Source organism: Nocardia concava NBRC 100430 (genome assembly GCF_000308815.1).
Taxonomy (GTDB): Bacteria; Actinomycetota; Actinomycetes; order Mycobacteriales; family Mycobacteriaceae; genus Nocardia; species Nocardia concava.
Map to the genome: position 1 here is coordinate 1 of NZ_BAFX01000132.1, position 55,434 is coordinate 55,434.

The window sequence follows — 55,434 nt, forward strand, 5'->3', positions numbered from 1 at the left end:
CGGTGTTCACCGCGCTGGCGCTGGTGCTGTCACGCTGGGTGCTGCGCCCGCTGGCCGGATTGTCCCGTGCGGTCGCCGAACTCACCGCGACCCTGCCGCCACCGCGCACCCCCGCCACCGTCGTGACCCGCCACCACGGCGGCCCACCCGAACTGCGCGCGGTCGCCCAATCGGTCGACGCCATGGCCGCCGCCGTCCACGACTCCACCCGCGCCCAACGCCGCCTCATCGACGACACCGCCCACGCCATGCGAAACCCCCTGGCCGCCTTGACCATTCGCCTCGACTCCCTCGAACCCGCCATCCCCGAACCCGCCCTGCCCACCTACCGCGGCGCCACCCGCGAAGTGGAACGCCTGACCGGCCTGCTCGACGGCCTGCTCACCCTCGCCGTCGCCGAAGGCACCGACTTCGACCCCGCCACCGCCCCAGCTACCGCGCACTGCGACGCGGTCCAGGTCGCCCAGGACCGAATCGACGCCTGGCGCAGCGCCTTCGACGACGCGGGCATGACCCTCACCTCCACCCCGGACCCCACCGCCAACCCCACCGTCACCGACCCACCGGACCCCGACACCCCCGGTGAGTGGCACACCAGCGCGGCCGAATCGGGCAAATCCCCGCACTGGTGTGCCACTCAGCGCGCGGACACCGCGGTGTCGGCCGATGTACTGGCTCAAATCCTGGATGTGCCGCTGTCCAACGCCTGCCGCTATGCCGGGCCCGGCACCACCACCCGCCTGACCGTCACCACCACGCCCGGCCAGGTCACGATCACCGTCGCCGACAATGGAATCGGCGTCCCCGCCACCGAATTGGACCAGTTGACCACCCGTTTCTTCCGCGGCTCCACCGCCACCGGCCGCACCGGCTCGGGCCTGGGCCTGCCGATCGCCGACGCCCTGGTCACCTCCCGCCACGGCACTCTCACCGTCCGCGCCGCCGACCCGCACGGCCTGGCGGTCGTCATCACCCTGCCCGCCACCACGGACCAGACGTCGACCGGACGGGAGACACAGCGATGATCGGACGGCGCGCGATGGTGCGGGGCGGATTGGCGCTCGCGGCGGGCCTGGCTATGCCTGCCGCGCTGGCCGGGTGCGGGAGCGGTGAGGGGCCGCGAATTCGGTTGGCGGCGGGGGAGGCCGGGGGTTTCTATCATGCGTTCGCGTTGCTGCTGGCTCGGGCGGCGGCGACGTCGGGGTTGCGGGTCGAGGTGATCGCGACGGCCGGGTCGCTGGACAATCTGGGTTTGCTGGCGCGTGGGGACGCCGATACGGCTCTGGTGCTGGCGGATTCGCTGGCCGAGGATCCGGATCGCCCGCCGGCGGTGGGCCGGGTGTATGAGAACTATCTGCAGTTCGCGGTCGCTCCCGAGAGCCCGTATCGGGCGGTCGCGGATCTGCGGGGTGCGCGGGTGAATCTGGGCGCGGCCGGGTCGGGGGCCACCCATATCGGGGAGAAGTTGCTCGCGGCGGCCGGAGTGGATCCCGCGCAGGTGAGGGTGTCGCATCTGCCGTTGCGGGATGCGGTGGCCGAGTTGAGCGCCGGACGGCTGGAGGGGTTGTTGTGGGCCGGTGGGGTGCCGACGGCGGCGTTGAATCCGTTGCGGCTGCTGGATCTGGATCCTTTGGCGGCGGTGATGCGCGAGCGGTTCGGGTATCTGTATGACCCGGTGCTGATTCCGGCGGGCACCTACCCCAATACGCCCGCCGTGCACACCATCGGCGTCGCCAACCTGCTGGTGGCCGCCCCGCAACTGGCCGACGCGACCGTGGGCACGCTCACCGAAGTGCTTCTCACGCAAGCCGATTCGCTGGTTCCGGCCGAGGCGGCGGGCACCCAGTTCCTCGATGCCCGCTCGCTGATCGGGACCGGGTCGGTGCCGCTGCATCCGGGGGCGGCGACGGTGTATCGCCGCCACCACGGATGAGCTGGTTCAGGATTGGGCGTTGTCGCGGACCGCGGCGACGATCTCGCTGACCTGGGTGACCAGTCCGGCCAGGCCGAGCGTGTCGCCGCCGATCTGCACCGACTTCAATTCCGTGGGCGCGGGCAGGTGTTCGACGATGGCGGGCAGTTTGTCGATGAGCTGGGCGCGCACGGTGGTCTCGCTGCGGCTGTTGGCGTTGTCGATGCCGATGCGTTCGCGTTCCAAACCCAGCAGTGAGCTCTCGTGTGCGACGCGCGTCTTGGCTTGGGTGAGTGCGAGTTCGGCGTCGAGTTGCATCCGGCGCAGTTCCTGCTGCAGCCGTGCGTTCTCGAGTTGTTCGGCGTGCTTGTCGCGTTCCAGCCGCAGGGCGTGCAGCGCGGCCTGCTGGGCGAGGTCGGCGACTTCGCGTTCGATGTCGTGGTCGCGATTGGTGCGGCGCAGTTTCTCGGCCGATTCACGGTCGAAGCGGGCGGCGTCGTTGCGGGCGCGCAGATCGGCGAGTTCGCGTTCGTTCTCGATGCGTTGTTCCTCGGTGGCGCGCGCGACGGCGGTCTCGCGGGCGGCGACCGCTTGCTGGGCCTCGAGTTCGGCCAGGCGCGCTACCCGGTTCTGTTCGCTGCGGTAGGGCTTCTGCAGGTTCTCCCACAGCGTGTTCGAGGAGACGACCGCCTCTTTGATCTGCACGGTGACGATCGACAGACCGAGTCCGCGGTCCCCGCGCGCCCCGCCCTCGCCCGCGCCTTCGGCAACGGTGCGCAGCCGGGCGGTGAGTTCCTCGATGATGGGCTGCTTGTCCGACAGCACATCACGCACCGCCATCGTGGACACCTTGTCCTTGATCGCGGCCTCGGCCTGCTCGCGCAACTGCACGTTGACCAGCCGCATCGGATCCTCGGGATCGGAGAAGTCGAGTTTGCGGTAGGCGGTGGCGAAATCCTCGATGATCCACTGCACATACCCCTGCACCAGCACGCCTTGCAGTTCGCTGCAGATGCAGTAGGCGTTGATCAGGATGGTCTGGATCGCGCCGGGCACCACCAGATACGAGTCGGTGGCCGGATTGAACCGGAACGAGACACCCAAACCGATGTGCAGGGGTTGCGCGGCGCCGCGGCGAGTGTGCACCACGAACGCGTTGGGCGGCACCAGCACCGTCTGCCAGCGCCACCAGCCGCTCACCCGCACCTCCACCGGCCCCTGCGGGGTGTGCTCACGGGCCGGGCCGACGCGTCCGGCGCGTTTGGCCATCGGGCTCGGCGCGCCGGGGGCTTGCGGGGCGGGGGTGCGTGGGGGACCCGAGCGGGAGCGCAGATCCTCCTCCAGTTCCGCCGACTGTGCCATGACCTGATCCAGATAGCTGTTGCTCTTCGCCGCCATGCGGGCACGCTACCGCTGAAAGATCTTCCTGCCCACAGAATTTCGAGGCCCCGACGACCATCGACCGTCACTGTGACGTAAAGGGCAGGGGAGTGGCGGGGGAGAGGCGGGGAAGTCCGGGCGTTCCGACGGCGACGGAGTTATGGTCGGCCCATGAGCATTGATCCGAAAACTGTTGTGCGTACCTTCTATTCGACCACCGATGCCATCGCCGCGGGCTCCGCGCCCGCCTCGGCGCTCGACGAGGTCCTCGACGCGAGCCTGGTCGTGCACATGCCCGATGGCACCAGCATCGACCGCGACGGCTTCCGCGCGATCAATCACGCCTTCGCTCAAGGCTTTCCGGGCTCGGTGCACACCATCGAGGAACTGATCGGCGAGGGGGAGAAGGTGGTGGCGCGGCTGCACTGGCGCGGAGTCCACACCGGCGAGTTCCAGTCCGCGCCACCCACCGGCAACAGCATAGAACTGGCCGAGAACGGCATCATGCGCGTCACCGACGGCAAGATCGTCGAATTCTGGCCGCTGTTCGACTCACTGACCCTGATGCTGGGCGTCGGGATCGCCAAAATCTGAGCGGCACAGCAGGATCCGAACTGCCTCATTCGGTCGCGGCCGGGGTCTCGTCGGTGCCGGGTCGCTTGCCGAGGATGCCGTAGAGCAGCAGATCCTCGAGCGAGGCCGCGAACCCGTCGAGGTCGTCGATATCACGGATGCACATGGCGAACAGCGCCGCACCGGCGATGGTGTCGAGCACGGTGTTGGGGTCCAGACCCGGGCGAGTGTCCGCGCCGGGCAGATACTCGCGCAGCTCGTCGCGGGTCGGGGTGTCCAGGCGGGCCGACAGCTTCTCGTAGAGACCCGAGTCCTGCCGCATCTCGGCCATCAGCCCGGGCATCGCGGCCCGGGTCTCGGCGGAACCGAACAGCTGGATGGTTCCGCGGATCACCTTGCGCACCTCCGCGAGCAGATCCGGCGCCACCACCGCCGACCCCACGTCCGGGAACACCGCCTGGGCGATGAGGTGTGCCTTGGAGGGCCAGCGCCGGTAGATGGCCGGGCGGCTGACCCCGGCGCGGGCGGCGATGGCGTCGATCGAGGTTGCGCCGTAACCCTGTTCGACGACCAGGGCGCGGGCGGCGTCGAGGACGGCGGCGTCCACCGCGGGGTCGCGGTGCGGGCCCAGCCGGTGGCGTGTGGTCACGAAATCCGTCCTTGTCGCTGCCATCAGGAGTCGTTACAGTCTGTCACATCAAAGTCGTTACGCTCTGTAACTGCTGAGGACTCGAGGAGGAGTCGTGTCAGCCGCCCCGCACCCCACCCCCGCGCACACCTATCAACCGGTCCCGCTGCTGGCCGGCAAGGTCATCGTCATCTCCGGCGTCGGCCCCGGACTGGGACATTCCCTCACCATCGAAGCCGCCCGCATGGGCGCGACCCTCGTCCTGGCCGGACGCACCGAGAAACGCCTGCACGAATACGCCGACGACGTCCGCGCCCTCGGCGGCACCGCACTGGTCGTGCGCGCCGACATCACCGACGAACCCCAACGCCAAGCATTGGTCGAAGCCACCCTCGACGGGGTCGGCCGCATCGACTGCCTCATCAACAACGCCTTCGCCATCCCGCCCATGTACCCGATCACCCAGATCGACGTCGAAGCGCTACGGATGGCCAACGAAACCAATGTGTTCGCGCCACTACGCCTCTCGGCCCTGTTCGCCGACGCCCTGGAACGCACCCGCGGGTCGATCATCATGCTCAACTCCTGCGTGTCCTACAGCTCCCAGCCCGAATACTCCGGCTACAAACTCTCCAAAGGCGCACTCGCACACCTGGCCTCATCACTGGCCACCGAACTCGGGCCGCGCGGCATCCGCGTCAACTCCGTCGCGCCGTCGTATGTGTACGAGGACATCAACAAGGCCTACTTCGACTGGCTCGCCAGCCAAGCCGGGGTCACCCACGACGACATCTACCGGCAGAAGGCCACGCCGACGGACCTGGGCCGCCTGGCCGGACCCGAGGAAGTCGCCCGCGCGGCACTGTTTCTGGCCAGCGATCTCGCCACCGCCGTCACCGGCCAGATGCTCACCGTCGACTGCGGCGAATTCCACCGATAGGAGAATCTCGTGACCAAACGCATCGTGCTGTGGGGGACCGGCGTCGTCGGCTCCATGGTGCTCGCCGAAATCCTGCGCCACCCGAACTTCGAACTCGTCGGCGTCGGCGTCAGCAACAAAGACAAGGTCGGCAGGGATGCCGGAGACCTGTGCGGGGCCGCGAAAACCGGTGTCCTGGCCACCGATTCGGTCGACGAACTGATCGCGCTGTGTCCCGACGCGCTCGTGCACTACGGGCCCACCGCCGCCTTCGCCGAGGAGAACATGCGCGTCATCGGCGCGTTCCTGCGCGCGGGCATCGACGTCTGCTCCACCGCCATGACCCCGTGGGTGTGGCCGCACATGGACAAGATCCCACCCATCTGGCGCGACCCCATCACCGAAGCGTGCGAGGCCGGGGGAGCGTCATGCTTCACCACCGGCATCGACCCGGGCTTCGCCAACGACCTGTTCCCCATGACCCTCATGGGACTGTGCGGCGAAGTCCACTCCGTGCGCGCCTCGGAACTACTCGACTACACCGACTACGAAGGCGACTACGAATTCGAGATGGGCATCGGCCACCCACCCGAATTCACCGCCCTGCTCGAACACCCCGACATGCTCATCATGGCCTGGGGCGCAACGGTTCCCATGATCGCCACCGCCGCCGGCATCGAACTCGACACCATCACCACCACCTGGGACAAATGGGTCACCCCCACCGACCGTCCCACCGCCAAGGGCATCATCGAATCCGGCACCGTCGCCGCGATCCGCTTCACCATCAACGGCATCTACCAAGGCCGCGAAGTCATCACCCTCGAACACGTCAACCGCATCGGCCTCGACGCCGCCCCCGACTGGCCCGCCGGCACCAAAGACGACGTCTACCGCGTCGACATCCTCGGCAGCCCCTCGATCTCCCAGGAAACCTCCTTCCGCTTCACCGACGGCTCCGGCCGCACCCCCGCCGTCGCGGGCTGCCTGGCCACCGGCATGCGCGCCCTCAACGCCGTCCCCGCCGTCAACGCCCTCCCACCCGGCTGGGTCACACCCCTGGACCTGCCCCTGATCCCCGGCGTCGGCACCATCCGCTGAAATCGGCCTGACAGCAGCAACTTTCCACCATCACCCCAATACGCCACTGTGACGTATTGGGGTGATCGCATGGTAGGTGGGGGAGCGTGCCGCGATGGTGCGGAATTCGAGATCCACCGTGATCAGGACGGAAACACCTGGTGAGCCTTGGACAGCTGTTAGGCTCAATCATGTTGTCGCGGTAGATCTCCCGGCATCAAATGCCACAAGTCCCGACGACGGTCACCGCAGAATCCCAGACGGGAACCCCAGGCCGCCAGAAGTAGCGAAGGCCTTTGCTCGAACGATGAGTCACATCGGACCCCGCCCCCTCTTCGAATCACCCGTGTCCGCATTTGCCTTCATCGTCGGATGGCTGTTCGGTTGGCCGGCCATGACGATGTGGCTGCTCACCTTCACTTCCACCCCGCTGGGCTACTGGCAAGTCTTCCTCTACCTGCTGATCGTGGACATCGTCTACATGGCATGCAGGTTCGTCCCCATACCGTTGGGCATCGTCAGCCTGTTCGGCGTGGCCGCCATAGCGATGTGGCTACTCGGCTTCACCTCCACTCCGCTGGGATACTGGAATGTCGTCGCCTATCTGATGGCCGCATACGCCTTCATACTCATAGTCTTCGCGGCCACCGACGTCTACTTCGAAGATGGCTTATCCCCGGGCACAGTCGCATTCATCGGCCCATATTCATTCGTTGTGGCAGCACTGGACATGTGGCTGCTCGGCTTCACACCCACTCCGCTGGGATATTGGGACACCCTCATCTACCTGATAGCCGCGTACTGCGCCGTGCTTGCCAGCGCGGTCGGCAACCCGCTGTTCTCCTTGATACTCCTGTTCGGCGTGGCAGCACTGGACATGTGGCTACTCGGCTTCACCTCCACTCCGCTGGGATACGTGGATATCTACCTCTACCTGATTGCCGCGTCCGAATTCATGTTCATTTACCTGATCCTTGAAAAGCGGATACAAGAAAGCGTCTGGTGATCAAGGACGTCGACACCATCTGCGCCATCTGCTGTCAGGCCCGATTCCCGCGAATCCGGCCTGACAGCAACAATTTCCACCACCCAGCCACCCCACCTCAATACGTCACTGTGACGTATTGATCACCGCGGGAGACCCAGGGGAGCGGCAACCCGAGATCGCCGAACCTCCAAATCCCAGGATTCGACCACAAATCGGCCCATCCATCCCGAACCGGAAATTTTCCATCAAAAGGCAAATCCGCCAAAAGATTTCATTCCAGCCAATCAACACCCGAGACGGCGAGCAGACACAACAGGGAGCACTCGACACCAGCAGCCAGGCGCCCAGTCCAGCCCAAGGCCGAGCCGCAACGAATGTACGCGAATCCCACAGTCACGCAGCACGTTTCAAGATCAACACCGTTTCCGTAACCGCGCCGATAATCAACACTATGTCAACTTGAGTGGATGTCAGTGGGTTGTGAGATCATCTCGCTATGACCGCCCCCTTCCCCGACTCCGGCGACCTCATCCGCTGCTCACCGACGAAGGGCTGCGGCGAATGGAAGCCCAGATCCGCGATGTCACAGCCTGGTCCACGCGCTCCGCTGTGCGCAGCGTGCTATCAACGAGCCCGCCGCGCACGGCAAGGACCAGAGATCGCTCGCCGGGCCAATCTGTGGTCCAAGTACAGAATCACGGTCGACCAATACGATGAGATGCGCGCCAGTCAGGACTTCCGGTGCGCGATCTGCGGGGTTCACGAGTCCGAGGTCGATATGTCGCACGTCGGTGGACGACCACGTAAGGATGGCCGCGAGCTCGCGAAGATGCCCCTCGCAGTCGATCACGACCACCGTACGGGCACTGTACGAGGATTACTGTGCCCCAGATGCAATGCGGGGATCGGGAACTTCGGCGATGATCCGAGTCGACTGTGGTCGGCGGTCGCCTATCTCGAATCCTTTCGCACCGATCCCTGATTGTCCTACTCCCCCAACGGCACGCAGCGTTGGTTGCGGAGGTTATCCGCGCAAGCGACGCTTCAGCTGTTGAGCCAGGCGCAGGCCGCCCGGGGCGACGGTCAATGCCGCGTACACGACGGCTGGGCGCAGGGCTCGGCGTTGGCGCAGGGCCAGGCGGACCTGTTCTCTGGCGGTTGCGGTATCCGATTGGGACAGGGCAGTTCTGGCTTTGCCCATGGCTTGGTGGAATCGGGCTTCGCGGAGTTTGTGGGTGATGGCGGTGCGGACTGCGGGGTCGGTGGTTGCGGTGGCTAGGTTTTCGAGGGCCTTTTGCATGTTGTCTTCGTAGACGGCGAATTTGGCGGGGTCATGGGCTAGGCGGCAGGCGGCGAGGAGTTCGGGGAGGACTCGGATGTCGCAGCCGGCGGTCAGCATGCGGGCGGAGAGGACGAATTCTTCGACGACCGGGAGGTCGGGTGGGTAGCCCTCCCCCTTGGCCCAGGCTCGGGCGCGGATGGCGGCGGAGTAGTAGATGACCGAGCCGTTGACGAATTCTTCGAGGGTGAGGCGATGGTCGACGCCGGGTTCGACCTCTACCCCGCCTTCGCTGCGGTAGCTGGGGGTCACCACGGCGCCGGTGTCGTCGAAGCGGAAGGCGTCCACGGCGATGACGTCGGCCTCGGGGCGGGCTTGCAGGGCGGCGTGGGTGTGGGCGCAGAATTCGGGCAGGAGTTTGTGGTTGCCGTGGACGACGGTGTAGATCTCGCCGTTGGCTTCGGCGATGGCGGCGTTGACCGCGGCCGCCATGCCGTCGTTGTCGGTGCGCAGCAGCCGGATTCGCTGGTCGTCGGCGTACTTGCCGACCACGGCGGCGACTTCGTCGGAGCGGCCGTTGTCGACGACGATCAGCTCCCAGTCCGGGAAGCTTTGCGCCACAACCGAATCGATGGCCTCGGCCAGATGGGCTTCGTGCCCGTGCGCATCGGAAACAATAGTGAACGCCGGACTGTTCATCGCGGACCCCGTTTGAATTGCCAACCCCTACCCGGCTTGCGCCGCCCACTGCAGACTACTCGCGGATGCGGTGCGCGGCAGTCCAATCGGGACGGCTACGGGTAGGGGCGGCGGGGCGATCCCCTACGACACGGGGGTGACGGCGCGGACGACGAGCATGCGCTGCGGGCTCGGGCAGATCAGGCTGTCCCAGGGCAGCCACATGGATTCGGTGTTGTCGGGCGGGTAGACGCGCAGGGTGTTGGTGCGCAGCGCATCGCAGTTGTTGACCTGTTTCGGGTAGGTGATGAACTCGAATTGCGCCGCGGCGCCCGGGGCGAGGACGACCGGGGTGGGCTTGGGCGCGCCGGGGCCCTGGTCGCGTTCGGCGGGTTCGCCGACGGGGTCGCCGGTGGGTCCGTTGGTCTGGGAGACGCCCGGGAAGCCTTGGATCACGCAGGTGACGGAGGTGGAGTTGATGAATTTCAGGAACCAGTCCCCTGCCACCGGGCCGCCGTGTCCCTTGTCCAGCACGATCTGGCGGGTCACGCACTTGGGCAGGCCCGCCGTGCCGGGTGCGGTCGTGTCGGTGACGGGCGCACCGGCGTTGTCACCGTCATGGTCGATGCCTCCCGGTGTCGTCGCGGGCTGGGTGGGCTGGCCGGCCTGGGTCGTCTGCCCCGGTTGCGGCTGCCCGGGTTGAGTGGTCTGTGCGGGAGGGGTTTGCGCGGCCGGGGTCGTGGACGCGGGCCCTGCCGAGGTGGTCGGGTCGCAACCGCTGACGGAGATGGCGACACCCGCCGCGAACGCGACGACAGCCAATGACTTGATCCGCATGAGATCCCCTCGAAGTTCGGTACTGCAACCGTTGGTATGCAAGCTCCACATCCGAACCCTGTGAGCGCCCGTTACGTATCAGCGTGAGCAGAAGTTTGCGTAATCCCCTGCGCTACAGCACAGTTCGAGGAATACTCGCCGGAAACACCCTGCTCTGGGCACCTTCGGGCAAAGCGTTAACACCGGGGCCCGGTGACCTGTGCCCCCAAAAGTGGGGGCCGGTCGGTGTCCCTTCTCCCCCGCCTTTCCGACCCCGGTTTCGCCCCTCGATCACCACCGCCTCGGCAAGCGGGCTTCTCAACTCGACTCCGTCAAGACTTGATTCATTCCAGAAAAACGGGCAGAGTGTGGGACGTGCCCACGCCTACGGATTTCGAGCGCATGTTGCGCGGGGCCGCTTTGCGTGTGACGGCGCCGCGGCTCGCGGTGCTGACCGCGGTACACGAGCACCCCCACTCCGACACGGACACCATCCTCGGGTTCGTGCGCCGGACCCTGGGTGGGGTGTCACATCAAGCCGTCTACGACGTGCTCAAGGCCCTGACCGGCGCGGGACTCCTGCGCCGGATCCAGCCCATGGGGTCGGTCGCACTGTATGAGACCCGCGTCGGCGACAACCACCACCACGTCGTGTGTCGATCCTGCGGCGTCATCGCCGACGTCGACTGCGCCGTGGGTGACGCACCCTGCCTGACCGCCTCCGACAACCACGGTTTCGCGCTCGACGAAGCCGAGGTCGTCTACTGGGGCCTGTGCCCCGAATGCTCGAAAACCGCTGCCACACAACAGAAGTAGCGGCCACACTCGTGGTCGACAACCAGATCACACCCCACATGGAAGGACGACACACCGTGCCTGAACACCCGCCCATCGGTGAAGCCAACACCGAGCCCGCCGCCGGTGGCTGCCCCGTCATGCACGACAAGATGACCGCCCCCACCGAGGGCGGCAACGCCAACCGTCAGTGGTGGCCCAACCAGCTCAACCTGAAGATCCTGCAGAAGAACCCGGCCGTCGCCAACCCCATGGACGAGGGCTACGACTACCGCGCCGAGTTCCAGACCCTCGACCTGGCCGCCGTCAAGGCCGACATCATCGAGGTCATGCACACCTCCCAGGACTGGTGGCCCGCCGACTTCGGCCACTACGGCCCGTTCTTCATCCGCATGTCCTGGCACGCCGCGGGCACCTACCGGGTGCAGGACGGCCGCGGTGGCGCCGGTGCCGGCATGCAGCGCTTCGCGCCCCTGAACTCCTGGCCCGACAACGCCTCCCTCGACAAGGCCCGCCGCCTGCTGTGGCCGGTCAAGAAGAAGTACGGCAAGAAGCTGTCGTGGGCCGACCTCATCGTCTACGCCGGTAACGTCGCCCTCGAGGACATGGGCTTCGAAACCTTCGGCTTCGGCGGCGGTCGCGTCGACCAGTGGGAGCCCGAAGAGGACGTGTACTGGGGCCCCGAGACCGAGTGGCTCGGCGACGCCCGCTACACCGGCAAGCGCGACCTCGAGAACCCGCTCGCCGCGGTCCAGATGGGTCTGATCTACGTCAACCCCGAAGGCCCCAACGGCAACCCGGACCCGGTCCTGGCCGCGGTCGACATCCGCGAGACCTTCGCCCGCATGGCCATGAACGACGAGGAGACCGCCGCCCTGATCGTCGGCGGCCACACCTTCGGCAAGACCCACGGCGCCGGCCCGGCCGACCACGTCGGCCCCGAGCCCGAGGCCGCCCCGCTCGAGGAGCAGGGCCTGGGCTGGAAGTCCTCCTTCGGCACCGGCTCCGGCCGCTTCGCCATCACCTCCGGCCTCGAGGTCACCTGGACCCCCACCCCCACCAAGTGGGACAACAGCTTCCTCGAGACCCTCTACGGCAACGAGTGGGAGCTCACCAAGTCCCCCGCCGGCGCCCACCAGTGGGTCGCCAAGGACGGCCAGGCGATCATCCCCGACGCCTTCGACAACACCAAGCGGTGGCTGCCCACCATGCTCACCACCGACCTGTCGATGCGCTTCGACCCGATCTACGAGCAGATCACCCGCCGCTGGCTCGACCACCCCGAAGAGCTGGCCGCCGCCTTCGCCAAGGCCTGGTACAAGCTCACCCACCGCGACATGGGCCCCAAGGTCCGCTACCTCGGCCCCGAGGTCCCGGCCGAGACCCTGCTGTGGCAGGACCCGATCCCGGCCCACGAAGGCGCCGTCATCTCCGCCGCCGACATCAAGGCCCTCAAGGCCAAGATCGCCGACTCCGGCCTGACCGTCGCCCAGCTGGTGTCCACCGCCTGGGCCGCGGCCTCGTCCTTCCGCGGCTCGGACATGCGCGGCGGCGCCAACGGCGGCCGCATCCGCCTGCAGCCGCAGGCCGGCTGGGAGGTCAACCAGCCCGACGAGCTCGCCCAGGTCATCCGGGTGCTCGAGGGCATCCAGACCGACTTCGGCAAGGGCGTCTCCTTCGCCGACGTGGTCGTGCTCGCCGGTAACGTCGGCGTCGAAACCGCCGCCAAGGCAGCCGGATTCGACATCGAGGTGCCCTTCCGCGCCGGCCGCACCGACGCCACCCAGGAGCAGACCGACGTCGAGTCGTTCGCGGCCCTCGAGACCAAGGCCGACGGCTTCCGCAACTACGTCAGCAAGGGCACCACCACCCCGGCCGAGTACCTGCTGCTCGACAAGGCCAACCTGCTGACCCTGTCCGCGCCGGAAATGACCGTCCTCGTCGGCGGCCTGCGCGTGCTCGGCGCCAACTACAAGGGCTCCGCGCAGGGCGTGTTCACCGACAAGCCGGGCGTGCTGACCACGGACTTCTTCGTGAACCTGCTCGACATGTCCACCAAGTGGGCCCCGGTCGACGCCGAGAACTCCAGCTACCAGGGCACCGACCGCACCACCGGCGCCCCCAAGTGGACCGCCTCCCGCGTCGACCTCGTCTTCGGCTCCAACTCCCAGCTGCGCGCGCTGGCCGAGGTGTACGCCGAGGACGACTCCAAGGAGAAGTTCGTCAAGGACTTCGTCGCCGCCTGGACCAAGGTCATGGAGCTCGACCGCTTCGACCTGGTCTGATCGCCCGCGGTGTGAGCCGCTGAACGATCCGATGCCCCCGCACCACACGGTGCGGGGGCATCGCCCGTTCAGGTCAGACCAGTTTCAGGCCAGGTCAGACCAATTGCGCGGTAGTAGTCCTACTCCCCTGCCGCACGCACCTCGACGCGGCCGTGGAAGCGCTTGTCGATGTCGCTGCCGTCGTGGTTGTAGGCGTTCATGATGTCGGTGACCTCCGCGACCAGACCGCGCAACGCCTCGGATTCGGTGTAGCCGTCCGGCCAGCCCCAGGCGCGGGGCACCTGGCCGACCACGACGCGGAGGCCCGCATCGAACGGGGCGTCCACGGTAAAGGTCAGGCCGGGCGGTGCGTCGCGAATCGCATTGCGGGCCATGAGCTCTCCGGGGACGGCCGCGTCGGCGAAGACGCGTGCCAAGGCGAGGTCCTCGCGGATCATGTCGGCGATCCGCGACAGGCTGGCGTGCCGCCCGGGCCGGTCGTGACGCGCGCCGTAGGCGCGGTCCCCGGACGCGGCGCGATGGGTTGCGGTCGTGCCGAAAATCCGGTCGAGCATGCGCTGGGCGGCCGCGCGTTCCGCGGTCCCGGTACGCGGGTGCTCGATGAGGTTGCGCAACCGCTGGATTCGAGTCGCGCTCGCCGTCGCCATGGTCTCCCCTTCCGCCGCGTGGGTCTCCCCGATCATGCCAGCGGCCACGGCCTCGAGGCCAGGCCGTCAGATCGGACGCGATTCGTGATCGATCCCGGCATGCTCGGCGCCGCGGCGGAAACGCAGCAGGCGCAACGCATTCGCCACCACCAGCAGGGTCGAGCCCTCGTGGATGAACACGGCCGGGCCGATGGGCAGGCCGATCAGAGTCGCCGGGACCAACGCCGCCACGATCACCAACGCGACTGTCAGGTTCTGGCGGATGATGGCGGCGGTGCGGCGGCTCAGGGCCACTGCGAAGGGGAGGCGGCCGATATCGTCGGTCATCAATGCCACGTCGGCGGTTTCCAGAGCGACGGCGGATCCGCCTGCGCCCATGGCGATTCCGACCGAGGAATTGACCATGGCGGGAGCATCATTGACGCCGTCGCCGACCATCGCGGTACCGCCGCGCGCGTTGAGACGGGCGATCATGGCGACCTTGTCCTCGGGCAGCAGGCCACCGTGGGCGGCATCGAGGCCCAGGCCGTCGGCGACCGCATCGGCCACCCGCTGGTTGTCACCGGAGATGACGACCATGTCGGTGATGCCCAGACCGCGCAGGTGCTCGATGACGGGGGCGGCTTCCGCGCGCGGGGTATCCATGACACCGAGGACGCCCAGGTAAACACCGCCGTGGCGGACGATCATCGTGGTGCGACCCAGCCCGTGCAGACGCTCGACGGTCTCGGCGATCTGGGACGGCAAACCGTCGGGATCGAGCTCGCTGAACATGACGCCGTTGCCGATCTCGGTGGGGCGACCGTCCACCAGCGCCGTGACACCGCGTCCGGTCACCGAATTGACCTCGGTGGCAGCACTTTCCGCACCGGCAGGCACCTCGACGGCGAGGTCACGGGTAATGGCTGCGGCCAACGGATGATCACTGAAGGACTCCACGGCGACCAGCGTCGTGATCAGCCGTTCCCGCAACTCGGGACGCACCGGCACAACGTCGGTGACCCGAGGCTGACCCCAGGTGAGCGTGCCCGTCTTATCGAAGGCGATCGACCGCACCCGGCCCAGCGACTCCAGCGGCCCGCCACCCTTGGCCAGCACCCCCGCCTGCGCGGCCCGGGCCACGCCCGCGAGCACCGCGCTCGGCGTGGCGATGGCCAGCGCGCACGGGCTGGCGGCGACCAGCACCACCATGCCGCGATAGAAGCTGTCCGCGAACGGCTCCGACAACCCCAGCACCCCGAAACCGATCACCGCGAGCACACCCGCGATCACCGCCGGCACGTACACCATCTGGAAGCGGTCGATGAACCGCTGCGTCGGCGACTTCTGGGTATCGGCGTCACGCACCATGGCGATCACCCGCGCCAGCGTCGAATCCTCGGCGCGAGAAGTCACTACCACCTCGAGCGCACCCGAACCATTGAGCGTGCCCGCGAACACCCGATGCGCCTCCGACACCGGGCCGCGCCCGGCCAGCGCAGCCGCGGCGTCGGCGACCGGTTGCTTCTCCACCGGCATGCTCTCCCCCGTCACCGAGGATTCGTCGACGGCACTGACGCCCGCGACCACGACCCCGTCGGCGCTCAACCGCGAATTCGGCAGCACCACAACGGTATCCCCGACCCGAAGCTCGTCGATATCGATCTCCTCGACCCGATCCGGACCCCGCCGCACCAGCGCCGTACGGGGCGCGAGCTCACCGAGCGCCGCGATGGAACGCTGCGCGCGGCTCATGGCGTACTCCTCGAGCGCATGCCCGAGGCTGAACAGGAACAGCAGCACCGAACCCTCGGCCCACTTCCCGACGGCCGCCGCGCCTGCCGCGGCGACCAGCATCAGAAAGTCGACCTCGAAGCGGCCGCGGCGGATGGTCTCGAATGCCGAGCGGACGGTGAAGAATCCGCCGAGGACGTAGGTGGCCAGGAACAGCGTCGTCGGTACCCAGCCCGGGGTGTCCAGAAGGTACTTCGCCGCCATACCGGTCGTGTAGGTGATGCCCGAACCGATCGCGAAGGCCATCTCCGCGCGCGGGCCAAGCAGGCCGCGGCCGTGTCCTTCGGTGCCTTGCTTCGTAGTGGTCGCCATACACGAGAGAATAACTTAGATACATGCGCATGTCTGCATGTGACTATTAATTGCCGATCCGACCTGGGAATCAGCCGAATCATCCGGCGGCGACAACCTCGGCGAGACGCCCGATATCCGCAGGCCGCACCCGGCAACAGCCACCCACGATCGAGGCCCCGAGCTTCACCCACTCCCCTACCCTCGCTGCCGAGAACCGCGACTCCCCCACCCAGCAGCGCCGCTCCACATCCCAGCCCTCCCCGCTGTTCGGATAGGCGATCACCGGCTTGCCCGTCACCTCCCGCGCCAGCGCCACCGCCGCCGCGACATCATCCGGCGCGCAGCAGTTCACTCCCACCGCCACGATCTCCGCGACCTCGGCGGCGATAGCGAACGCCTCCCGCAGCGGCTGCCCGGCCCGGGTGTGCAGCCCGTCGATGCTGTAGCTCAGCCACGCGGGCACGCCGCTGCCGTCCAGCAGCCCGGCCAGCGCCTCGGCCTCGTCGATATCGGGAATCGTCTCCAGGGCAAGCACATCCACACCCGATTCGGCCAGCACCGCCAGCCGAGGCAGATGCCAACGCTTCAACTCGGCGATCGAGAGCCCGTACCGGCCACGGTATTCCGACCCGTCGGCCAGCACCGCACCATAGGGACCCACCGACGCGGCGACCCACCGCTCCCGGCCGTCGTCCATCTCGTCGCGTGCCGCGGCCGCGAGCTCGACACTGCGCCGCAGCAGCCGCGCGCCTTCCTCCCGGTCGATACCGCGGGCCGCGAAGCCGTCGAACGAGGCTTGATAGCTCGCGCTCGTGGCGATCACCGCACCGGCCCGGAAGTAGGCGGCATGCACCGCCCGGATCTCGTCGGGCGCGTCCAGAAGCAGTCTGGCCGACCACAATTCGTCGGACAGGTCGTGCCCGCGCGCCTCCAGTTCGGTGGCCAAACCGCCATCGGAGATCAGGAGTTCACCGAGCGGGATTTGCAGCGCGACCACAATCCTCCGAACTGAAACGTGTTCTATGTTAGATGGCGTGGATGTCACCTACGAGAACACCCGACGCGAAATCGCCACCGACAAGGGCGTCCTGCGCTACCACGAGGCCGGCGACGGCCCACCCCTGATTCTCCTGCACGGCTCCGGAATCGGCGTGAACGGCTGGCGCAACTTCCGCGGCAACCTCGGCTTCTACGCTGACCACTTCCACTGCTACGTCCTGGAATTCCCCGGCTTCGGCGTCAGCGACCCGGTGCCCGGCCATCCGGTACTCACCGCCGTCGACTCCGTCGTCCGCTTCATGGACGCACTGAACCTCGACTCCGCCGCTCTGCTCGGCAACTCCATGGGCGGCGTCGTGGCGCTGAATGTGGCCATGCAGCACCCGCAGCGGGTGGAGAAGATCATCGCCATCGGCGGCGTCGGCCACAGCCTGCTGTCCCCCAACCCCAGCGAAGGCACCCGGCTACTGGCCGAATTCGCCGACAACCCCACCCGCGAGGGCCTCGACCGCTGGCTGCGCTGCATGATCTACGACCCCAAGATGATCACCGACGAGATCGTCGAGGAACGCTGGGCCGCCGCCAGCGACCCGACCGCGCACGCCAGCCTCAAGGCCATGTACGGCACCGAAGCGCTTGCGCTGCAACAGCAGTTCCTCGCGAACTCCCCCACTCCGCCGTACTGGGCGATGTTCCACAAGATCAAGAGCCCGGTGCTGATGACGTGGGGCGCCGACGACCGGCAGTGCCCCACCGACATGGCGCTCATCCCGCTGCGCCAGATCCCCAATGCCGAACTGCACGTGTTCCCCAAGTGCGGGCATTGGGTGATGTACGAGGCCAAGGAGGCCTTCGAACGCGTCACCCTCGAATTCCTGCATCGCTGAACAGGATTGCGGGGTGGGCGTCACACCCACCCCGCCCAGCGGTCAGCGGCTGCCGAACACCACGGTGTGACAGGCGTTCAACAAGGTGGTCAGCTCCTCGGCCTCCTTGTCGTCCAGCCCTGCGAACGCGTGCGCGATCAGCTCATCGGTGATCGACTCCGCCTGCATCCAACGGCCTTTCAGATCCGCGGTCACCTCGTCGAAGGGCTCCGGCCAGCCGTAGTTGCGCGCCTGATCCGGACCCGAGGCCAGCGGCGACCCCGCGATCAGCACCGCCTGCAACGGCGACAGCCCACTGGCCAACACACCCACCAGGTGCAGACCGCCACGCAATTCACGCAGAGTCTGGATCAACTGCAGCACCAGACCCGGCGCATCCTCGGCCCGCGGCAACGCACGCCAGCCCGCGAACAGCGGCACACCCACCGGACTAGCGGCCTCGACCACCCGCTGCAATAGCTCCGCCAGCCGCTCGCCGTCCTCGAAGCCCGCCAGCTTGCGACGCCCGAAGTCCTGGCACGCCTTCAGATATCCCGCAGCGCCCACCGCGGCCGGAGTCGACGCGGTCGCCTCCCACGCCTGGCGAACGGAATCGGCCGGGAAGAACCCGAACGCCGCGGTCACCACATCGGCATCCACATCACCGAGCACACCGGCGCGGCCGCGCGTGTACCCGGGCATGAAACCGGGGACACCCGTACTGTCGGCGAAGGCTCGCGCTTCCCTGGAGAAAAAGAAACCCCCACCGATCTGCTGGATCTGATCCTTCACCGCGGACGCTACCGACATGTCCGTTCCTCTCTGAGCGGAAAGCGCAATCGATCCGAGACTATTTCAGGGCCCTGAGCGGCCGCGCGCGGGCTCCCGGAAAGCGACGCGAAACACAGTCCGGCCGTCGACGCCAGCACGCTCGCCACGAATTATCCTGCGCCGATACGGGATTCACGTCCGACACCGCACGATCACCGGAATCGACTGCCCACCAGCACAGCTCAGCCCGCTACTCGACCTGAAATTACTGTCAGTCAGATCCGCTAACCTTCAAGCGGTGCTAGGACATTCACATGCGACCAGCGGCGCGCTCGCCTGGTCGGCGGCGGCAGCGGCGCTGCCGTTCACCGTCTTGACTTATCCCGCAGTGCAATCCGGGGCCATCGGCTCGGTTGATCTGGTGATGGGCACCTTCCTCACCGCGGGCGCCGCGCTGCTGCCCGACGCCGATCACCCCTCCGGCACCATTTCCCATGTGCTGGGGCCGATCTCGCACTACGCGTGCAAGTTCATCTCGTGGATCTCCGGCGGGCACCGCCACGGCACCCACTCCTTCGCCTTCGTCGCGGCCGTCACCTATGGCACCTGGGCTGGAGAGCACCTGCTCGGCCGGAATTTCACGCTCGCGCTGGTGTTCTTCCTGCTCGCCCTCGCCGTCAAGGCGCTCGGCCTGGCGCCCACCGGTGACGGCATCAAATCCTGGGGCACCGTCGTCATCCTCGCCGTGTGCGGCACCTTCGCCATCGACCACTGGATCAGCGACAAACCCAGCTGGCTTCCCTTCTCCGTCGGGCTCGGCGCGCTCGCCCACCTCATCGGCGACTGTCTCACCGACCGCGGCTGCCGCCTGTTATGGCCCTTGAAGATCCGCACCCGCGTCCCGATCATCGACCGCACCGGCAACAAGATCGAGACCATGGTGCTGGTCCCCCTCTTCGCACTCGGGACCCTGGCGCTGCTCTGGTACACGCTCACTCACCAACCGTGAGTGGGAATCTCCGGGGACCGAGTCCCCGGACCCCACAGGCACGGCGAGGCCCGGCCGCTCGCCTCGTATGATCCGAGGACCAACGCAGCGGGCAGAACGGAGTCGAATATGAGCGATCGCGAGGAACTGAGCTGGGAGCTATTCGGTGACGCCAGCAGGGATCTGGCCCAGGAGATCGCCGATGACGGCTTCGAACCCGACCTCATCCTGTCGATCGCCCGCGGCGGCCTCTTCGTGGCCGGGTCCCTCGGCTACGCCCTCGACGTCAAGAACCTCCACGTCATGAACGTCGAGTTCTACACCGGCGTGGACCAGCGTCTCGACATGCCGGTCATGCTCCCGCCGGTACCCAGCGCCGTCGACCTCACCGGCGCCACCGTCCTCGTCGCCGACGATGTCGCCGACACCGGCAAGACCCTCAAACTGGTCCGCGACTTCTGCGAGAACCACGTCGCCGAGGTGCGCTGCGCGGTCATCTACCAGAAGCCGCACTCCGAGGTGGACTGCGAATACGTCTGGAAGCGCACCGACAAGTGGATCAACTTCCCCTGGTCGGTGCTGCCGCCCGTGGTCAACCGCGAGGTCCGCGTCCTCGACGCCTGAATCACGCTCCGCACCAACGACAATGCTCGTCAACGACAACGGCCCGCAACCACATGGTTGCGGGCCGTTCGTCTGCTATCGCTGCGAAAAGGTTCAGACCAGCTCGGCGGAGAGGATGGTGATCGGCTCGACCGGCACGTCCTGGTGGCCGGCCTTGTTGCCGGTCTTGACGCCCTCGATCGCGTCCACGACGGCCTCGCCGTCGACGACCTTGCCGAACACCGCGTAGCCGAAGCCGTCCTGGCCCGGGTAGTTCAGGAAGCCGTTGTTGCTGGTGTTGATGAAGAACTGCGCGCTGGCCGAATGCGGGGCCGAGGTACGCGCCATGGCGACGGTGTACTTGTCGTTCTTGAGGCCGTTGGCCGCCTCGTTCTCGACCTGCCGCGGGGCCGGCTTCTGCTGCATGTTCGCGGACAGGCCGCCACCCTGGATCATGAAGTTCGGGATCACGCGGTGGAACACGGTGTCCGCGTAATGGCCTTCCTTCACGTATTCGACGAAGTTGGCGACGGTCTTGGGTGCCTTGGCCTCGTCCAGTTCCAGGGTGATGTCCCCGGCGGAGGTCTTCAGGAGCACTTTGGTCATGCGACCCATCGTATGGGAGCGCCCAACCCGGCGACCGGGCGGCATCGAATAGCCGCCCCTCTCTTCGTGGTTGGGAGGTGATGGGTGTGGTCAGGCGGTCGCGTGTGCGTGGCGATTGCTGGAATATGTTCAAAACGAAGCTACATGCGTAGATGCGCATATTTCCATTGCCTAATTCTCGATATTGCTCGAGGAGACCCGGTCGCCGGCGCAGGTCCCCAGGGTCAGGCTTCGTACAGCTCGAGTGGCAGATCGTCCGGATCGGCGAAGAAGGCGAACCGCTTCCCCGTGTACTCGTCCACCCTCACTTCTTCTACCGCCACTCCCCTACCCCGCAGCTCGGCCAGGGCCTCCACCACATCTGGAACGACGAAAGCGAGGTGCCGCAAACCCGCAGCCTCGGGCCGGGAGGGCCGCGCCGGTGGGTCCGGAAACGAGAAGAGCTCCAGCTGCCCGCCGTCCGGAAGCGCGAGATCCAGCTTGTACGAACGCCTTTCGGCCCGATAGTTCTCGGCGATCACCCACAGCCCGAGGATCTCGGTATAGAAGGCCTTCGACTTCTCGTAATCCGAAGCGATGATCGCGACGTGGTGGATCCGCTGCAGCTGCACTCCCCCGACGCTAGCGCACCCCTTCCCACGGCTCGGTGAAGGCGATCAGGAATCAAGAAGCAACCCGGGGTACCGCGGCCATAACGTGGGCGTCGACGCAGTTCGGACCATGAAAAAGGAGCCCTCCGATGACCAAGAAGATCGACGCGATCCTCTACCCCGTAACCGATATCGCCGCCGCGAAGGCGCAGTTCACCACCCTCCTCGGCGTCGAGCCGGCCGTGGACCAGCCCTACTACGTGCACTTCGAAACCCCCGACGGCATCGCGGTCGGCCTGGTCCCCAACGGCCAGCAGCGCGGCATGATCGGCGGCACCGTCTTCTGGACCGTCGACGACATCAACACCGCAGTCAAGACCCTCGTCGAGGCAGGCGGCACGGTCACCGAAGACGCCCACGACGTAGGCGGCGGCAAACTCGTCGCGATCCTCAAGGACCCCCAGGGCAACGTAATCGGCCTCGCCCAGTCCTGACAGCCGCATCAAGATCAGGGAGCTCCCACCGCGCGAATTCGGACAAGAACTCGCAGTGAGAGCTCCCTGATCTTGTTGGCGTGCTTACCCGTTGAGGTCCGCGACCGTTGAGGGCGCCCCGGCGAGGCGGACGGTCCGAGTCTTTTGCCGGACCCATATGGCGGCAGCGGCTGCCGCGAGCGCCAATGCGATGCCGGTAGAGCTGGCCACCAGGTGGAGATACCACGGTAGGTCGGCAGAGTGGCGGGGAATGATGAGGGGCACCAGGAAGCTGAACGACAGGTTGGCGAGCAGCCAAGTCAGCGCCCAACTGAGTGCGTTGCGCAGGCCTTCTCCCCAGGGTCGGGCCTCGGGTGTACCGCGTCGGTGAATCCACCTTGCCGCAGCGGCGAATCCGAGCGCAGACGACAGGCATACCGCGGCCCACAGGAGCCGTGACTGTGCTCCTTCTCCGGGATCATGCACTCCGGTGACGCCGACGTACAGGAAGTACATCGCATAGATGCCGAGCAGCACGATCCACATGAGTCGCAGCAGTGCCCATACGCGTTTGCGTAGCGGTCGCCCTGGGGCTTCGGCTGGTCCCCGGGTGCGGTTCCACAACCAGATCAGCCCGGCCCCGAGCCCGAGAACCAGGGCCAGAACGAACGCAGCCATTCCGAGGTGGCCGTACCAATATTTCGGGGTCCGCGGTGCGAGGCGTATGGGTCCGGCGAAGGATTCCCGGCGGAAGCGGCACGGTCATTCTTCGTCGGCCGTTCGCGTCGTTGATCGAGGCTTCGAATTCTCACCGATCAACCATCTGCCCTCGATGTCGGGGCCAGCGGCTGTGCCGGTGGTTTGGGTTTGGACGGTGGTGATGCCGCCGAAGTCTTCTTGGATGACGGTTCCGGGTGGGACTCCGCCGTATCCGGCTGTCGAGAGTGGGTGGTTGAACTCGCCGCCGCCGATGCCGTGGCGTCTGATCTTGCGCCAGCGCAGCACCAGCAGTGTCATCGGCCCGAAGAAGCCGATCATGAGCACGAGTATCGGTACCAGAGCCGATCCGTCCATACCTCAGTAAATACCGACAGCTATCTTCCAGCAATTCGAGTCGCTTGTGCGCACGGAACCATGTTTGCCGTCGCGGTGTCAGACGCTCGGGTTTGGGTAGGCGGTGGGCAGAGGTGTTCGGGGATGACCGGACGCGACCGTCGAGCGACAGCGAATGCGGAGGTGAGTGCTGTGTCGATTTCTGGTCCGACGAGGTCGGGTGCGCAATCGCAGCACATCGGTCCCGGGGAGGTTGGCCACGACTCGGGTCGGGAGACGACGGGTGAGTTGGTGCAGCGGGCCTCGCAGCAGCTGACCGAGTTGGTGCGTGGGGAGTTGAGGCTGGCTCAGGCGGAGATGAAGGAGAAGGGCAGACGGTACGGGATCAGTGGCGGGCTGCTCGGGGGCGCGGGGGTGGTCGGGTTTCTGACGTTGCAGGCCTTGGTTTTCACGGTGATCGCGGCGCTGGCTCTGGTGTTGCCGGTGTGGGCGTCGGCGCTGATCGTCACCGGGGTGCTCGCGGTGGTTGCCGCGGTGCTGGCGCTGGTGGGCCGTACGCAGGTGGGCCAGGCGACCCCGCCGACACCCGAGCAGACGATCGAAACCGTCAAAGCCGATATCGCTCAAATCAAGGAGAGCTCACACCGATGAATAAGTCGGATCCGGAGAAGAAGACCGCGGCTGCCGTCGACGAGCTGCGTGAGCAGGTCGAGCACAGCCGCGAGGAACTCGCGCAGACCGTCGAGGCGCTCGCGGCCAAAACCGACGTCAAGGCACGCGCTCAGGACAAGGCCGAGGCCGCCAAGCAACAGGCCGTCGCGAAAGCTGAGCAGCTGAGGCACAAGACCACTGACGCCGCCGCGCAGGCTCGCGACCGAACGGTGCAGGCCGGTCGCACAGTGCAGGCCAAGACGCCGGAACCGGTGCGGCACAGGACAGCTCAGCTCGCCGATCAGGCACGCCGCCACCCGGGCCTGGTGCTCGCGGGTGCGGCGGGTGCGGTGATCACGGTGTGGGTGGTGCGGCGCCGGCGGAACGGATGAGCCGGTGAGAGCAGTCAAGATCGCCTATAAGCCGGTCGGTCTCGTCCTGGGTGCGGTCAGCGGCCTGCTCGCCGGGGCGGTTTTCAGGCAGACCTGGCGGATGCTCGGCCACGACGAGCACGTGCCGGAGGCCACCGACGAGGATCGGAGCTGGCAGGAGGTGCTGCTGGCCGCTGTCGTGCAGGGCGCGATCTTCGCCGGAGTCCACGCCGCGGTCGACCGTGCCGGTGCTGTCGCCACCCGACGATTGACCGGTGCCTGGCCCGGCTGACCCGCGGAACCCTTTGCGCCGAGGAGCGTGCCTCATACCGGTCACGTGCGAGAACTTCGGTGGTTCGGGACTTTCACCGTGCTGGCGCAGCGGTGCGCTTCGGCGCGTGTCGGCGGTCGCTGTCCGCGGTGGTCAGCTCGCCAGCGCCGCAGCCGCGGCGGCCAGCAGCATGCCTCGGTAGGAGGCGCCGAACAGTACGACGTGTACGAGCAGCGGGTGGAGCTGGTGCAGTGGAACTCGTTGCCGCCAGCCCGGATTCAGCGGTGCGGCTTCCTGGTAGGCGGCGAGGATGCGGTCGAGGTGGGGTGCGCCGAAGAGGGCGAGCATGGCGAGGTCGGTTTCGCGGTGGCCGCCGTGGGCGGCGGGGTCGATGAGGAGGGCGCGGTCCTGGGACCAGAGGATGTTGCCGGACCACAGGTCGCCGTGGATGCGGGAGGGTGGTTCGGGTGGGCCCGCGAGGTCGGTGATGCGGGCTATGACGCGTTCGAGCAGGCGGATGCCGTCGGGGCCGAGGTCGGGGGCGGCTGCCGAAAGGTATGGGGCCAGGCGGTGTTCGGCGTACCAGGGTGCCCAGTCGCCGGTACGGGGGGGTGTTGTCGAGGGGCAGGGTGGCGATGTAGCCGTTCCAGGGTGCGCCGTAGGTGTCGGGGGTGGCGGCGTGGAGGGTGGCGAGGTCGTGGCCGAGTTGTTCGGCGGCTTCGGGTGTGGGCGATTGTGTTGGCTGCCAAGCCAGGACGAGCATGGTGGGGTCGGCGGCGAGGACCGGTGGGACGAGGCTGGAGTGTGCTGCTGCGAGCCAGCGCAGGCCCGCGGCTTCGGCGGTGAGCGCGGTGGAGGGGGTGCCGTCGTGGAGGGCTTTGACGAATAGTTCGCGGCCGTCGGTGGTTTCGGCGCGGTGCAGGGTCCAGGCGTGGCTGTGGCCGAGGGGGTGGAGGCGGGCGATGGGTGTGCCGGTGAGGTGGGCGAGGTGCGCGGGCACGTCCATGGGTTCTCATTGTGCGGGATGAACACCCCTGCGCGGACCGACTAGTCGGGACTGACGGTGATGAGGTCGCGGAGCAGGGCGGCGGTGGCGGGGTCGGCGGGAAAGAAGGCTTCGACGGCGAGTTCGGCGACGGTGACGTTCATGGGGGTGCCGAAGACGGTGGTGGCGCTGACGAAGGAGAGTTCCTGCCCGTCGTGGCGCAGCCGCAACGGGACGACGGCCTGGTCGGGTTCGGGCAGGCCGGGTGCTTCCTCGCCGCCGGGGTAGGCGCGCAGTTCTTCCAGCAGCGCAACCAGTTCCGGTGCGCCGGTCACCTCGATCTGCCGTTGCAGACGTTCGAAGAGGTGGCCGCGCCATTGTGCGAGGTTGATGATCCGGCCGGCGAGTCCGTCGGGGTGCAGGGTCAGGCGCAGCGAGTTGACGGGTGGTTGCAGCAGGGCGGGGTCGATGCCGGTGAGGAACAGGGCGACCCCGGCGTTGGCGTCGACCATGGTCCAGGTGGCGTCGATGGCCAGGGCGGGGTGGGGTTCGAGGCCGGTGAGGATTTGGCGCAGGGTGTCGCGGATCGGTTGCATGGCCGGGTTGTCCAGGGCGGGTTCGGCGTAGACGGGGGCATAGCCGGCGGCGAGGAGCATGCGGTTGCGTTCGCGCAGGGGGATGTCGAGTTCGTCGGACAGGTGCAGCAGCATCTGGCGGCTGGGGGTGGCGCGGCCGGTTTCGATGAAGCTGAGGTGGCGGGTCGAGGTGTCGGCGCGTCCGGCGAGTTCGAGCTGGCTCAGCCGCCGGGTGGTTCGCCAGTGCCGGAGCAGATCGCCCGCCGTTTGTGTCGCCATCTCCCGATCGTACGAATGGGTAAGGGTCGCAGGCCATTACCCGGGAGGTAATCGAGTCAGTGTGCGGCGGGGCGGTGGATGGCGAAGTCGGAGAGGGTGATGGGCGGGTGGCCGCCGTATTTCTCGATGGTGGGGGTGACCTGGTAGAGGCCGGTGCCTTCGCCGAGGATTCGGAAGATCTCCCAGAGTTTGGTCAGATGTTCGGCGGCGTGGGCGGTTCCGTAGAAGTCGAGTGCCCAGCGGTGCCAGGTGTCGGGGTCGGTGTCGTGGTAGGTGCGGCCGAGGGCGCGGGCGGCGTCGCCGATGGTGAGGACGTCGCCGGTGAGCAGCAGGATCGGGTCCACGTCGAGGGAGGGATCGCTGAGCAGTCCGGCGGCGACGCGGGCGACGTCGGCGGCGGCGACCAGGGGCAGTTCGGTGGTGGGCGGGCCCATGGGCAGGGACAGGGCGGCTCCGTCGCCGGTGTCGGCGATGCGGGCGAGGTTTTCGTGGAAGACGGCCGAGCGCAGGTGGATCGCGCCGATGTCGGCCCAGTCGAGGATCTGTTCGGCGACCCAGTGCTGGCGCATGCGCGGGGTCAGTGCCTGGGGTCCGGCGGCGAGTTGGGAGACGGCGACGACGCGTTCGAGTTCGGCTTCGCGGGCGGCGACGGCGAACGCGCCGGCGGCGTCGAGGAGTCCGTCGATGACCGGGTAGGTGAAGTAGGCGCAGCGCACGCCGGACAGGGCGGTGCGCAGGAAGGCGAGATCGCGGATGTCGCCGACGACGACGTCCGCGCCGAGGGCGCGCAGCACGGTGGCGCGGACGTCGTCGGTGTGGACGAGTGCGCGGACGGGGATGCCGCGCCCGAGTAGTTGTGCGGTGAGGTGCCGTCCGGAGGATCCGTCGCGCCCCCCGGCGGCACCGGTGACCAGGATCGGCTCCATGTCTCAACGGTACGGGTTGTGACCTTGCGGCACAGGCGGTTCGCCCGCGGTGGCGGGATCTCGCTATGAGGCGTCGAGGTTTTCGATCTCCGCGGCCACGGGTACCGCGAGGAAGCTGAGCCGGCTCGGCTGGTGCGGGTCGAGGACGACGTGCTGGTCGCGGATGTGGCGGGTGACCGCCGGGGTGAGGAAGTAGCGGGGCCAGCTGGTGCGGGCGATGGCGACGCGCAGGCGGTGGCCGGTGCGCAGGACGGCTTCGGTGGGGGTGATGTCGATGTCGAGATCATGCGGCACACCGGGATTCACCGGCAGGACGGCCTCGGCGCTGAGGCAGTGTTCGGCGGTGAGGAGTTCACCGTCGCGGTATCCGCTGGCCTTCTCGTCGAGGGCGCGTCGCGTCGAACGCAGGGCGCCGCGGGCGATAACAGTCGAGGTGCCGTCGGGGGCGACGTCGCAGACGGTGACGGCCCAGAACGCCTCGGTGCCCGACGCGCTGGCGTGCAGGTGCAGGTTGATCGGTCCCGACAGCAGCAGGTCGTGGTCGAGGGCGTCGCTGGTGAAGGTGGCCGCGGCGGCCTCGTGGGCGCGGTCGTCGATCGACCAGTCGCGCCCCAGCAGCGTGGGCAGGCCCATCAGGATCCAGGTGCTGGTCTGGGAGGTGATGGCGGGCCGCTTGCGGGGCAGCCGGATTCGCGCGGCATACCGGTCGGGCGCCGGGTGCAGGGAGCCGTCATGGGCGGCGTGTGGTGCGGCGCCGCTGGGCTGGCGCGACAGGTACCAGTGGTGCGGGCGTGCGGCCGGATGCGGGTAGTCGGTGCGGCTGACCCAGTCGCCGCCGAGCTGGCGCACGGTGACCGGTCCGTAGGCGTCGATCCCGTTGTCGATGCCCTTGACCCAGCGGTCGAAGAACGCGCACTGCAACTCGTCGAGGCGTTGCGGGTGATCCTCGGTGCCGAACCCGGTGCCGGGGCCGACGTGGTAGCTGTCCTCGACCACGAGTTGCGCGGCGCCCGCGGGCAATTGGAGCCGTTGATGCAGTCCGGGTGTGGAGCGGGCGAACACGTCGTGCCAGCCGGCGTGGATCCAGGTGGCGGCGGTGACCTGCTCGAGGTCGGGGCGGCGGTCGCGGGCGTCGGCGTCGTAGAAGTGCTGGCGGTGGTGGTCGTCGAGCAGGGCGCCGGTGAGATCGGTGAACCGGGTGAACGGGCTGGCCAGCCGGTCGCGCAGATAGCGCACGGCGGCACCGGATTTCACCAGTCCGGGTACCGAGGGCAGCCATTTGCCGCCGTTGACCGCGGCCAGCCAGGCGATGTTGAAGGTGGATTGCGCGCCGCCGGTGAGGATGAGGTCGCGGGTGGGGTCTTCCGAACCGACCAGGGCGAACACGGCTTTCAATCCCTCGGGCCGGTGTCCGGCGGTCTGCAGGGCGGTGATGGCGAGGTAGGAGATGCCGGTCATGGCGAGATCGCCGTTGCACCAGGGCTGGTGGCGCACCCAGCCGAGGACCTCGAGGTGGTCGCGTTGCTCGCGGGCGGACAGGAGTTGCAGGCGGCCGGTGGAGGTGCCGGTGCCGCGCACGTCGACGGCGACGTGGACGTAGCCGCGGGCGATGAGGGTTCGGTTGGCGCGCACCGATTCCAGGGCGCCGCCACCGAGGGCGCGCAGCATCTCCCGGCCGCCCGCGCGGCCGTGCGGGGAGGGCGGGACGAGGCGGTAGACGAGGGGGCCGACGGCGGAGACGGCGTCGATGAGCGGGTTGGCGCGCGTCATCAGCGTCTTGTTGTACGGGGTGAGGGTGATGACGGCGGGCAGGGGTTCGGTCACCGGGCGCCCGCGCTGGTCGGCGGGGCGGGTGATGTCGGCGGAGAGAATCGTGCCGTCGCTCAACCGGATTCCGACGCCGCGGCGCAGGTGCACCTTCGGGTGGCGGGCGGGCCCGATGTCGAAGCGCGCGTTGGGTGGCAGTCCCGGGCGCGCGGGGGCGGGTGTGACATTGTGCGCGTGCGCCATGTCGGCTCCTTTGCCGAGGCCGCCCGCCACCATGCGGGCGCGCCTGTCTCAGACGGTACGGGTTCGCCGGTGTGCTGTCACCTGACATCCGGCCCGATTTCACCGATCCGGTTCATGCAGCCGACCAAACGCCACTCTCGTTGCCCGGCAGTGCCTTTCACGAGATCCGCATCACGATCAAGTGACGCGGTGCCGAGACAGGGCGGCGGGGCTGTGGCAGGCTGGCCTGGCATGAAGACCATGCTGATCACGGGGGCCACATCGGGGATCGGCCTGGCCGCCGCGCGACAGCTCGCCGCCGACGGACACCATCTCATCCTGGTCGGCCGCAACCCCGAAAAGCTCACCGCCACAACCGAATCGATCCGCGCCGATACCGGGGCGCAGATCGACGCCCTGGAATGCGACCTGTCCTCCCTCGACGCCGTGCGCGCCCTGGCCGAGACGGTGCGCAAAGACTACGACCACCTCGATGTGCTGGCCAGCAACGCGGGCGGATTCCACCTGCGCCGCACCGAAACCGGCGACGGCCTGGAAGCCACCTTCGCCGTCAACCACCTCGCCGGTTTCCTGCTCACCGAACTGCTATTGGATCTGCTGCGCGAGAGCGCCCCCGCCCGCATCCTGTTCACCTCCTCGGTCATGCACTACGGCAACACCTTCGACTTCGACGATCCCCAGCTGCGCCGCGGCTACAACGGCGCCACCGCCTACGGCCGCGCCAAACTCGCCAATATCCTCTACACCCGCGACCTGGCCCAGCGCCTGGCCGGAACCCGCGTCACCGCCAACGCCTTCCACCCCGGCGTGGTCGCCACCGGCATCTGGGACGCCGCCCCCTGGTTCGCCCGCCCCGCCATGTCCGTGCTCAAGAAGATCTTCATGATCTCCCCCGAGCAGGCCGCCCACACCCTCACCTACCTCGCCACCGACCCCGACGTCGGCGCCGTCACCGGCTGCTACTTCCAGCACAACCGGGTCAAGGCCCCCTCCCCCGCCGCCCAGGACGACGCCGCCGCCACCCGCCTGCACCGCCTCTGCGCCGAGCTGGCGGGCCTGCCCGAATAGGGCTGCGGTACAGGGCAGCCATCGGCGACGCGTCCGCCCCGAGCACTACCGACAGTCGTCCGACGCCGCAGCCGCAGACCGGCGGACGGATGCGGCTCCACCCACCCATGCGGCAGGCCCTCCGCGCGGCGGGAGCTCTGCGTCGTCCGTCCGCATGGCCCCGACATTGGCCGGGATGGAGGTCGTCAGAGGGTGCGGATGACGCGGGCGGGATTGCCTGCGGCGAAGACCTTTTCGGGGAGGTCGCGGGTGACGACGGCGCCCGCGCCGACCACCGTGTTCGCACCGATCGTGACGCCGGGGCACACGATGACCCCGCCGCCGAGCCACACATTGTCGCCGATGGTGATGGGCGCGGCGGTTTCCCAGCGTTCGCGGCGCAGCTCGTGGTCTTCCATCGGGTGCAGGGCGGTGAGCAGTTGGGTGCGGGGTCCGATGGAGACGTCGTCGCCGATGGTGACCGGGGCACAGTCCATGACGATGGCGTGGTAGTTGAGGAAGCTGTTGCGGCCCAGGCGGATCAGGTTGCCGTAGTCGCATTGGAAGCGCGGCATGATCCACGAGCCTTCCCCGATCTCGCCGAGCAGCTCCTCGAGAATGCCGCGGCGCACGGCGTCCTCGCCGGCGCGGGTGGCGTTGAATCGGTCGAGTAGCCGCTGGCAGTGCAGGCGTTCGGCGATCAGTTCCGGATCGTTGTCACGGTAGAGCTCGCCGGCGAGCATGCGGTCCTTGTGTTCTCCCACCCAGCCCATCCTGTCGGGGATCACCGCGCCGCGGACATTCGCGTGTCTGGTATCACCGAAAGGGTGAAAATCGGGTTCTCGCTTCCCCAGTACGGTCCGCACGCACGCGAGGCCGCGCGCATCGCGCACTACGCCAGCACGCTCGAACAGGCCGGGGCCGACAGTCTCTGGGTGGGTGAGCGGCTGATCGCGGCCACCAACCCCAAGGTCGGATACGCGGGTAAGGACACCATTCCCGCCGTATTCAATTCCGTGCTGGACCCGTTCCTCGTGCTGGGTATCGCGGCCGCGGTGACCGAGCGGGTGACACTGGGCACCAATGTGCTCATCGCGCCCCTGCACCGGCCCGCACCGCTGGCCCGCGCCCTCACCACGATCGACGTGGTCAGCGGCGGCCGCCTGATCCCCGGTTTCGGGATCGGCTGGTCGCCCGAGGAGTACGAGGCCGCCGGCGTCCCATTCACCCACCGCGGGGCGCGCCTGGACGAGACTCTCGATGCGCTGGAAGCCATCTGGACCACCGACCCCGCCGCCTACCGGGGCCGCTTCGTCACCGTGCCCGAGCATCGCAGCGAGCTCGAGACCGTGCAGCGCCCGCGCCCGCCGATCCATCTGGCAGCGTTCAGCCCGGCCGGGCTGGCCCGTATCGGCCGCCGCGGTGACGGCTGGCTGCCCGTGGTTCCGGTGCCCGGCCCGCCCGGCTGGGGCAAGCAGCTGCTGTCACTGCGCGCGGTCATCGACGAGGCCGCCGTCGCCGCGGGCCGCGACCCGCAGGCCATCGACACCATCCTGCGCGTCAACGTGGCCGCGGGCACCGACCTCGCCCTGGTGGCCGACACCATCGAATCCGTCGCCGCAGACACCGGATTCGACGATTTCTTCATCGACCTGCTCTACGTCACCGACTCCGTCGACGCCATGCTCGACACCGCCACGGCCCTGCTGGAACGCCTGCGCCGCTGACCAGCCGCCCGGTACGGTCGAATCGGCTATTCCCCACGGATCGGATATTCCTTCCGGAAAGGGTGGACCCGCATGGCGCAGCCCGACCCCACGACCGTCGACGAATACCTCGCCGCCCAGCCCGCACCCATGCGCGAAGCCCTCGACCGGGTGCGCGCGGCCATCCACACCGCGCTCCCGGACTCCACCGAGACCCTGGCCTACAAGATGCCGACCGTCGAGGTGAACGGGAAGGCCGTCGTGTACTTCGCGGGCTGGAAGAAACACCTGTCGGTGTACCCCGTGCCCGCCGGTGACGCCGCCTTCGAGGCGGCCATCGCGCCCTACCTGGCGGGCAAGGGATCACTGAACTTCCCGCTGAAGAACCCCATCCCCTACGAACTCATCGCCGAGATCGCGACACGCCTGGCCGCCCAGCGCGCCGGGCACTGAGCCGGCTGGGCGAATCGCCCTACTTGCGGGCATACTCGATCGCGTTGTGCCGCAGGGCCGTCCGGGTGAGTGCCCGGAGACACCGGTCCGGGGTTGTGTCGAAGGGAGTCCGGACCGGTGGGGTTGCGGAATCCGGTCGTGCTGGCCGGAGTCGTCGGAGTCGGAGCACCGGTCCTGGCGGCGGGGGTGGTCGCGGCACTCACCATCGATCCCGGCGGCAACGGCCTCGACACGGGAGCCCACACCACCGCCCGCGCGCAGAGCTCCGCACCCACGACTCCGAGCGCCACCCCCGCACCGTCACCCGGAAATCTTGTGGTCGAGGTGGATCCGGTTGGCTTCCAACCCGATTCGATCAACTTCATCTCCGAGGACGAGGGCTGGGTGCTGGGCCGCACCTATCCGTGCAGCGGCGAACCCTGCCGGGAGCTGCGCCACACCACCGACGGCGGGCGCACCTGGCAGCAGGAGCCGCTCCCGGCCCCGCTGCGGACCGCCGCTCACAACGACGGCTGGATCAAGTTCGCCGACTCCCGCAACGGCTGGATCCGCGCCGGGGGGCTGATGTTCTCCACTCACGACGGTGGAACAACCTGGCATCAGGTCGATCTCGACATCAACGCGGTAATGGACTGGTGGACGATCTCGTTCTCCGAGGACAGCGCCTACGTCGCCGCCACGCAGCCGGGTGAGAAGGTGGTGCTGTTCTCCAGTCCCCTCGGCAGTGACTCGTGGAGCGAGACCACCGATCTGCCTGTCGCGATGGGCGGCGGACCCGATCCCTCGGCCGAGGTCAGCGTCGTCGGCAACCGGGCCTGGCTGGTGGTCACCAACCGCACCAAGACCGGGGCCCGGCTCGTCAACGGTGCCTGGTCGCCGTGGCAGTTGCCCTGCGGCGGAAACGGACCCGCCGACTGGCACGCCCTCACCGAGAAGCGGGTCGTGGCATTGTGCGGCCGCCCCGGGCCCGGCACCAACGACACCACGACCACACACCTGATGACCTCCCTCGACGGCGGCGTCAGCTTTACCGAGACCGGACAGCTCTCACCCACCCTGTCCGCCACTGCCAACCTGTTTCCCGCCGACCCGACGCATCTGGTCGCCGCGGTCGACGAACATCTCCTGACCTCGGCCGATGGCGGCGAAACCTGGACCACCGCCTACACCGCACCCGGCAAGGACTGGGCGGCGCGGTCGGGCGATTTCGTTTCCGCGACAACCGGATTCGTGATCATCGAGCAGGCCGGACCCAAGCACTCGCCCAGCGTCATGCTCACCACCAAGGACGCGGGCCGCACTTGGACGCCGGTCAGCTTCGGCTGATCACCGGCGTGCGGTGGCACGCGCGTAGTTCCAGCCCTGCCACGGATCGCGTTCCAGCCGAGCGCGAATGACATCGGCGATGGCGGCGCGCTGCGGGTCGGGCAGCCCGTCGACCACCAGCAGCGCGTCGGCCGACAGGGTGCTCAGATAGCTCGTGTCCAGTCTCTTGCCCGCCTGCCACCGGTCGATATTGCGTTCGGCGATCAACCGTTCCGGGTTCAACACCGCCAACCCGAGCAGTGTCACCGCCGCCGCCCCGATCGCCGCGCGCGGCACCCAGCCGCGCCGCAACGAGATCAGGCTCGCCAGCACCAGCAGATACACCAGCGCGATCCAGCCCTCGAACACCTCCACCAGCAGCCGCAGCACCGTGAACCCGTAGGCCTGCTGATAGGTCCACATGCGATGCAGCGCCGAGGCGACGATCAGCAGGGTCAATCCGCACACCACCGCGATCGCACCGCGCAGCCAACGCCGTTCACTCGCCGCTTCCTGCCGCGCGTACCGCAGCACCCCCGCGATCACCGCCAGCGTCAGCATGCTCACGATCGACAGCTGCCAGAACCCGCTGCGCGCATACTCCGCATAGGTCAACCCGGCCGTGCGCTGCACATACCCGTCGCCGCCGAACAACACCGCCACCTGGGTGGCCACGAACGCCGCGAACACGACCGTCAACGCCCCCACCGGAATTCCCCACTCCACCGGCGAGAACCGCCGAATCCCCAACCAGCCCAACCGATCAGCGCTCTCGGCACCGGAGCCCCCTGCGCTCCGGTCCTTCCCCTCGGCCGCGGCGGCAGGCGGCGGCGCGGCCAGCAGGTACAGCATCCCGGCGGTCCCGAGCCCGACCACCACGAACACGAGCCCCCACCGCACCACCGCGGGCACATCGATACTCGGCACCAGCCCGTTCACCATCCCCGCGAACACCGCATCGGCCCCCGCCAGCAACGGCACCACCACCACGAGCAGCGCCGCGGCCACCGCCACCGACCACCACACCCGCTGCGACCCCACCGTCGCGCGCCCCCGGGTCTCGCGCGCCGCGCGAAACAGCCACGGCAACGACGTCATCCCCGCGAACGGCACCGACAGCACGTCGAACCACAACCCGTACACCGACCGCGGCACCACCGCCAGCGACCCGGCCACCATCGCCCCCACCACACACACCCCGAACAGCCACGGCGCATCCCGCACCGCCCCGACCCCCAGCAAGGCCAGCGCGAGCACCGTCCACGAAATCCGTTCCCACCCGGCACGATTCGGCCACCTGCGGATCGCTCCGGTGACCGACTCCGTGCCGGTGACCTCGACCCGCTGCCCGGCGGATTCCTCAGCACCGGGCGCGTCCACCGTCGCGGACGAATCCGCAGCCGAGCGCCGATCCCGCGTGCCGTGCCCGGTCACACCGAGACCGCCGCGCCGAATGGCTCCGGCCCCAACCGAACTCGCCGCGAGGCCCTCACCTGCCACCGCGTCCGGCCCGGGACCCCTCGACCCGGGCCGATCCGCGCGTGTCGTCGCCTGCGCGCCGACACTGTTCCGCCCAGCTGCTCGGCGAGCGGCGCGATCGACCCCGTACACCGTGCCCGCGACGGCCAGACCCGCGAGCAGCCAGCCCACCCCCGGCCGATCCACGGGAACGAGGATCGCCCCGGCCAGGCCGGCAGCGCCCACCGCGGCGAGCAGGCCGCCGGGCAGTGGAGCCCGCACAGAGCGCGGGGGAATCCGCTGCGGCGGAACATGATTCAGGAGCGAGGCGAGGTTCGCCGGAGCCGCCGGGTCCGGGGTCGGCCCGAATGGTGGTGCGGGCCACGCCGGCGGGCCCACCTCGATGTCGGGTTCGGCGGCCGCGGGCTGCGGTGCGGGCGGCACGGAATCGCCGGACACCGGGGCGGGATCGGGTGTGGCGGGTGGGTTTTCGGGCATGGCGGAGCCTCCGATGGGTGTGCGGGACCGTCCCGGGAGCGCGGGGCGCTGCGGGTGACGGGGTTGATGGGTGTCAGAGGGTGGGCAGGGTGACCCGGATGCGGGAGCCCGGATCGGCGACGGCGATGGTGCCGCCGTGCAGGTCGACGATCCAGCGGGCGATGGCCAGGCCCAGGCCGGTGCCGCCGCCGGTGGCGCGGCCGCCGCGGGTGAAGCGTTCGAAGACGCGGGCGCGTTCGGCGACCGGGATGCCGGGGCCGTCGTCGGAGACCTCGAGCACGGTCGCGGCGCGCTCGGCGTGCGCGTGCAGGCGGACCTCGCCGTGGGCGGGGCCGTGGCGGGTGGCGTTGTCGAGGAGGTTGAGCAGCACCTGGTGCAGGCGGGCGCGGTCGGCGTACACGGTCAGATCGGGGGTGGCCACGGCGATGGAGAAGCGGACCGGGCGGTCGATCGCGGCGGCCATCACCTCGGCTTCGGCGACAACCTCCTTCAGCAGCGGCTCCACCAGCAGCGGTTCCCGGTCCAGTGCCACCGCACCGGCCTCCACGCTCGACAGCGCCAGCAGCTCCGATACCAGCAGGCTCAGCCGCTCGGTCTGGGCGAGCGCGGTCCGCAGCGTCGCCGGATCGGGCTGCGACACCCCGTCGACGAGGTTCTCGAGCACCGCCCCCAATGCCGTGATGGGCGTGCGCAATTCGTGCGAGACATTCGCGATGAACTCGCGCCGTTGCTGATCGGCGGCGGCCAGGTCGGCGGCCATCTGGTTGAACGCCTCCGCCAGCTGCCCCACCTCATCGCGGGAGGTGGCCCGTACCCGCCGCGAATAGTCGCCCTGGGCCATGTGTTTGGCGGCGGCGGTCATCTCCCGCAGCGGCAGCGTCATCCCGTGCGCGAGCACCTGCGACAGGATCAACGCCAGCAGCGTGGCCGCGATGGCGGTCTTGGGCGGCAGCCAGCCGATACGCAGTGCGAAGAACCCGAACGCCACCGCACCCGACCCCACCATGAGGATGGCCAGCTTCATCTTGATCGAGGGCACCCGGTCCAGCGGCCGCGGCATCCACGCCACCACCCGATTCCCGGTCTCCCGCAAGGATTCTCCGATGCTCACCGCTGCCCCTCCCCGCGCCCGTCCCCCGCTTCGGCCTCTCGCCCCGAGGCCGTGTCGCGGATCCACTCGCCCAACGGCCACGGCCGCAGGCGGCTCGGATGCGCGCACACGGCCCATCGCGGGGCCCGTTCGCCGCTCATCGTGTCTCCAGGGCGTAGCCGACACCGTGGACGGTGCGGATCAGATCCGCGCCGAGCTTGCGGCGCAACGCCTTGATATGACTATCGACCGCGCGGGTGCCCGACGCATCGGCCCACCCCCACACCTCGCTGAGTAGTCGCTCCCGCGCCAGCACGGTGCGCGGACGGCGCGCCAGATGCACCAGCAACTCGAACTCCAAGGGGGTGAGCTGGGTTTCGTCCTCACCCCGCCACACGCGACGCTGATCGGTGTCGATGCGCAGATCCCCGACACAGATGGTCGCCGCCGGAGCCGCGGTCCGCTCCACCCGCCGCAGCAGGGCATGCACCCGCGCGGTGAGCACCCGCATCGAGAACGGCTTGGTCAAGTAATCGTCCGCGCCGACACCGAGCCCGACGAGCATGTCGGTCTCATCGGTGCGGGCGGTGAGCATGAGCACCGGCACCGGCCGCCGCGCCTGGATGCGACGGCACACCTCCAGGCCGTCGAACCCGGGCAGCATCACATCCAGCACCACCAGATCCGGGTCACCGGCGGCCTCGGATTCGACCGCGGCGGGCCCGTCGTGGGCGAGGTCGACCGCGTACCCCTCGGCGCGCAGCCGCGCGGCAATGGATTCGGCGATGGTCGGCTCGTCCTCGACCACCAGGATCCGGCGCGGGCTCCTCGGACTGGTTTCCATGCAGCTGACCTTAAGCAACCGCCGTGGAGAAGGTTCGCCACGATTGTGAAGATCTCGTGGAGACGCCGGTCATACCACCTGGAAGCATCATCCACGACAGCGCGTCGTAGCATATCCGGGTGCGCTCATCGACGGATCACACCGCGCGCCTGCGCGGCGCTGCCGTCGGCGCGTCCTCGGGCGCGGTGGCCATCCTCGCGCACGGCTTCGGCGGTGGCGCGACCCTGCCCGACGGTTCCTCGCTGGCGCTGCTGTTCGCCGCGTGCACGCTGATCGGGGTCGTGGTGGCCTCGCTGCGCCCGCGCTACGGGCTGGCCGGGACCATGGCCATGCTGGCCGCGGGACAGTCGATCGGGCATGCGGCGCTGTCGATGTCGCCGGGCCATCACCATCACAGCTCCTCCCCGGCCATGCTGCTGGCGCACCTGATCGCGATCCCGGTGGGCGCGTTGGTGATTCGCGCCGCCGAGGCGGGCATGCGCCGCGCCGTCACCAGTGTGCGGCGATTCATCCTGGCGCTGGCCTCGATTCCGCAGCCGCCCGCACGGCCGGTCCGCTCCCGCGCGGCCGATGATCGCGCCGAGGTCTCCCGTCTGCTGGTCAGTCCCGGTATCGGACGCCGCGGCCCACCCGTGCCCGCCGCACCGTTCTTCTCTTTCGCTCCGGCCTAGTACCGCGACCCGCGCCGATCCCTCGTGGTCGGCCGTGCCCTGCGCACAACGGGTTTCGTCGTGTCCCGGTCCGGAGTGCTTCCCTCCCTCTGACACCCGGAGACCTCCCATGTCCCAGATGCCCCGCTGCCACACCTTCCGCCTGCGCACCGGCGGATTCGCGCGCCGCCTCGGCGCCGCGGCCGCCATCACCACCCTCGCCCTGCTGCCGGTGGCCTGCTCCTCCTCCCAGACCGCCTCGGATGCCTCGGCCAAGGCCGCCGACTCGGTCACCATGTCCGATCAGTGGATCAAGGCCGCCGATTCGGGCATGTCCGCCGCCTTCGGCACCATCGAGAACAAATCCGACAAGCCGGTCAACATGGTCGCGGCGTCGAGCCCGGCCTCGGCGACGGTGGAACTGCACGAGGTCGTGGCCGACGGCACCGGCGACAAGACCATGCGCCCCAAGGCCGGCGGCTTCGTCATCCCCGCCCACGGCAGCATCACGTTGAAGCCCGGCGGCGAACACCTCATGTTCATGGGGTTGAAGGCCCCGCTGCGCACCGGCGCGGAAACCCCCATCACCTTCACCTTCGCCGACGGCTCCACCACCACCGTCACCGCCCAGGTGCGTGACTTCGCCGGCGGCAAGGAGAACTACCAGCCCTCCGGCGACAACGCCGCCCACGGTGGCTGACCAGGAAAAGGCGCACCCCGCCCGCCTGTCCCGGCGGCGACTGCTCGGCGGCTCGGCCGCCGTCGCGGGCGCGGCCGGGGCGGCCGGGCTCGGCTGGGGTGCGGCCACACTCACCCACCGCGAACACGACCGCGACCAAGGCCTGGACACCGTCGAGTTCTACGGCCGCCACCAGGCGGGCATCGCCACCGAACCGCCCTTGCACGCGACGTTCGTCGGCTTCGACCTGCTGCCCGGCGTGGGACGCGAGGACATCATCGGGCTGCTCAAGATCTGGACCGACGACGCGTCGCGACTCACCCAGGGCCGCCCCGCCCTGGCCGACACCGAACCGGAACTGGCCGTACGCCCGGCCCGGCTCACCGTCACCGTCGGATTCGGGCCGCAGTTGTTCACCGTCGCCCAGCTCGAGGATCAGCGCCCGCACTGGCTGAAACCGTTGCCGCCCTTCAGCATCGACAAACTCGACGCCGCCTGGTGCGGCGGCGATCTGGTGCTGCAGATCTGCGCGGACGAGGCCACCACGGTCTCGCACGCCGTGCGCGTGCTATCCAAGCACGTGAAATCGCTGGTCGCGGTGAAATGGGTGCAGCGCGGATTCCGCAATGCCGCCAAGGGCCAGACCATGCGCAACCTCATGGGCTCGGTCGACGGCACCGTCAACATCGCCCCGGACACACCGGATTTCGATCGCCTGGTGTGGGACGACGGCGGCTACCGGCCGTGGCTGGCCGGGGGCACCTCGATGGTGTTGCGGCGCATCGCCATGGTCCTCGAGACCTGGGACGAGCTCGACGCCGACGGGCGCGCCATCACCATCGGCCGCACCGTCGACACCGGCGCACCCCTGTCGGGCACAAGGGAATTCGACGATCCCGACTTCGCGGCCGTGGACTCCTACGGCATCCCGAAGATCCCGCCGTCCTCCCACATCGCCCGCGCCCACCACGCCCACGACGGGGAACGATTCCTGCGCCGCGGCTACAACTACGACGACGCGCCCGCCCCCGGGCACGTCTCCAACTCGGGCCTGCTGTTCGCGTCCTTCCAACGCGACATCGACGCCCAATACCTGCCGGTCCAGCAGCGACTGGCCGAATTCGACGCCCTGAACCAGTGGACGACCCCGATCGGGTCGGCGGTCTTCGCCATCCCGCCCGGCGTCCCCGGCCCCGGTGGCTACCTCGGCCAGCAGCTGTTCGAAAACGCTGCGGCACAACGCTGATCGCATCCGGCCGGACCGTGTGCACGCACGGTCCGGCCGGGGCGAGCGCCGCTGCGGCGCGATGCTCTAGGTTTGCTCACATGAGCGTGCTGCGATCGATTCTGCTGTTCGGACTGGCCGCTGTCGCCGAGATCGGCGGCGCCTGGCTCATCTGGCAGGGCGTGCGCGAACACCGCGGCTGGGCGTGGATGGGCGCCGGAGTGGTCGCGCTCGGGTGCTACGGGTTCGTCGCGACCCTGCAGCCCGACGCCAACTTCGGGCGCATCCTCGCCGCCTACGGAGGCGTGTTCGTGGCGGGATCACTGCTGTGGGGCATGGTCCTCGACGGCTTCCGGCCCGACCGCTGGGATGTCACCGGCGCACTGGTATGCCTGCTCGGTGTCGCGCTCATCATGTACGCGCCACGCGGAGCGTGAGACACGCGGGATTGATCCACGTGAAACCGACTGCGACCGAACTGCATTCACGCATTCGATGCAGAATTGCAGAGCGCGAAACAACCGCCTCCACGCGCCGCTCAGCGAGCGGATGACACTCAGCGCGGCGAACCGATCAACCCGTCGACGAGCGTGCGGGCCAGCGGCAGCGCGCTCTCATCACCCATCCGCGACGCCGTATTGGCCGCGGCGATGATCGCGTCGAGCTGGAACGCCACCGCGTGCGCATCCAGACCCGGCATGTAGCCCTGCTCCTGAGCGCGCCCGATCTCCTTCTCCAGCACCGCGAACCAATCGGCACGGTCGGCAGCGAGGGCATCACGCACCGGACCCGGGCGCGAATCGAATTCGGGGACACTGGCACCGCGGAAGCAGCCGCCCGGCAGCATGGGCGCGGCGATGTACTCGAACCAGTGCTCGATGATCGACCGCAGCCGCGCGATGCCGCGTTCTTCGCTGTAGGCGGGGCGAATCACGGTGTCGATGAACATCTCTCGCGCCGAGGCCACCGCGGCGAGTTGCAGCTTCTCCTTGGTGCCGAACAGCGTCGCCACCCCGGATTTGCTCACCCCCAGATCCCCGGCCAGCCGCCCGAGACTCAATCCCGTCAGCCCTTCGACCGAGGCCACCTCGGCGGCGTGGCGGGCGATCGTCGCCCGGGCGCGCGCCCCCTTGAGTAGCCGTTGATCGGAAATCTCCTGCTCGGAGTCCTGCACCGGTTCATCCACCTTTCCATCTTCGCACCAACTGTTGCATAACCGCACGATCGGTCGTACTTTTCAACAATACGAACGATCGTGCGTACAGATTTGATCCCGTCTCGACAACCCGTTCCGTGGAGAGCCTCGCGATGACCGACCTCACGCACCACCAACCCGCACCTCCGAATCCCTCACCACCCGCCGACAACCATCAGCCCGACACCGAAACCATCTCCGGCGCAACCGGATCCACCACCGCGCGACGCGCTCTGCTGGTCGCCTCCGGCGCGGCATTCATGAGCTTCCTCGACCTGTCGGTGGTCAACATCGCCTTCCCGGCCATCACCCGCGACTACCCCGGCACCGCCCCCACCACCCTCACCTGGGTCGTCAGCGGCTACGCCGTCGCCTTCGCCGCCCTGCTCACTCCCGCCGGGCAACTGGCCGACGCGCTCGGCCGCGGACGCGTATTCCTCACCGCCCTGGCCGGATTCGCGCTCACCTCCCTACTGTGCGCACTCGCCCCCGGCGCGGACTGGCTCATCGCGGGCCGTTTCCTCCAGGGCGGCACCGCGGCCTTCCTGATCCCCGCCGGACTGGGCCTGGTCCTGAGCGTCACCCCGCCCGCACGCATCGGTGTCGCCACGGCGGCCTGGACCGCGGCGGGCGGATTCGCCGCCACCGTCGGCCCGGCCGTGGGCGGCGCGCTGGTCGACTGGTTCGGCTGGCGGTCGGTGTTCCTCATCAACGTTCCCATCGCCGCACTGCTGCTCGCGGCCGGTCTCCAGCTCACGCGTGGCGATCAGCGCCATCCGCACGGACTGCCCGATCTGCTCGGCACCGCGGCCACCGGCCTCGGCATCGGCGCGGTCGTCGCCGCCGTCACCCAGGGCCAGCAATGGGGATGGGGCGACTGGCGCACCCTGGCCTGCGGTCTGGGCGGGCTGGCGCTACTGGCGCTGGCGCTGTGGCGGTCCCACAGCCACCCGCGTCCGGCCATCGCGGTCGGCTTGTGGCGCAGCCATTCCTACGCGCTGGTCAACGCGGTCGCGTTCGTGTTCGGCGTGACCATGTTCGCCTGGCTATTGGCCGGACCCCTGTGGCTCGATGCCGTCTGGCACTACTCGGTCCTGGAGTCGGCGGGAGCCATGACCGTCGGCGCGGTCGCCTCCATGGTCACCGCTGTCCTCGCCGGCCGCGCGCCCGTGTCGTGGCAGCGCTGGCTCGGAGTGCTGGGCGCGCTGATGTTCGCCGCCTCCACCCTCTACATGAGCACCGATATCTGGGACGCCACCCCCGCGCTGTGGAAGGCGTGGATACCGGCCGGGATCCTCGGCGGCGGCGGCATCGGCCTGCTGATCACCGTGCTCGGCACCACCGCCGCGAGATCGCTTCCGCCGCAACGGTTCGCCGCGGGGGTCGGCATGAATCTGACCGCCCGCCAATCCGGCGGCGCACTGGGTGTCGCGGTACTGGCCGCCGTCTTCGCCGCTCACCCCGCCCAGCCGCTGACCGCCTTCCACACCCTGTTCGCGATCTGCGCCGCGATCGCCGTCCTCGCGGCCGTTCTCACCGCCGTGCCCGTCCGAGCCCAGGAGCCCACCGCATGAGCGACCGCACCGAAGCCACCGACCCCTTCACCCTCTCCGACGCCGCCGCGACCGCCCTGCTGCGCGATGTGCCCTGGCGACGCTTCGCCGTCATCGGCGACTCCACCGCCGAAGGCACCGGCGACCCGTGGCCCGGCTACGAAACCCTGCCGTGGGCAGACCGATTGGCGCGCTGGCTCGCCGCCGCGCACCCGGGCACCGACTACCTCAACACCGGGAAGATGGGCGCCGTCCTGGCCGACGTGCACACCCGGCAGCTGCCCGTGCTCGAGGCGTTCGCCCCGGATCTGGTCCACATCAGCTGCGGCGGCAACGATCTGTTCCTGCGCGACGCCACCCTGGCCGACGTCGAGGCCGCCCTCGACGAGCTGTGCGCGCGGGTCGCCGCGACCGGTGCGCGCCTGTCGCTGTTCACCCTCGCCGATTCCTTCACCGGCCGCATGGCCCCGCTGCGCCCGCGCTTCGCCGAATTCGCCGAGGCCGTGCGCCGCGTCGCGCACCGCCACGACGCCATCCTCACCGAATTCTGGGACCACCCCGCACGACTCAGAACCGATTGGCTCTCGGCCGATCTCATCCACCTCACCATGGCCGGGCACGCCGTGGTCGCCGCCGAACTCGCCAAGACCCTGGGCCGCCACACCGCCCGCGAACTTCCGCCCGAGCTGGTGCGCCGCCCCTGAAACGCCGAATGCCGCACAGCGTGACCTCAGGCACACTGTGCGGCATCGTCTTTCGTGAAGAAGATCCGCTATGTCGCTGTCGGGCTTATCGTCCCGTCACTTCCACAAGGCCGCGACCAAGACGTTCAGGATTGCCAGCCCGCCGGCCGCATCGCACATCCAGGCGACTTCCTTGCCGCGCTTGGCATCCGCACGCCCCATCTCCGCGAACGCCGCGACCAGCACCGCGATCACCAATTTCACGATCATCTTCGCCATGTTCGGGTCCTTGCCCAGCGAATCGATCGACTCGGCCATGCCCAGCAACACCACACCGGTGATGATCTGGGTCCGCGCACCCCACACCATGAGTTCCGACACTCGCGGCCGGGAGGCGACATACCCGCCGACCACCGCCGCCATACCGAGCAGATGAGCCGTCACCACGAGGTTGTAGACGAAGGTCATGACTGCACACGGTAATCGATCACACCCCGAAAAACGACAGTCGGTAGTACAAACCGGATTTCGCGTCGTCCAGACCGGTCCCCACGGGTTTCACCCCGCTACCGGCCGGGTAGTCCTCTCCCAATGGCTCTCCGCGGTGTCCGGTGGAGAGTCTCGCGTCGTGGGCAGCGTGGCCAGCTAGGAGAATACGGTGGCGGTTGTACTCGTGCTGCGAGCACGCGGGCTCGGTGATCTCCTCACCGCTGTCCCCGCGTTGCGCGCGCTGCGCCGGGCCCGGCCCGACGACCACATCGCGCTCGCCGCACCCCACCGCCTGAAACCGATCGTCGACCTCATCGCCTGCGTCGATGAGATGGTGCCCGTCAGCGATCCCGTCGGATTACGCTGGGACGGCGAACAACCCGCGCTCGCGGTCAACCTGCACGGCGCGGGCACCGAGGGCATCGTCGAACTGGCCCGCACCCGGCCCGAACGCATCCTCACCTACCGCAACCCGGCCTTCCCGGACCTGCCCGGCCCCGACTGGCAGCCCGAGATGCACGATGTGGACCGGTGGTGTCATCTGCTCGAATTCGACGGCATCGCCGCCGACCGCCGCAATCTGGGCCTGGTGCCGCCGGTGGCCGTCACCAGCCACCGCAACGCGGTGGTCGTGCACCTCGGCGCGGGCGCACCCGCCCGCCGCTGGCCCCCCGACCGGTTCGCGGCCGTCGTCCGTCATCTGCTCGTCCAGGGGCGCGAAGTCGTGCTGACCGGTGACGAACCCGATCGCGAGTCCGCGCTCGGCGTCGCCGCCCGCGCGGGACTCTCACCGGCGCGAGTCCTCGCGGGTCAGCAGAATCTCATCGAACTGGCCGCCACCGTCGCCGAGTCCGATCTCGTCATCTGCGGCGACACCGGGGTCGCGCACCTGGCCACCGCCTTCGGCACCCGCACCGTGCTGCTGTTCGGCCCCAACCCGCCCAGCCGCAGCGGCCCGCCCCCGCACCTGCTCGGCCGCCACGCCGTGCTGTGGGCCGGACAGACCGGCGACCCGGACGCCGACGGCATCGACGCCGGACTGCTGAAAATCGGTGTGCCCGAAGTCATCAACGCCGTCGACAAGCAATTACGCAAACGCCCCTGGCCCGGCACCAACCTCGACCGCCGCGCCCAGCAGGCCTACCGCCGCGTCGGCTGAGCTTCGCCCCGCAAGCATGCGGGGCGAAACCCCGGCTTACGGGACCCGGTCATGCCCTCGGGGGCGAGGGGGTAACGTCAGCCACAGCCGGACACGACCCACGGCCCCGCCGCGAAGGCGGGCGGGTCGGGTATCGGCCCTCGATCGCAGGCATCAGGCGTTCGGTCGGGGCTACCCGCAAGGAGCCGCCATGACCGCCGCCCGCAGCAACCCCGTCGACTACCCGCCGGTCGCCTTCGCCGACGTCCGCGCCGCCGAGAAGGCCGCCCACCTCGAGCGCAACGCGCTCGCCGCCAAAACGGTCGCCGTTCATGCCCGTGACGCCGAGGAATGCAGTGCGCTGCTGGCCATGCTCGGCCTGGATCTTTCCGAATTGAAGTAAGGCGACGCGCCGCGAAATCCAGCCCTGATTCCACTTACGCATCGAAGTGTGACAGGATGTTGGGCGAGCACGAGTCATTGATGTGATCGCTCGGCTCACAACAAGGAGTTAAGACAAAGTATGTCGCAAGGCAGTGTGAAGTGGTTTAACGGCGAAAAGGGCTTCGGATTCATCGCCCAGGACGGCGGCGGTCCGGACGTTTTCGTCCATTACTCCGAGATCGCAGGCTCCGGCTTCAAGTCCCTCGATGAGGGCCAGCGCGTCGAGTTCGAGATCGGGCAGGGCCAGAAGGGCCCGCAGGCCCAGAACGTCCGCGCCATCTAAGTCGCAGACAGCATCAAACCCGCGCCCTGTGGCGCGGGTTTCGTGCGTTTCAGGGCAGTTTTTCAGGACGCCGCGTCGCGTGCCCGGCGTTCGGCGCGATGCGCCAGCGCGTCGAGGATGCGCTGCCAGGCCGGAGAGGCCTCCGAAATCCGGGCCGCGACCAATCGCCTGGTTCCGGGGCGCGCCTGGCGCGCGTGCGCGATTTCCCAGGCGTCCAGTTCGTCGATGAGCCGTTCCAGGCGCGGGTCGTCCGGGTCCCAGTCGACTGCCCGGTCCGACGCGAGCATGAGGCGCAGGGTTTCGGGGTCGTCGAGTTCGGTGTTCTTTTCCCGGATTCGCTCCGGCATCGAATCCGGATCCAGGGCCCGCAGCAGGATCCACGAATCGCGTTCGAGCCGCACCCGCTGCTCACCGATGCCCATTGCGCGCATCCGGGTCAGGATCGCGACCACCGCGGGCGGCAGCACGAGACTTTCACCACCAGCCAATTCGGCGATCCGCGCCCGGTATTCGGCAAGCTGGTCGATCCTGCGCTGGAGTTCGGCGTCGAGATCGGTGAGGGCGGCCTCGAATTCGGGCGGTTGGGCGTGCAGCAGTGCGTCGATGCGAGCGAGCGGGACACCGGCGTCGGCGAGGGTGCGGATGCGGATCAGGTCCACCGCCGCCTGCGCGCGATAGCGGCGGTAGCCCGAGGCGTCGCGCTCGGGCTCGGGCAGCAGGCCGATCTGGTGGTAGTGGCGGACGGTGCGCACGCTCACCCCGGCGGTCGCCGCGAGCTGGCCGATCGTGAGCACCGATTCACCTTCGATCATTCGACTGGGTCGCTGCCAGTCTATGGGCGGGCCGCGCGGTCGACGACGTCGCGGATCGCCGCGACCACGGCATCGGGGCGGTCGAAGCACAGGCGGTGGTGGAAGGTGTCGGTCAGCACGCGCTGTTCGCCGTGTGACACCGAATCCGCCAGAGCCGCATCCATTCTCGTCTTCGCCTCGTGCAGCTCGCGATGGTCCGGGTCGTCGCCGGTCACGGTCAGCGCGATCACCGGGACATCCGGGATGGCAGGTCCGGTGCGCAGTTCGGCGGCCAGCGGGATCAGGGTGCGGCGTTCGGCCACACCGGTGCGCAGCCACTCCTCGGTCAGCTTCGCCTCGAGCAGGGCCTCGCGCAGGTGGGGCGGATAGGTGGCGAGCAGCTCGGCGTGGATGTCGTGCAGGGCCGGGCGCATGCGCGCGAGCTCCTCGGGGTCGGGTCCCATGTGTTCGGTCGCGGCCAGGCTTGCCCGCGGCGGCACGAACTCGTCCCAGTCGCGGTGCAGGCCGTCGAGCCACACCAATCCCGCCACGTCGGCGGGGAACAGTTGCGTGAAGCGGTGCGCGTACAGCCCGCCCAGCGAGTGCGCCGCGAGAACGTAAGGGGCGGGGATGTTCTCGGCATCCAACAGCGCGCGCAGTTCGGTGGCGACCTCGGTGGCGGTGCGCGGCAGTGCCATCGGGTCGCTGTAGCCGGTGCCGCCGCGGTCGTAGAGCACGGCGGTGGTGAACTGCGAAACGCCTTGCTGCACACCGTAATAGTCCAGGCCGACCGCGCTCGCTCCGGGCAGGAACACCACGGCCGGGCCGCCGCGGCCCGCGCGGTTCACGAACACGCGGCGGTCGTCGATCATCTGGAATCCGCCGATCGGCGGCGTCAGGCGGGCCGGGGCGGTGCTGTCATTGCTCATGCGGCAAGCCTGCAACCCTGACGTAGCGTCAGGGTCAAGTATTCCGTTGTGTCGCACTGAGGATCAGCGCGGTCATCACCAGCGCGATGCCGCCCAGCTCGGCGACCGAGGGGCGCTGGGCCAGGGCGATGGCGCCGATGACGGCTGCGGTCGCCGGGAGCAGCGCCAAGAGCAGGGCGAAGCGGGCGCGGCCGACCGTGCGCAGCACCACCTGGTCGAGGCCGTAAGGGACCGCGCTGGACAGCACGCCCACCCCGACACCCAGCAGCCAGGTGCGCGGATCGGCGAAAACGGTTGCGTCCAGCACCAATTGGCTGGTCACCAGGATCGGGGCCAGCAGCGCGGCGGCCGCGGCCATCCCGACCGCGAGCGCGTCCAGGCCCGCACCCGCATCGGCCACGCGCTTGCCCACCAGGATGTAGCCCGCCCACAGCGCCGCCGCCAGCAACGCGAAACCGACACCGAGTCCTTGCGCGTCGGAGGAGACACCGGCCAGCAGGTATACGCCCACGACAACCAGGGCCACGGCCGCGAAGTCGCGGGCGCGCCGCGAACCGAGCGTGGCCACCGCGACCGGGCCGAGGAATTCGATGGCCACCGCCGTCCCCAGCGGGATGCGCGCGATCGCCTCGTAGAAGACGATATTCATGCCCAGGGTGACCGCACCGAACCCGGTCGCCACCAGCACCGTGCGCCGCGTCCAACTCCCCCGCCAGGGCCGCCGCCACAACACCAGGGCGATTCCCGCCGCCGCCGCGCGCAGCCACGCCACCGTCGCCGGTTCCACCGTGCCGAAGAGATAGACGCCGATCGCCGCGCCCACATATTGCGAGACACCACCCGCGATGAACACCAACGGCACCGACCAACCGGGCAGACCGGCCCGGCGCTCATCCTCGACTACGACCGACGTACCCACGCCGACACCGTATCTCGGCCCACCGACGCCTCAGGCCGGTGGCTGTTCCTCCCGGGCGGACGACAAGGCCGCGGAGTAGGCGGCCAACGCACTGGGCCAGAACTGTTCGAGATAGTCGCGGGCATCGGCCAGCCCGCGCGGATCCAGAGAATAGAGGCGCTTGTTTCCCGCGGGCCGCATCATCACCAGCCGGGCCTCGCGCAGCACCTTCAGATGCTGCGAGATAGCCGAACTGCTGACGCCGAGGGCCGTCGCGATCTCCCCGACCGACTTCGGACCCTGCGGCAGGGATTCGAAGACAGCGCGCCGGGTGTCGTCGGCGAGCGCACTCAACACCCGAACTCCGTTAGTGACCACTTAAATAGATTGCCCGCAGGACGATCATGGGGTCAACACACGGGCAACCCGCTTCGGCCAACGTCACCCAAGAATTACCCGCGTGTCGTTATCGCACCGTGACCTGATTCCTGGGCTTTTGTACCAATGTGACGGTCACTACTCCATTTCTGAACGGCAACTGAGACCTCGTACGTTCGATGCATGCCCGTAACCGTTCCGTTATCTCGACTGCGCGGAGCCGGCCGGTACCGAACGGCCGCCACCCGCACGATGGCCGTCACCGCACTCGTCGGTGCCTCGCTGGCCGCTCTGGCCGCCGCCGACCCGCACGACGCCGTCTCCCTCGCGGGCAACCCCGTCGCGAACGCCACCGAGAGCGACGCCCCGTTCACCGCCTTCACCCCGCCCGAGGCGCAGATGCCGCAGGTGGTGCCCCAGCAGGTGCTGGACTTCCTCAACGGCCTGCACGCCGAGCAGAACCGCCCAAAGACCATCCGGCCCTCCGACGGCCCGCTCAGCTCCGGATTCGGCATGCGCTGGGGTGCGATGCACGCCGGGATCGATTTCGCGGGTGCCTTCGGTTCCCCGATCCGCTCGGTCACCGACGGCACCGTCATCGAGGCGGGCCCGGCCTCGGGCTTCGGCCTGTGGGTGCGCGTGCTGCAGGACGACGGCACCATCGGCGTCTACGGCCACATGCAGGACATCCTGGTCCAGGTCGGCCAGCAGCTGCGCGCCGGCGACGTCCTCGCGACCGTCGGCAACCGCGGCTACTCCACCGGACCGCACCTGCACTACGAGGTGCACGCCGGTGAGGGCGCGCCCATCGACCCGCTGCCCTGGCTCGCCGGCCGCGGCATCGATGTCGGTATGCCCGTCGACTGAGAACCCCGCAAGCTTCTCTTCCAAGATCACAGACTCGCGCCGCCCGTTCCGGGCACCGATGAGGGGTGCACGGAACGGCTTGCGCGCCAATCGCGTTCGCGGTTGAAAGACACAGCCTCGGCTCATACCGCCGAGGCTGTTCTCATACCGGGGTACTACGCGCCGACCCCACCGTCGGGGGACGTGGCATGCGGATTCCCGCTCCTAGCGTCAGCGTCATGACCACGCTCGATCGCCCCAGGCTCGCGTCGCTCACCTTGCCCGCCCCCGACCGTCCCCTGCACCGGCCGCTGCTCGTCACCACCGCCGCCATGACCGCGCTGGCCGTGTTCTCCTTGTGCGCCATGGCATTCGACGACCGCATGCTGCTGGGTGAATCCGTCTGGCTCAAACCGCTCAAGTTCGCCATCGCCTTCACCCTCTACTGCGGCACCCTGGCCTGGCTGCTGGCGTTCCCGCACCGTGGGCAGCGGCTGACCTGGTGGATGGGCACCGTGTTCGCCGCGACGGCGGTGGTGGATGTCGGTTTCATCGTGGTGCAGGCCGCGCGCGGCACCTTCAGCCACTTCAACAATCAGCACGACGCGGTCAACACCATCGGCCAATGGGTGTTCATGACCGGTGTGCCGGGTTTGTTCCTGGCGAATCTGGTGATCGCGGTGGCCCTTTCGTGGCAGCGCGTCACCGACCGACCCACTTCGCTGGCGATCCGCGCGGGTTTGGGCATCGCGGTGTTCGGCATGGCGCTGGCCTACTCCATGGGTGGCAGCGGCAAGCAGCAGACCACCGACGCCTACGGCCACCCCGTCACCCTCGGCGCGGGCCACACCTTCATGCACGGCCAGCCCGAGGTCCGCGACGGTGTCGAGGGCATGCCGGTGACGCACTGGTCCACTGCGGGCGGCGATATGCGGATCGCCCATTTTGCGGGCCTGCACGGCATTCAGCTGCTCATCGTCGCCGCCATCGTGCTGACGCGCCTGGCTGCGCACGTGGGCTGGTTGCGCGCCGAAGCCACCCGCACCCGGCTGATCGGGGTGCTGGCGCTCGGCTACACCGGGCTGGTGGCGCTGCTGCTGTCGCAGGCGCTGCGCGGGCAGCCGGTGACCGCACCCGACGGTGAAACCCTCACCGCCCTCGGCCTTGTCGCCGCCGGCACCGCCGCGGGCATCGGACTGGTCTACGCCCTGAGCACCCGTGCCCGCGGCACCGCGCTCAGCGCAGCCGTTCGGCCTCACGGGTCAGCGCGACCAATGTCGCGGTGAGATCGGCGAGTTCGAGCATTTCGGCGCCCTCCGCGACGGCCGTGGCCACATCCTCGGCCGCGCAGCGGGCCGCGAACCACCGGTCCGACAGATCGGACACCTCCTGGGCACTGAGCACCACCGAGTCATCGGGAATGCCGGTGCCCTTCACGCTGTTTCGATGTTCGTACGCCCGCTGGCGACAGGATTGTCGGCAGTACCGCCGGCGGCGTCCGATCTCCGATTCGGCGATCTCCCGCCCGCACCACTGGCAGCAGGACAGCACGCGTCGAGACATGGTCCGGAACCTTAGCGCTTCCGGGCCGCGACCGGGCGTAAGGGCACGCCGCGGCACAGCGGTCGGGCGGACGAGTAGAATGGCGGGGTTCTCCTTACGGGAACCCACGCGTGCGCGTCTGCGTTGTAGTGACGTAGCGCAGATGCGAAAGACAATTTTTTGTAGAACATTGCCGACAGGCGAGAAGGGACCGCACTCATGGCAGATCGCGTACTCCGGGGGTCTCGGCTCGGAGCGGTGAGCTACGAGACCGACCGCGACCACGACTTGGCCCCGCGTCGGATGGCGCGATACCGCACCGACAATGGCGAGGAATTCGACGTTCCCTTCGCCGATGACGCGGAGATCCCGCCGACCTGGCTGTGCCGCAACGGTCAGGAGGGCATCCTGCTCGAGGGCACCACGCAGGAGCCCAAGAAGGTCAAGCCGCCGCGCACCCACTGGGACATGCTGCTCGAGCGTCGCAGCAAGGAGGAGCTCGAGGAGCTGCTCCAGGAGCGCATGGAGCTGATCAAGAACCGTCGCCGCGGCTGAGCCACAGCCGGACACGACCGAACGGGTCCCCCGCACCGAATCCGGTGCGGGGGACCTGTTTTTCGTCCGGGCTAGGGCTGCACGGTGACCGGGACCGCCGCGCTGCCGAGACTGGTCAGCGTGCCGGGCAGCTCCAGGGTCACGGTGATGGCGGAGGTCCCGGCGGTGTAGGTCACCTGCGGGTCCTGCGCGAGCCGGACCTGCATCCGATAGGCCGCGGTCTGGCCGGGTGCGAGGGTGATCGACGGGACGACAGGCTGCGTGAGGTAGTCCATTCCGGTCCCCTCGCGCACGAATGTGACCGGCTTCCAGGTGTTGCCGCTCGCGTCGAACAACTCCATCGAGCCTTTGGGGCTCAGCTTCGCACCGCCCGGCGCGCACGAGCAGTGCCCCATCGAGGCGACGATGCCCACCGTCTGCGCGGACGCGGCAGCGACGGGATTGCTCAGAGTGAAGTCGAACCCGACCGCGTCACCGCCGAGGGTGAGCACGTTCGAGCCTGGCACGTTCAATGTGATGGTCACACCGCCGCCCGATCCGGTGCCGTGCTGCCCGGTCGCCGGTGCGGTGGTGGTGCTCGTCGGCGCCGGGCTCGTCGCGCCCTGATCGCATCCGGACAGCAGCGCGGCCGCGGCCGCACAACTCGCGACCGCGATCAGACGTCTCGATGTGTTGATGGCATCCCCCCTGCATCCGGGCCACCGGGGCCCACCGACCGGTCGATCGGTTATCGCCCGGCGAGCCGAATCCTGTTAATCCGCGGGCACACCGGTCAGTGGCTCGCAACCTTCCGGTATTGCAGCAGGGCGACCGGGACCGCGATGGCGAGGATCGCCAGCGAGCAGTAGATCGAGTACTCGACGCAGTGCTCGGCGGGCCAGCCGGTGGCGGGTTTGAAGATGGGCGGGGAGCCGTTGTCGAACAGCTTGCGTCCGGCCGCCGAGACCGCGGTGATCGGATTCCATTCGGCGATGGTCCGCAGCGGACCGGGCAGGGTCTCGCCGGAGATGAACGCCGAGGAGATGAAGGTGAGCGGGAAAAGCCAGATGAGCCCGGCACTTTGGGCCACCTCGACGCTCGGCGACATGAGCCCGGTGATCGCGCCGACCCACGACATGGCGAAGGCGAACAGCAGGATGACCCCGAACGCCAGCACGGCGTCCATGATCGCGCCGTTGATCCGCCAGCCCACCACGTAGCCGCAGGCGACCATGACGGCCAGCGCCAGGATATTGACCACCAGGTCCGACAGGGTGCGGCCCATGAGCACCGCCAGCCGCGACATGGGCAGCGTGCGCATCCGGTCGATGATGCCCTTGTGCAGGTCGTTGGCCAGCCCGACGGTGGTGAACGCGGCGTTGAAAGCCACTGTCTGGGTGAAGATTCCGGCGAGCAGGAACTCCCGATACTGGCTGCCGCCGAGTGAGGCCCCGAAGATGTAGGCGAACAGGAACACGAACATCAGCGGCTGGATGGTGGCGGTCACCAGCAGGGTGGGCACGCGCAGGATGGTCAGCAGATTGCGGTAGGCGACGATGGCGCTGTCGCGCACCACCCGGGGTAGCAGGATGGCGGGTCCGGTGGCGCGGTGGCGGCCGTGCACGTCCGCCGGGGCGGCGGCGGGTGGTGCGGCGGGCTCGGCGGGGAGTGTCGTCACGACAGGATCTCCTCTTGAACGGGCTCGGGCGTGGGGGCGGTGGCCTTGCGGTCGGCGGATCTGCCGGTGAGGGAGAGGAATACGTCGTCGAGGCTGGGCCGGTGCACGGTGGCGTCGACCACGCACACGCCCGCGTCGTCGAGGCGGCGCAGCGCCTCGACCATGGTGCGGGTGCCGTCGCCGACCACGACGGTGAGTTCGTCGGCGCCGGAATCGGTTTCGGGTTCCCCGATGCCCACCTGGGCCAGTATTCGCCGGGCGGGGGCGGGATCCTGTCCGGCGGCGAGGGTGACGGTGAGCTTGTCGCCGCCGATGGAGGTCTTGAGTTCGTCGGCCGATCCGCGGGCGATGACCCGGCCGCGGTCGATGACGGTGATGCGGTCGGCGAGGAGGTCGGCCTCCTCGAGGTACTGGGTGGTGAGCAGCACGGTGGTGCCGTCGTCGACGAGTTCGCCGATGACGCGCCACATATCGAGGCGCCCGCGCGGGTCCAGTCCGGTGGTCGGCTCGTCGAGCACGACCACCGGGGGTCTGCACACCAGCGCGCCCGCGAGGTCCAGGCGCCGCGCCATACCGCCGGAGTAGGTGCCGGCCCGGCGCCCGGCCGCGTGGTCGAGGCCGAGCACGGTGAGCAGTTCGTCGGCGCGCTCGGCCGCGCGCTTGTGGGTCATGCCGTACAGCCGCGCCACCATCCGCAGGTTCTCGAACCCGGACAGGTTGGCGTCGATGGCCGCGTACTGCCCGGACAGGCCCAGCCGGGTGCGGGCGCGCGCCGGATTCTTCAGCACGTCCACACCCGCGACCCGCACGGTGCCCTTGGTCGGGCGTAGCAAGGTGGTGACGATGCGGACCGTGGTGGTCTTGCCCGCGCCATTGGGCCCGAGCAACCCCATCACCGTGCCCGACGGAATCTCCAGATCGATGCCGTCGAGCACCCGCACCTTGCCGTAATACTTCACCAGCCCTTGAACTTCCACCGCGAGACTCATGCTGGATCCTTTCGGGCATGAGCGGAGCGCTCCGTGGTTACGCTCCGCTGCCTCCTCCGCGCTTGACCGCTCATGCCGTCCCCTCCCGCCGGGCATCGATGGCCGCCAGCTGATCCCGCAGCACCGGCCCGATGACGGCGAGGGATTCGGGCGTCGTCATGCCGGCGTGCGTGCAGCGAACCAATTGGTCGTGCACGACGCCGGTGACATAGGGCTCCCAGGCCGCGGCGCAGCGCTCCGGGTCGGCCCGGTTGATCTCGTCGTCGGCGGCGGTGAAGAACAGCAGATCACCGTCGAAGACGTGCGGCTGGAAACCGTGCGCCTGCTGCGCGCCGTTCTCGTAGCCGGTGTAGAGGCGTTCCAAATGCTCGACGGTCAGCGCCGCGAACGGCCCGGACCGGCTGCGCAGCAGTTCGGCTGCCTCGTGCAGGGTCATGCGCGGATCGATGTCGGCGTCGCCGCCGAGAAGATCGGAACCGAATTCGGCGATGATCGCCGACACCGACGGCACCGCGGTTTCCAGCCACTGGTCCGAGAGCTGGTAGCTGTCCATGAGTCCCAGCAGCGCGACCTCGTCGCCGCCCTGCTGCAGCTGCACGGCCACCTCGTGGGCGATGAGCCCGCCCAGCGACCAGCCCAGCACGTGGTACGGGCCTTCCGGCTGCACCGACTTCATGTGCGCCACATAGTATTTCGCGGCCTCGGCGATGGTGGCGTGGCTCTCCTCCCCCGCGACGTGCGGGGCCTGCAGGCCGTACACCGGCCGCTCGTGCGGCAGGTGCGAGAGCAGTCCGGCGAAGCACCAGGACAGGCCGATGGCCGGGTGCACGCAGAACAGCGGCGGCACGGTCGAATCCGTGGCGGGCCGCAGCGGCAGCACCGCGCCCAGGGCCGCGGCCAGCGCCGCCCCGGCATCGCCCTTGGCGTCGGCGAGCCGTCCGGCGATGGCGGCCGGGGTGGATTCGCCGAACATGGCCTGCACGGGCAGGTCGATGCCGTCGGCCCGCAGCACCGCCACCACCTTGGTGGCCAGCAGCGAGTTGCC

At 68.8% G+C, this 55,434-nt stretch carries 62 protein-coding genes and 1 pseudogene (1 of these 63 only partly in view); 32 read left to right on the forward strand and 31 right to left on the reverse strand.

What is annotated here, in order from left to right; all coding sequences use genetic code 11:
- Together ON43_RS30470 and ON43_RS30475 are read left to right on the forward strand one after the other, a co-directional pair.
- Positions 1–1,025, forward strand: a 1,025-nt coding sequence (locus ON43_RS30470) for a sensor histidine kinase (protein WP_040813127.1), incomplete at its 5' end; no start/stop codon positions are given.
- The gene (locus ON43_RS30475; protein WP_040813128.1) at positions 1,022–1,933 is read left to right on the forward strand and encodes a TAXI family TRAP transporter solute-binding subunit; all 912 of its coding nucleotides are present in this window, start codon (positions 1,022–1,024) and stop codon (positions 1,931–1,933) included. The genes ON43_RS30470 and ON43_RS30475, both read left to right, overlap by 4 nt.
- Positions 1,934–1,939: 6 nt before the next feature.
- Here the strand turns inward: ON43_RS30475 and ON43_RS30480 are convergent, their stop codons facing one another.
- On the reverse strand, positions 1,940–3,310 hold the full coding sequence (locus tag ON43_RS30480) for an SPFH domain-containing protein (RefSeq protein WP_040813130.1): 1,371 nt from the start codon (positions 3,308–3,310) through the stop codon (positions 1,940–1,942).
- Between the two features lie 153 nt (positions 3,311–3,463).
- Here ON43_RS30480 and ON43_RS30485 point away from each other — a divergent pair, with 153 nt between their 5' ends.
- Positions 3,464–3,886, forward strand: coding sequence for an ester cyclase (locus tag ON43_RS30485; RefSeq protein WP_083913845.1), 423 nt, complete (start codon positions 3,464–3,466; stop codon positions 3,884–3,886).
- A gap of 25 nt (positions 3,887–3,911) precedes the next feature.
- Here ON43_RS30485 and ON43_RS30490 read toward each other — a convergent pair whose 3' ends face one another.
- Positions 3,912–4,514, reverse strand: coding sequence for a TetR/AcrR family transcriptional regulator (locus ON43_RS30490; protein ID WP_051179455.1), 603 nt, complete (start codon positions 4,512–4,514; stop codon positions 3,912–3,914).
- A gap of 94 nt (positions 4,515–4,608) precedes the next feature.
- Here ON43_RS30490 and ON43_RS30495 point away from each other — a divergent pair, with 94 nt between their 5' ends.
- From ON43_RS30495 to ON43_RS47240, 4 genes are all read left to right on the forward strand, one after another.
- Positions 4,609–5,433: an SDR family oxidoreductase gene (locus ON43_RS30495; RefSeq protein ID WP_051179456.1), complete on the forward strand. Its 825-nt coding sequence runs from the start codon at positions 4,609–4,611 to the stop codon at positions 5,431–5,433.
- Positions 5,434–5,442: 9 nt separating this feature from the next.
- Complete coding sequence (locus ON43_RS30500; RefSeq protein ID WP_281033370.1) at positions 5,443–6,513, forward strand: NAD(P)H-dependent amine dehydrogenase family protein; 1,071 nt, start codon at positions 5,443–5,445, stop codon at positions 6,511–6,513.
- A gap of 286 nt (positions 6,514–6,799) precedes the next feature.
- Positions 6,800–7,498 (forward strand): hypothetical protein, encoded by a 699-nt coding sequence (locus ON43_RS30505; protein ID WP_157514243.1) that lies wholly within the window; start codon positions 6,800–6,802, stop codon positions 7,496–7,498.
- Between the two features lie 562 nt (positions 7,499–8,060).
- The gene (locus tag ON43_RS47240; protein WP_373283504.1) at positions 8,061–8,462 is read left to right on the forward strand and encodes an endonuclease VII domain-containing protein; all 402 of its coding nucleotides are present in this window, start codon (positions 8,061–8,063) and stop codon (positions 8,460–8,462) included.
- A 42-nt stretch (positions 8,463–8,504) separates the two neighbouring features.
- On the opposite strand, the gene ON43_RS30515 is transcribed toward ON43_RS47240, so the two are convergent.
- A complete protein-coding gene (locus ON43_RS30515; protein WP_040813134.1) occupies positions 8,505–9,458 on the reverse strand; it encodes a glycosyltransferase family A protein in 954 nt (317 codons plus the stop codon).
- 123 nt (positions 9,459–9,581) lie between these two features.
- Positions 9,582–10,274 carry a DUF4232 domain-containing protein gene (locus ON43_RS30520; protein ID WP_040813135.1) on the reverse strand — a complete coding sequence of 231 codons (693 nt, stop codon included), beginning with the start codon at positions 10,272–10,274 and terminating at the stop codon, positions 9,582–9,584.
- A 381-nt stretch (positions 10,275–10,655) separates the two neighbouring features.
- Here ON43_RS30520 and ON43_RS30525 point away from each other — a divergent pair, with 381 nt between their 5' ends.
- Positions 10,656–11,069 (forward strand): Fur family transcriptional regulator, encoded by a 414-nt coding sequence (locus tag ON43_RS30525; protein WP_063712657.1) that lies wholly within the window; start codon positions 10,656–10,658, stop codon positions 11,067–11,069.
- A 38-nt stretch (positions 11,070–11,107) separates the two neighbouring features.
- On the forward strand, positions 11,108–13,333 hold the full coding sequence (gene katG, locus ON43_RS30530; RefSeq protein WP_040813172.1) for a catalase/peroxidase HPI: 2,226 nt from the start codon (positions 11,108–11,110) through the stop codon (positions 13,331–13,333).
- 119 nt (positions 13,334–13,452) lie between these two features.
- Here the strand turns inward: katG and ON43_RS30535 are convergent, their stop codons facing one another.
- From ON43_RS30535 to mmuM, 3 genes are all read right to left on the reverse strand, one after another.
- Positions 13,453–14,028 (reverse strand): hypothetical protein, encoded by a 576-nt coding sequence (locus tag ON43_RS30535; RefSeq protein WP_245568816.1) that lies wholly within the window; start codon positions 14,026–14,028, stop codon positions 13,453–13,455.
- A gap of 18 nt (positions 14,029–14,046) precedes the next feature.
- The gene (locus ON43_RS30540; RefSeq protein WP_051179457.1) at positions 14,047–16,065 is read right to left on the reverse strand and encodes a heavy metal translocating P-type ATPase; all 2,019 of its coding nucleotides are present in this window, start codon (positions 16,063–16,065) and stop codon (positions 14,047–14,049) included.
- A gap of 79 nt (positions 16,066–16,144) precedes the next feature.
- A complete protein-coding gene (mmuM, locus tag ON43_RS30545) occupies positions 16,145–17,035 on the reverse strand; it encodes a homocysteine S-methyltransferase (protein ID WP_040813175.1) in 891 nt (296 codons plus the stop codon).
- Between the two features lie 46 nt (positions 17,036–17,081).
- Here mmuM and ON43_RS30550 point away from each other — a divergent pair, with 46 nt between their 5' ends.
- The gene (locus ON43_RS30550; RefSeq protein WP_040813137.1) at positions 17,082–17,933 is read left to right on the forward strand and encodes an alpha/beta fold hydrolase; all 852 of its coding nucleotides are present in this window, start codon (positions 17,082–17,084) and stop codon (positions 17,931–17,933) included.
- A 42-nt stretch (positions 17,934–17,975) separates the two neighbouring features.
- On the opposite strand, the gene ON43_RS30555 is transcribed toward ON43_RS30550, so the two are convergent.
- Complete coding sequence (locus tag ON43_RS30555) at positions 17,976–18,722, reverse strand: SCO6745 family protein (RefSeq protein WP_040813138.1); 747 nt, start codon at positions 18,720–18,722, stop codon at positions 17,976–17,978.
- A 259-nt stretch (positions 18,723–18,981) separates the two neighbouring features.
- On the opposite strand from ON43_RS30555, the gene ON43_RS30560 reads away from it, so the two are divergent.
- Both ON43_RS30560 and ON43_RS30565 read left to right on the forward strand, forming a co-directional pair.
- Positions 18,982–19,692, forward strand: coding sequence for a metal-dependent hydrolase (locus tag ON43_RS30560; RefSeq protein WP_040813139.1), 711 nt, complete (start codon positions 18,982–18,984; stop codon positions 19,690–19,692).
- A gap of 108 nt (positions 19,693–19,800) precedes the next feature.
- Positions 19,801–20,295 carry a phosphoribosyltransferase gene (locus ON43_RS30565; protein ID WP_040813140.1) on the forward strand — a complete coding sequence of 165 codons (495 nt, stop codon included), beginning with the start codon at positions 19,801–19,803 and terminating at the stop codon, positions 20,293–20,295.
- A 93-nt stretch (positions 20,296–20,388) separates the two neighbouring features.
- Here the strand turns inward: ON43_RS30565 and ON43_RS30570 are convergent, their stop codons facing one another.
- Entirely contained in the window at positions 20,389–20,880 is a 492-nt protein-coding gene (locus ON43_RS30570) for a peptidylprolyl isomerase (protein ID WP_040813176.1), read from the reverse strand.
- 224 nt (positions 20,881–21,104) lie between these two features.
- A complete protein-coding gene (gene gloA2, locus ON43_RS30575) occupies positions 21,105–21,491 on the reverse strand; it encodes an SMU1112c/YaeR family gloxylase I-like metalloprotein (protein WP_040813141.1) in 387 nt (128 codons plus the stop codon).
- Between the two features lie 128 nt (positions 21,492–21,619).
- Here gloA2 and ON43_RS30580 point away from each other — a divergent pair, with 128 nt between their 5' ends.
- Positions 21,620–21,964 carry a VOC family protein gene (locus ON43_RS30580; protein WP_040813142.1) on the forward strand — a complete coding sequence of 115 codons (345 nt, stop codon included), beginning with the start codon at positions 21,620–21,622 and terminating at the stop codon, positions 21,962–21,964.
- Between the two features lie 84 nt (positions 21,965–22,048).
- Here the strand turns inward: ON43_RS30580 and ON43_RS30585 are convergent, their stop codons facing one another.
- Positions 22,049–22,489: a hypothetical protein gene (locus ON43_RS30585; protein WP_040813143.1), complete on the reverse strand. Its 441-nt coding sequence runs from the start codon at positions 22,487–22,489 to the stop codon at positions 22,049–22,051.
- A 216-nt stretch (positions 22,490–22,705) separates the two neighbouring features.
- Positions 22,706–23,017, reverse strand: a complete 312-nt coding sequence (locus ON43_RS30590; protein ID WP_040813144.1) for a hypothetical protein — start codon at positions 23,015–23,017, stop codon at positions 22,706–22,708.
- Positions 23,018–23,140: 123 nt separating this feature from the next.
- Between ON43_RS30590 and ON43_RS30595 the strand changes: the two genes are divergently transcribed.
- Genes ON43_RS30595 through ON43_RS30605 form a run of 3 tightly spaced genes read left to right on the forward strand, consistent with a single transcriptional unit; the run spans position 23,141 to position 24,310 of the window.
- Positions 23,141–23,647 (forward strand): phage holin family protein, encoded by a 507-nt coding sequence (locus ON43_RS30595; protein WP_083913848.1) that lies wholly within the window; start codon positions 23,141–23,143, stop codon positions 23,645–23,647.
- Positions 23,644–24,039: a DUF3618 domain-containing protein gene (locus ON43_RS30600; protein ID WP_040813145.1), complete on the forward strand. Its 396-nt coding sequence runs from the start codon at positions 23,644–23,646 to the stop codon at positions 24,037–24,039. Before ON43_RS30595 ends, ON43_RS30600 begins: the two co-directional genes overlap by 4 nt.
- A gap of 4 nt (positions 24,040–24,043) precedes the next feature.
- Positions 24,044–24,310, forward strand: a complete 267-nt coding sequence (locus ON43_RS30605) for a DUF4235 domain-containing protein (protein ID WP_040813146.1) — start codon at positions 24,044–24,046, stop codon at positions 24,308–24,310.
- 132 nt (positions 24,311–24,442) lie between these two features.
- Here ON43_RS30605 and ON43_RS47345 read toward each other — a convergent pair.
- The 4 genes and pseudogenes from ON43_RS47345 to ON43_RS30625 form a co-directional block, all read right to left on the reverse strand.
- A pseudogene (locus ON43_RS47345) lies at positions 24,443–25,295 on the reverse strand (fructosamine kinase family protein).
- Positions 25,296–25,336: 41 nt separating this feature from the next.
- Positions 25,337–26,128 carry a helix-turn-helix domain-containing protein gene (locus tag ON43_RS30615; RefSeq protein WP_040813147.1) on the reverse strand — a complete coding sequence of 264 codons (792 nt, stop codon included), beginning with the start codon at positions 26,126–26,128 and terminating at the stop codon, positions 25,337–25,339.
- A gap of 56 nt (positions 26,129–26,184) precedes the next feature.
- Positions 26,185–27,054, reverse strand: a complete 870-nt coding sequence (locus tag ON43_RS30620) for an NmrA family NAD(P)-binding protein (protein WP_051179458.1) — start codon at positions 27,052–27,054, stop codon at positions 26,185–26,187.
- Between the two features lie 63 nt (positions 27,055–27,117).
- A complete protein-coding gene (locus ON43_RS30625) occupies positions 27,118–29,064 on the reverse strand; it encodes a CocE/NonD family hydrolase (RefSeq protein WP_157514244.1) in 1,947 nt (648 codons plus the stop codon).
- A gap of 231 nt (positions 29,065–29,295) precedes the next feature.
- Here ON43_RS30625 and ON43_RS30630 point away from each other — a divergent pair, with 231 nt between their 5' ends.
- The gene (locus tag ON43_RS30630) at positions 29,296–30,132 is read left to right on the forward strand and encodes an SDR family NAD(P)-dependent oxidoreductase (protein ID WP_040813148.1); all 837 of its coding nucleotides are present in this window, start codon (positions 29,296–29,298) and stop codon (positions 30,130–30,132) included.
- Between the two features lie 185 nt (positions 30,133–30,317).
- On the opposite strand, the gene ON43_RS30635 is transcribed toward ON43_RS30630, so the two are convergent.
- Positions 30,318–30,875, reverse strand: a complete 558-nt coding sequence (locus ON43_RS30635) for a sugar O-acetyltransferase (RefSeq protein WP_040813180.1) — start codon at positions 30,873–30,875, stop codon at positions 30,318–30,320.
- 63 nt (positions 30,876–30,938) lie between these two features.
- Here ON43_RS30635 and ON43_RS30640 point away from each other — a divergent pair, with 63 nt between their 5' ends.
- The 3 genes from ON43_RS30640 (at position 30,939) to ON43_RS30650 (ending at position 33,596) form a co-directional block, all read left to right on the forward strand.
- Positions 30,939–31,838 carry a TIGR03619 family F420-dependent LLM class oxidoreductase gene (locus ON43_RS30640; RefSeq protein WP_040813149.1) on the forward strand — a complete coding sequence of 300 codons (900 nt, stop codon included), beginning with the start codon at positions 30,939–30,941 and terminating at the stop codon, positions 31,836–31,838.
- Positions 31,839–31,910: 72 nt separating this feature from the next.
- The gene (locus ON43_RS30645; RefSeq protein ID WP_040813150.1) at positions 31,911–32,270 is read left to right on the forward strand and encodes an iron chaperone; all 360 of its coding nucleotides are present in this window, start codon (positions 31,911–31,913) and stop codon (positions 32,268–32,270) included.
- Positions 32,271–32,387: 117 nt separating this feature from the next.
- On the forward strand, positions 32,388–33,596 hold the full coding sequence (locus ON43_RS30650) for a hypothetical protein (RefSeq protein WP_040813151.1): 1,209 nt from the start codon (positions 32,388–32,390) through the stop codon (positions 33,594–33,596).
- Here the strand turns inward: ON43_RS30650 and ON43_RS46445 are convergent, their stop codons facing one another.
- From ON43_RS46445 to ON43_RS30670, 3 genes are all read right to left on the reverse strand, one after another.
- Positions 33,597–35,531, reverse strand: a complete 1,935-nt coding sequence (locus ON43_RS46445; RefSeq protein ID WP_245568817.1) for a DUF4153 domain-containing protein — start codon at positions 35,529–35,531, stop codon at positions 33,597–33,599. It abuts the gene before it with no gap.
- A 73-nt stretch (positions 35,532–35,604) separates the two neighbouring features.
- Positions 35,605–36,591 (reverse strand): HAMP domain-containing sensor histidine kinase, encoded by a 987-nt coding sequence (locus ON43_RS30665; RefSeq protein WP_051179464.1) that lies wholly within the window; start codon positions 36,589–36,591, stop codon positions 35,605–35,607.
- 187 nt (positions 36,592–36,778) lie between these two features.
- Positions 36,779–37,465, reverse strand: a complete 687-nt coding sequence (locus tag ON43_RS30670; RefSeq protein WP_086008058.1) for a response regulator — start codon at positions 37,463–37,465, stop codon at positions 36,779–36,781.
- Positions 37,466–37,584: 119 nt separating this feature from the next.
- Between ON43_RS30670 and ON43_RS30675 the strand changes: the two genes are divergently transcribed.
- The 4 genes from ON43_RS30675 (at position 37,585) to ON43_RS30690 (ending at position 40,456) form a co-directional block, all read left to right on the forward strand.
- Positions 37,585–38,136, forward strand: a complete 552-nt coding sequence (locus tag ON43_RS30675; protein WP_245568818.1) for a hypothetical protein — start codon at positions 37,585–37,587, stop codon at positions 38,134–38,136.
- Positions 38,137–38,254: 118 nt separating this feature from the next.
- Positions 38,255–38,815: a copper chaperone PCu(A)C gene (locus ON43_RS30680; protein ID WP_040813185.1), complete on the forward strand. Its 561-nt coding sequence runs from the start codon at positions 38,255–38,257 to the stop codon at positions 38,813–38,815.
- Positions 38,808–40,040, forward strand: coding sequence for a Dyp-type peroxidase (locus tag ON43_RS30685; RefSeq protein WP_040813153.1), 1,233 nt, complete (start codon positions 38,808–38,810; stop codon positions 40,038–40,040). Before ON43_RS30680 ends, ON43_RS30685 begins: the two co-directional genes overlap by 8 nt.
- An 80-nt stretch (positions 40,041–40,120) precedes the next feature.
- A complete protein-coding gene (locus ON43_RS30690; RefSeq protein ID WP_040813154.1) occupies positions 40,121–40,456 on the forward strand; it encodes a YnfA family protein in 336 nt (111 codons plus the stop codon).
- Between the two features lie 119 nt (positions 40,457–40,575).
- Here the strand turns inward: ON43_RS30690 and ON43_RS30695 are convergent, their stop codons facing one another.
- Entirely contained in the window at positions 40,576–41,205 is a 630-nt protein-coding gene (locus tag ON43_RS30695; protein WP_245568820.1) for a TetR/AcrR family transcriptional regulator, read from the reverse strand.
- 122 nt (positions 41,206–41,327) lie between these two features.
- On the opposite strand from ON43_RS30695, the gene ON43_RS30700 reads away from it, so the two are divergent.
- Both ON43_RS30700 and ON43_RS30705 read left to right on the forward strand, forming a co-directional pair.
- Positions 41,328–42,788, forward strand: a complete 1,461-nt coding sequence (locus ON43_RS30700; RefSeq protein WP_040813187.1) for an MFS transporter — start codon at positions 41,328–41,330, stop codon at positions 42,786–42,788.
- Positions 42,785–43,471 carry an SGNH/GDSL hydrolase family protein gene (locus ON43_RS30705; protein ID WP_040813155.1) on the forward strand — a complete coding sequence of 229 codons (687 nt, stop codon included), beginning with the start codon at positions 42,785–42,787 and terminating at the stop codon, positions 43,469–43,471. The genes ON43_RS30700 and ON43_RS30705 overlap by 4 nt, the downstream gene beginning before the upstream one ends.
- 96 nt (positions 43,472–43,567) lie before the next feature.
- On the opposite strand, the gene ON43_RS30710 is transcribed toward ON43_RS30705, so the two are convergent.
- Positions 43,568–43,918, reverse strand: coding sequence for a hypothetical protein (locus tag ON43_RS30710; RefSeq protein WP_040813156.1), 351 nt, complete (start codon positions 43,916–43,918; stop codon positions 43,568–43,570).
- A gap of 190 nt (positions 43,919–44,108) precedes the next feature.
- On the opposite strand from ON43_RS30710, the gene ON43_RS30715 reads away from it, so the two are divergent.
- The 3 genes from ON43_RS30715 (at position 44,109) to ON43_RS30725 (ending at position 45,804) form a co-directional block, all read left to right on the forward strand.
- On the forward strand, positions 44,109–45,098 hold the full coding sequence (locus ON43_RS30715; RefSeq protein WP_040813157.1) for a glycosyltransferase family 9 protein: 990 nt from the start codon (positions 44,109–44,111) through the stop codon (positions 45,096–45,098).
- A 190-nt stretch (positions 45,099–45,288) separates the two neighbouring features.
- Complete coding sequence (locus ON43_RS30720) at positions 45,289–45,480, forward strand: hypothetical protein (protein WP_040813158.1); 192 nt, start codon at positions 45,289–45,291, stop codon at positions 45,478–45,480.
- A gap of 120 nt (positions 45,481–45,600) precedes the next feature.
- Positions 45,601–45,804: a cold-shock protein gene (locus ON43_RS30725; protein WP_040813159.1), complete on the forward strand. Its 204-nt coding sequence runs from the start codon at positions 45,601–45,603 to the stop codon at positions 45,802–45,804.
- Between the two features lie 62 nt (positions 45,805–45,866).
- Here ON43_RS30725 and ON43_RS30730 read toward each other — a convergent pair whose 3' ends face one another.
- The 4 genes from ON43_RS30730 to ON43_RS30745 are packed head-to-tail and all read right to left on the reverse strand — an operon-like array spanning position 45,867 to position 48,800.
- On the reverse strand, positions 45,867–46,598 hold the full coding sequence (locus ON43_RS30730) for a MerR family transcriptional regulator (protein ID WP_040813188.1): 732 nt from the start codon (positions 46,596–46,598) through the stop codon (positions 45,867–45,869).
- A 38-nt stretch (positions 46,599–46,636) separates the two neighbouring features.
- Positions 46,637–47,524, reverse strand: a complete 888-nt coding sequence (locus tag ON43_RS30735) for an alpha/beta fold hydrolase (protein ID WP_040813160.1) — start codon at positions 47,522–47,524, stop codon at positions 46,637–46,639.
- Positions 47,525–47,558: 34 nt separating this feature from the next.
- Positions 47,559–48,443 carry an EamA family transporter gene (locus tag ON43_RS30740; protein WP_051179460.1) on the reverse strand — a complete coding sequence of 295 codons (885 nt, stop codon included), beginning with the start codon at positions 48,441–48,443 and terminating at the stop codon, positions 47,559–47,561.
- A gap of 30 nt (positions 48,444–48,473) precedes the next feature.
- Positions 48,474–48,800 (reverse strand): ArsR/SmtB family transcription factor, encoded by a 327-nt coding sequence (locus ON43_RS30745; protein WP_040813161.1) that lies wholly within the window; start codon positions 48,798–48,800, stop codon positions 48,474–48,476.
- Between the two features lie 183 nt (positions 48,801–48,983).
- Between ON43_RS30745 and ON43_RS30750 the strand changes: the two genes are divergently transcribed.
- The gene (locus ON43_RS30750; RefSeq protein WP_040813162.1) at positions 48,984–49,667 is read left to right on the forward strand and encodes a M23 family metallopeptidase; all 684 of its coding nucleotides are present in this window, start codon (positions 48,984–48,986) and stop codon (positions 49,665–49,667) included.
- Positions 49,668–49,885: 218 nt separating this feature from the next.
- On the forward strand, positions 49,886–50,932 hold the full coding sequence (locus tag ON43_RS30755; protein ID WP_051179461.1) for a hypothetical protein: 1,047 nt from the start codon (positions 49,886–49,888) through the stop codon (positions 50,930–50,932).
- Here the strand turns inward: ON43_RS30755 and ON43_RS30760 are convergent.
- Entirely contained in the window at positions 50,883–51,209 is a 327-nt protein-coding gene (locus ON43_RS30760) for a hypothetical protein (protein WP_040813163.1), read from the reverse strand. The genes ON43_RS30755 and ON43_RS30760 overlap by 50 nt on opposite strands.
- Before the next feature lie 198 nt (positions 51,210–51,407).
- On the opposite strand from ON43_RS30760, the gene ON43_RS30765 reads away from it, so the two are divergent.
- Positions 51,408–51,743 (forward strand): RNA polymerase-binding protein RbpA, encoded by a 336-nt coding sequence (locus ON43_RS30765; RefSeq protein ID WP_040813164.1) that lies wholly within the window; start codon positions 51,408–51,410, stop codon positions 51,741–51,743.
- Positions 51,744–51,814: 71 nt separating this feature from the next.
- On the opposite strand, the gene ON43_RS30770 is transcribed toward ON43_RS30765, so the two are convergent.
- From ON43_RS30770 to ON43_RS30785, 4 genes are all read right to left on the reverse strand, one after another.
- Positions 51,815–52,249: a hypothetical protein gene (locus ON43_RS30770; RefSeq protein ID WP_157514245.1), complete on the reverse strand. Its 435-nt coding sequence runs from the start codon at positions 52,247–52,249 to the stop codon at positions 51,815–51,817.
- A gap of 266 nt (positions 52,250–52,515) precedes the next feature.
- Entirely contained in the window at positions 52,516–53,400 is an 885-nt protein-coding gene (locus ON43_RS30775) for an ABC transporter permease (protein ID WP_373283503.1), read from the reverse strand.
- Positions 53,397–54,389 carry a daunorubicin resistance protein DrrA family ABC transporter ATP-binding protein gene (locus ON43_RS30780; RefSeq protein ID WP_040813166.1) on the reverse strand — a complete coding sequence of 331 codons (993 nt, stop codon included), beginning with the start codon at positions 54,387–54,389 and terminating at the stop codon, positions 53,397–53,399. Before ON43_RS30780 ends, ON43_RS30775 begins: the two co-directional genes overlap by 4 nt.
- A gap of 70 nt (positions 54,390–54,459) precedes the next feature.
- On the reverse strand, positions 54,460–55,434 hold the end of the coding sequence (locus tag ON43_RS30785) for a non-ribosomal peptide synthetase (RefSeq protein ID WP_083913849.1). It continues 12,702 nt past the right edge of the window; the window shows 975 of its 13,677 coding nt (coding positions 12,703–13,677); the start codon falls outside the window, past its right edge; the stop codon is at positions 54,460–54,462.

Bases quoted from the DNA above. Each gene is read 5' to 3' on its own strand.
- ON43_RS30475 (WP_040813128.1), top strand. From the start codon at position 1,022: ATGATCGGACGGCGCGCGATGGTGCGGGGCGGATTGGCGCTCGCGGCG.
- ON43_RS30480 (WP_040813130.1), bottom strand. From the start codon at position 3,310: ATGGCGGCGAAGAGCAACAGCTATCTGGATCAGGTCATGGCACAGTCG.
- ON43_RS30485 (WP_083913845.1), top strand. From the start codon at position 3,464: ATGAGCATTGATCCGAAAACTGTTGTGCGTACCTTCTATTCGACCACC.
- ON43_RS30505 (WP_157514243.1), top strand. From the start codon at position 6,800: ATGAGTCACATCGGACCCCGCCCCCTCTTCGAATCACCCGTGTCCGCA.
- ON43_RS47240 (WP_373283504.1), top strand. From the start codon at position 8,061: ATGTCACAGCCTGGTCCACGCGCTCCGCTGTGCGCAGCGTGCTATCAA.
- ON43_RS30515 (WP_040813134.1), bottom strand. From the start codon at position 9,458: ATGAACAGTCCGGCGTTCACTATTGTTTCCGATGCGCACGGGCACGAA.
- ON43_RS30520 (WP_040813135.1), bottom strand. From the start codon at position 10,274: ATGCGGATCAAGTCATTGGCTGTCGTCGCGTTCGCGGCGGGTGTCGCC.
- ON43_RS30525 (WP_063712657.1), top strand. From the start codon at position 10,656: ATGTTGCGCGGGGCCGCTTTGCGTGTGACGGCGCCGCGGCTCGCGGTG.
- katG (WP_040813172.1), top strand. From the start codon at position 11,108: ATGGAAGGACGACACACCGTGCCTGAACACCCGCCCATCGGTGAAGCC.
- ON43_RS30540 (WP_051179457.1), bottom strand. From the start codon at position 16,065: ATGGCGACCACTACGAAGCAAGGCACCGAAGGACACGGCCGCGGCCTG.
- ON43_RS30555 (WP_040813138.1), bottom strand. From the start codon at position 18,722: ATGTCGGTAGCGTCCGCGGTGAAGGATCAGATCCAGCAGATCGGTGGG.
- ON43_RS30565 (WP_040813140.1), top strand. From the start codon at position 19,801: ATGAGCGATCGCGAGGAACTGAGCTGGGAGCTATTCGGTGACGCCAGC.
- ON43_RS30570 (WP_040813176.1), bottom strand. From the start codon at position 20,880: ATGACCAAAGTGCTCCTGAAGACCTCCGCCGGGGACATCACCCTGGAA.
- ON43_RS30580 (WP_040813142.1), top strand. From the start codon at position 21,620: ATGACCAAGAAGATCGACGCGATCCTCTACCCCGTAACCGATATCGCC.
- ON43_RS30585 (WP_040813143.1), bottom strand. From the start codon at position 22,489: ATGTGGATCGTGCTGCTCGGCATCTATGCGATGTACTTCCTGTACGTC.
- ON43_RS30590 (WP_040813144.1), bottom strand. From the start codon at position 23,017: ATGGACGGATCGGCTCTGGTACCGATACTCGTGCTCATGATCGGCTTC.
- ON43_RS30595 (WP_083913848.1), top strand. From the start codon at position 23,141: ATGACCGGACGCGACCGTCGAGCGACAGCGAATGCGGAGGTGAGTGCT.
- ON43_RS30600 (WP_040813145.1), top strand. From the start codon at position 23,644: ATGAATAAGTCGGATCCGGAGAAGAAGACCGCGGCTGCCGTCGACGAG.
- ON43_RS30615 (WP_040813147.1), bottom strand. From the start codon at position 26,128: ATGGCGACACAAACGGCGGGCGATCTGCTCCGGCACTGGCGAACCACC.
- ON43_RS30620 (WP_051179458.1), bottom strand. From the start codon at position 27,054: ATGGAGCCGATCCTGGTCACCGGTGCCGCCGGGGGGCGCGACGGATCC.
- ON43_RS30625 (WP_157514244.1), bottom strand. From the start codon at position 29,064: ATGGCGCACGCGCACAATGTCACACCCGCCCCCGCGCGCCCGGGACTG.
- ON43_RS30630 (WP_040813148.1), top strand. From the start codon at position 29,296: ATGAAGACCATGCTGATCACGGGGGCCACATCGGGGATCGGCCTGGCC.
- ON43_RS30645 (WP_040813150.1), top strand. From the start codon at position 31,911: ATGGCGCAGCCCGACCCCACGACCGTCGACGAATACCTCGCCGCCCAG.
- ON43_RS46445 (WP_245568817.1), bottom strand. From the start codon at position 35,531: ATGCCCGAAAACCCACCCGCCACACCCGATCCCGCCCCGGTGTCCGGC.
- ON43_RS30665 (WP_051179464.1), bottom strand. From the start codon at position 36,591: ATGCCGCGGCCGCTGGACCGGGTGCCCTCGATCAAGATGAAGCTGGCC.
- ON43_RS30670 (WP_086008058.1), bottom strand. From the start codon at position 37,465: ATGGAAACCAGTCCGAGGAGCCCGCGCCGGATCCTGGTGGTCGAGGAC.
- ON43_RS30680 (WP_040813185.1), top strand. From the start codon at position 38,255: ATGCCCCGCTGCCACACCTTCCGCCTGCGCACCGGCGGATTCGCGCGC.
- ON43_RS30690 (WP_040813154.1), top strand. From the start codon at position 40,121: ATGAGCGTGCTGCGATCGATTCTGCTGTTCGGACTGGCCGCTGTCGCC.
- ON43_RS30700 (WP_040813187.1), top strand. From the start codon at position 41,328: ATGACCGACCTCACGCACCACCAACCCGCACCTCCGAATCCCTCACCA.
- ON43_RS30705 (WP_040813155.1), top strand. From the start codon at position 42,785: ATGAGCGACCGCACCGAAGCCACCGACCCCTTCACCCTCTCCGACGCC.
- ON43_RS30710 (WP_040813156.1), bottom strand. From the start codon at position 43,918: ATGACCTTCGTCTACAACCTCGTGGTGACGGCTCATCTGCTCGGTATG.
- ON43_RS30720 (WP_040813158.1), top strand. From the start codon at position 45,289: ATGACCGCCGCCCGCAGCAACCCCGTCGACTACCCGCCGGTCGCCTTC.
- ON43_RS30725 (WP_040813159.1), top strand. From the start codon at position 45,601: ATGTCGCAAGGCAGTGTGAAGTGGTTTAACGGCGAAAAGGGCTTCGGA.
- ON43_RS30735 (WP_040813160.1), bottom strand. From the start codon at position 47,524: ATGAGCAATGACAGCACCGCCCCGGCCCGCCTGACGCCGCCGATCGGC.
- ON43_RS30750 (WP_040813162.1), top strand. From the start codon at position 48,984: ATGCCCGTAACCGTTCCGTTATCTCGACTGCGCGGAGCCGGCCGGTAC.
- ON43_RS30755 (WP_051179461.1), top strand. From the start codon at position 49,886: ATGACCACGCTCGATCGCCCCAGGCTCGCGTCGCTCACCTTGCCCGCC.
- ON43_RS30760 (WP_040813163.1), bottom strand. From the start codon at position 51,209: ATGTCTCGACGCGTGCTGTCCTGCTGCCAGTGGTGCGGGCGGGAGATC.
- ON43_RS30765 (WP_040813164.1), top strand. From the start codon at position 51,408: ATGGCAGATCGCGTACTCCGGGGGTCTCGGCTCGGAGCGGTGAGCTAC.
- ON43_RS30780 (WP_040813166.1), bottom strand. From the start codon at position 54,389: ATGAGTCTCGCGGTGGAAGTTCAAGGGCTGGTGAAGTATTACGGCAAG.